Raw genomic sequence first — 57671 nt, 5'->3', positions numbered from 1 at the left:
CGCCGGGCTCCAGCCGGAGCTTTGTGATCATGTCGGCCTGCAGCCACGCCGCCGACACCGAACTGGTCGCCCGCCCGTTCTCGTCCCAGCGGGTGACGACGGCCAAGTCGTCGTCGTAGGCGGTCGCCAGGTTCTTTTCCGGCGCGAACCGGTGCCGGGGCACCGTACGCAGCGCGTTCTGTACTGCGGCGGAGGGCGCCCAGCCGGCCGCGATGACGGCGTCGGTCATCCGCCGGCGCAGCCGGAGGGCCTGGGCGGGCTCCCCGGGCACGGGCGGCTGGTCGGCGGCGGTCGGGTAGGCGTGGACCGCCGGCAGGTCGGGGATGACGCCGGGCCAGATCGCGTTCAGGGCCTGCGCGGCCGGGGTGAAGACATCGCCGAGGCAGGCCAGGGCGTGGAGGCTGTGCCATTCCCACCGGTCGAGGAGCTGCTTCTCCGGGTTCGCCGGCATCCCGCTCCAGGCGCTGACGCGCACGACGGCGGTCAGCCGCGGAACACCGTGGGAGTCGTCGGTGAGCATGGTCACCACGGTGGCGTCGGCGGTGGTGGCGACAAGTCCGGTCTCCTCGGCGAGCTCCCGCACCGCCGCGTCCTCGAAGCTCTCCGACGTGCTCGTCTTTCCGGCGGGCAGCTCCCACATGTTCCGGCGGGAGCGGCCCAGCAGGACCCGACCGGCATCGTCGGTGACGACCACCACGGCTCCGGTGAGGGCGTGGCCGACCGTTGGGCTCTTCTCGACGGCCTTCGTGTGGGTGTGGCAGGGGCCGCGCAGGACGAGGACCGCGAGGTCGTCCGCAGCCAAGTGTCGCGTCTCCTCCCACCCGGCGGTGAGCAGGCTGATCTCGTCCTCGTCGAGGGCGATCGCCCGCTTGTCGGCCGGGGTGTGCTCGACCACGGGGGTGATCACCACGAGGGCGCCGCCGGGCCGCAGCCGCTCACCGAGGGCGCGCAGCACCCGGGTACGGTCGCCCAGGAACGGGTACATCAGGCGCAGCGTGATGAGGTCGTAGCCGTCCCCGTTCAGCTGCGCCGGGTCGTCGCGCTCGATGTCCAGTCGCAGCCACCGCACCCCCTCGACCCCGTCGTGTTCGGCCCGGGCCCGCTCCACCGCGCTGGCGGCGAAGTCCACGGCGTCCACCGTGTAGCCAAGACCCGCGAGATGGGCGGCCAACTCCCCGGTGCCGCAGCCGAGATCGAGCGCTCGCCCACCGGCCTCGGGCGCGGGGGTGTGCTCGGCCAGCAGCGCCCGCTCGCTGTCGCCCAGCGGCCGAAACCCCCGGCCGCCTGCGTAGTGCTCCTCCCACTCCTCACGGACATATGCCACGCGCTGCTCCTTCGGGTTGTTGGTGGTGCGGGTGGTCACGGGCGGTGGGTGGCGCGCAGCCGGGCCAGGGTGCGGCGGCCTCGTTCGACGAGCTCGGGGTCCGCATTGGCAGCTCCGTACTGGATCCCGGAGACGGCGTCGAGGACCTGGTGGACGGCCAGGTGTTCCTCCTCGGCCGCCGAGAGCTGCCTGCCGTTGCCGGCCATCACGGCCTCGTGGAGGTCCGGTCGGCCGGTCCAGGCGTCGGACAGGCGCACGAAGTCCCTGATGGCCGGGCCCGGTTCGGCGCGCTCGAAGTCGATCACGTACAGGCTTCCGGCGGCCCCGTCCCACCGGAGGTTGCGCAGCTGGAAGTCTCCGTGGGTCGGCACCCAGTCGAGGGCGGTGAGCTGTTCGGCCCTCTTGGCCACGGCGCGGATGTAGTCCTCGTCGCCGGGTGCGAGGTGGTCGCCGGCGCCGGCCAGGTGGCGCTCCAGCTTCTCCAGAGCCGTCGGTGGCCCGCCGCCCAGCTGTGCGGGGGCGCTGCGGTGGATCGCGGCCGCGAGCGCCCCGATCCGGTGGAAGACGTGCAGCTGCTCGTCGGGGGAGTGGACGGCGCCGTGCAGGGAGCGGCCGGGCAGCGCGGTGAGGATGGCGGTCCGCAGCGTCGGGTCGACGGCTACCAGGCGGGGCGCGGCGGGGCCCAGGGCCGGTACCCAGGTTCGGTACGCGGTCACCTCCCGGGTGTGGAAGCGGGCGCCCCGGTGGAGCTTCACGAACCACTCGCCGCCCTTGGTGCCGCGAACATGCCACACGCGGCTGCCCTCCCGGACCCAGGAGGCGTCCGTCCAGGCGCTGACGCGCCCGATCGCCTGCTCGGTGAACTCCCGCACCTCCCGGTCTGGTGCGTCCGGGTCCGCGCCGGTGGAGGGCACCGGGTGTAGGCGGTCCGCCGCGGGGTCGAAGGCGATCGGGTCGCCGGGCTGCTGGAAGTGGACGGCGAACCGCTGGCCGTCCCGGTAGGCGTCCAGTCCGGCCCGGCAGTAGGCCACCATCGGGGACGGCAGGTCGGCCAGCGGGTGCCAGTCCATCGCGTCGCACACGGCCGGTTCCATGATGCGGGGTTCGCTCTGCCATTGCCGGACTTCGAAGAAGAAGCCGATCCGGGCGGCGCCCGCCGGGTTTCGGTGGTGCACGGTGACGGCGTGGCGGACATCGGCCGGGTCGATGTCGACGTCGGTCTCCTCCTTCGCTTCGCGGATCAGCGCCTGAACGGCGTCCTCGTGCGGTCCGTCGTGGTGCCCGCTTGGGAGGTGCACAAGGCCTGACGCGTAGACCTGTCCGGTGCGGCGTGAGAGCAGCACCTCGGGTCCCGCGGCGCCGTCCCGGCGCAGGATGAGGTGGACGTCGACGGGTTCCTGGTGGCGGGGCGGGACTGACGCGGACTGCTCCGTGGGCATCGGGGCGGGCTCCTCGCCGGGGGGACCTGCGTGTTATCCCGCTCCCGACGAGAGTGCGGCCCGCAGCTGCGCGGCGATCCGGGTGCTCTCCTCGGCAGGCACCTCGAGCAGGCCGGCGCTCTCCCAGAGCAGGGCGGCCGTCTGCTGCCGGTCGTACGGCACGCCGGGCGGCAGCGCGGCCACGTGGATGTGGACGTGGCTGTTGCCGCTCTTGGAGCCGAGGCTCTGCAGGTAGATCCGCTCGGTCGGCACGACCCGCTGGAGCGCCGCCCCGGCGCGGTGGACGACCTGCCAGGGCTCGGCGGACTCCTCCGCGGTGAAGTCGCCGATGACGTCCTCCCGGTGCCGGACCGGGGCGACCAGCAGCTTGCCGAGCAGGGTCGGGTACCGGTCCAGGAACACCACGTGGCGCTCGTCCCGGTGGACGATCTCGTGCCGGAACTCCGGGTCCCCGGCCAGCATGCGGCAGATGAAGCAGGGCCCGGTCCGGGACCGCTGTGCGTATGCCTGCTCGTCGAACTCGACCCGCCTCACCGCGTCGCCTCCTGGTCCAGTTCGCCGGAGATGGACTCCTCCAGGTGCCGCATGGTCGTGGTGAAGGCGGCCTCGAGGTCGACGCCGTACAGGTCGGCGATCACGACGACGGACCACAGGCAGTCCGCCAGCTCGTGCCCGAGGTCGCGGGCGCCTGGCGGCGCCGACCGGACACCGTCGGCGGCCTGGGTGAGCTTGGCGAGGTCGCCGACGTCACCGACGAAGCCGAGCACGAAGTCCTGCCTGTCCCAAGTGCGGCCGCGCCGGGCCTCGTTGAGCTCGTCGTATAGGCCGTGAACGCGCATCGCCCGCGCGGTGATCTCGCTGAGGTCCACGCTCAGCCTCCGATCAGCTGGAGGCGGTGGCCGACGTACGGCGGGACGGGAGCGGCCGGCTTGTCGATGTCGCCGTACGGGACGAACCGGTTGGCTTTCCCCTCGCAGGTGCCGTGCAGGACCACGGCGTGCGGGGAGACCGGCTCGTGCCGGGGCCCGAGGACGACCCGCAGCAGCGTGGCCCGGCTCGTGGGTGCGGGGTCGGTGTCCGGCAACTCGACCAGTGGCGCGAGGCGGGCGCGTTCGCCGGGGTGGCGCTCAAGGCAGGCCTGAACGAGGTCGTGGATGTGGGTGGGAGCGGGGGCACCGCGAAACCTCTCTCGGAGCGGGGGCATCGGTGGGCAGTCAGCGGCTCGGGGCGGCTGCGAGTTCTCTGCGGCCCGCGCCGCCCTCCGCGGCGGTCCGCGACGACGGCCGGGCGGTGTTGCACACCCCCATCCATCACGATTCGTATCCGTGCAAGTTCATTGGGTGACAATGCCAGGGGGGACTGACAGTCGCCCCGGTGACCGCCCGGTACTGCTGCCGGACGGTCACCGGCCGCTCCGCTCAGCCGCTTCGGTGGCCGGGCGCGGGCCGGGCAGCTGGGTGGCGTACTGCCGGGCCTGGAGGAGGTAGGCGGTGCGGTAGCTGCCCGCGCCCGCCTGGTCGACGCCGGCCGCCATCAGCTCCTCGTGCGTGCCCTGTTCGACGAGACGGCCGTCCTTGAGGACGTAGATGAGGTCGGCGGAGGCACTGGCGGCCAGGCGGTGGGTGATCAGCAGCACGGTCGCCCCCTGGCCGGCCAGGCGCCGCAGGTTGTCGAAGGCCCGCACCTCCGCGGCCGGGTCCAGCGCGCTGGTCGGCTCGTCGGCGATGACCAGGAACGGACGCCGGCCGCCGGCGTCGGCCGTGGTCGCGCGCAGGTAGGTGCGGGCCGTACCGATCCGCTGCCACTGCCCGCCGGAGAAGTCGACCCCGCCCTCGAAGCCCTTCGCCGCCAGCGTGTCCCATCCTCGGTCCTGTAACTGCAGCAGGGCCTCCATCCCGGCGAACTCGGCGGCCTCCGCGAGTGCGCGGGCGTCGTCGTGATGGCCGGGCCGGCCGGTGGTGACGACCGCCCGCAGCGTGAGAGGCCAGTGGAAGAAGTCCTGAGGGAGCAGGACGGTGGAGGCGAAGAGCTGCGCGCGGTCCGCTGTCGCGGTGTCGACGGCGTCCCAGCGGATGGTGCCGCTGTCGGGCTGGTACAGCCCGCACAGGAGCCGGGCCAAGGTGGACTTGCCGGCGCCGTTCTCCCCGACCAGGGCCACGATCCGGCCCGTCGGCACCGTCAGGGTGACTCTGTCGAGCGAGGGCGTGCTGCGGCCGGCGTAGGTGAACGAGACGTTCTCCACCTTGATGGCGTCGGGGCGCTCGGGCAGGTCGGTGCCGCCGGTGGGGATGGCCCGGGCGTCGGCCTCGGTGGTGAGGGTCTGCAGGTCCCCGACGTACAGTGCTTCCTCGAAGAGCGCGTTGACGCTGCTCAGGAGACCGCCGATGTCCGCGGCGCCGGTGCGCACCGCAACGACGGCGGTGCCCGCGGCGGCGAGCGCCAGGTGCCCGGTGGAGACCAGCAGGCCCAGCAGGCCGAAGGTCGCGGCGAAGGCGAGACCGGAGGCGGCCGAGGCGGCGATCCTGGTGCGTGCGGCGGCCGCGGCCAGGCGGGCCTGCTCCGCGTCCGAAGCGAGGGCCATCTGTTCGAAGTGGTGCAGCAGGAAGCCGCCGGCGGCGTGCACCCGGATCTCGGCGGCCGTGTAGGTCTGGGTGAGCAGCTGCGCGATGAGCTGGGAGGCCCGCAGGTGCTGGAGCCAGGCCATCACCGAGGTGCGCCGGCGCCTGGCCGTGATGGCCGCGCCCCATCCGCGGGGTGCCGCGATCAGCACGAGCAGTGGCAGCAGCAGCGGGGACAGGGTGAACAGCACGCCGCCGGTGGCGGCCATGGAGAGCACAGTGCTGAGGATGGAGACCGACTCGCTGGTCAGCCGGTGGACCGAGTTGATGCCGAAGCGGGCCGACTCCAGCAGGCGGTTGAATGTCGGGTCCTCCATCGCGGCCATCTCCACCCGCTGGGCCCGGTCCAGCAGGGTGACGGTCGCCGTGTGCTGGATCCGGGGGCTGAGCCGGTCCGCCCCCCCCGGAGGACACGGCCGCGAGCACGGCGGCCGCGGCCGCGGCGGCGCCGGCCACCAGTACGGCGGGCAGCACCGCACGGAGCGCACCGCGTGCGCCGGCGGAGGCGAACAGGTGTCCGAGGGTGGCGTTGACGGCGACCAGGGAGACCGCCGCCGCCACCGCGCGGCCGACCTCGGCGAGCACCACACCCACCAGGGCCGCCCGGTCGGCCCGCCAGGCGAGCACCCACGCCAGGCGCAGCATGCCGGGGATCTGCCGGGCCACCGTCCACAGGCCTGCCTGCGCGCTGGCGTCCTCGTGGCGCACGAACCCGCCGTCGTAGCGCATCGGTCCGCCGAACAGCAGTTGCTCGCTCGGGGACGACCCGCCGGCCGCCGCCGTCCCGCGTCGGGGCCGCTTCACGCCGCCCCTCCCGCCGTCCCGGGCCGAGCGGTGCGGGCCTCCGCCAGGGGCCGGCGCAGCGTCAGGTAGTGGGCGGCGGGGTCGAAGCCGAGCCGGTCGTACAGCGGCAGGCCCTCGGGGGTGGCGATCAGCTCGACCGAGGAACAGCCGCGCTCCTGGAGCGCGGTGACCAGGGCCCGGGTGACGGCCTCCGCCAGCCCCTGGCGGCGTTGGAGCGGATCCGTCACGACGGTGTGGACGCGGCCCCACAGGCCGCCGGGGTAGGCGGGGCCGTCGTAGCCCCGGTAGAGGATGCCGATCGCGCACGCCGCCAGGCTCCCGGCTTCGCCGTCGGCCACGAAGGCGAGCAGGTGCGGGTCGGTGCCGAGCCGGGCCCGCATGTCGGCCAGGAAGGTGTCGCGCCAGGCGTCGGTGGCGGGCCGGCCGGTCAGGACGTCCACCCGCAGTCGCAGCAGTTCCTCGGCGTCGTCGGAGGTGGCCGGGCGGACGGGGGCCGGTGGTGTCGGAGGGGCCGGCGCGGGGCTGCGTTCGGTGCCCACGGTGGGCGGGGCGGTCCCGGCGGCGGCGCGCTGCGCGGCGAGCAGGACGGCTGTGAGGGTGCCGGCCTCGGTGATCCGGCCGTCGCCGCACATCGCCACCGCCTCCTCCAGGGCGACCCAGCGCAGTTCCATGTCGGCCTCGCTCGCGTCCCGGTGGTGCCTGCCGATGCTCAGGTCCCTGGCGAGGTACAGGTGCTCGCGGGTGCGCGTGCCGGCGGGCATCCGCCACATCGTCGTCAGCAGCTCGACCTCGGCCGCACGGATGCCGGCCTCCTCGGCCAGTTCCCGGCGAGCGGCCGCCATCGGGTCCTCGCCGGGGAGGCATCCGCCACCGGGACACATCAGCAGCCGCTGGCCGCACACGTAGACGTTCTCCCACACCAGGGCGATCCGGCCCCGGTCGTCGAGGGCCACCACGCGCACGCCGTCGACGGACTCGGTGTACTCGTACGTCCCCAGGCTCCGGTCGGAGCGCCGGACCTCGTCGCGGCGCACCACCAGACTGACTCCCGTGTACTCGACGGTCGACGAGAGCGTGGTCCAGCCGTCGATCATGCCGACTCCTCCTTCCGGCCTTGCTGCGCCGGCGGGCGGCCCAGGGTCGCCCGGTGCGTGAGGTGAGTGCCAAGCAGCGCAGGGTCGTCCTCGGCGCCGGCGGGGGCGCCGTCCAGCCAGGTCATCAGCTGGAGGCCGAGGAGTCGGCTGTCCTCGGAGACGGTGGGGGCGGAGGTGAGACGGCTGTGGGTGAACCAGGTGAGCTGGTGGTCGGCCTGCCGCTCGGTGTCCGCGCCCGTGGTGTCGACGACGGCCAGGTAGATGTGGTCGACGTGGGTGTGTGGGGTGCTGGTGTGGCCGTCGGGGCTCGCGCCTCCCTCGCAGATCCACCACGGGGCGGGAACAGGGCGGTGGGGGAAACCGGTGGGGGTGGGTGCGGTGGGTCCGGGGATCAGGCGGGCCCTGAGGCCGGTCTCCTCCAGGACTTCGCGGACAGCGGCGTCGTGCACTCCCTCCCCGACCTCGCCGTGGCCGCCGGCAGGCATGTGGCTCTCGAGCCGGTCGTGCCAGATCAGTCCCACGCTCCACTGGCCCGCGTCACGGCGCAGGAGGAACGTGCTCGCGGTAACCTCCCGCACCGTGCTGTTTGCCGCCGTCTGTTGGTCGGTCACTGCATCACCTCGAGTTCTTTCGGACGTTGAGGGTCGGGTCCAGCTGGGTGCTTCGCTTGCTCGTCGTACGCGACCACCGGGTTTCCAGGGCGAGGAACCGGCCATCGGCCTGTCGGCGACCTGCTGACGCGCAGCGGTACCGGACGGCGAAACCGGTGCGCGCCGCACGGTCGGCCATGCGCTCGCCCGGTCGGGGTCTCGGGTTACGAGCCGGCGGTGTGCCGACCGCGGCGCGCCGCTTTCGCGCGAGGCGCCCTCGGGCCGGCCGAGTCCTTGGTCCCTTCCCCACTACGAAAAGGGGCCGCTGGTCGTGCGCCCTGGGGGCAAAGGCGCCTGCCGGCGGGGGCGCCGGCAGGCGCCTTCCGCCCGATCCGGCTGTGTCCCGCGGCCGTCGAGGAGCGCGGGTCACCGGCCGTCCCCCCGCTCGGGGTCGTCGAGCGAGGCGGTGGCGGTGTGGTCCAGGACCTCGACGTCGCCGTGGCGCAGAGCGCGGAACGCGGCTTCGATCCGGTTGCCGAGCACCGTGGGCAGCTGCGCGATCGCGTCCTTCGGGGCCAGCCATCGTGCGGCCCGTACCTCGCCGTCGGCGAACACCAGGCTGCGGGCCTGCGCGGCGTTCAGCACAGGTGCGTCGAAGACGTGGGCGGTGAGTGCGCGGCCGTGGCGGGTGAGCCGTGCCGGGAGGCTGTCCACGACCAGCAGCCGCCCGATGGGCACGTGCAGGCCGACTTCCTCCCCGATCTCACGGGCGGCGGCCTCGCTGGGTGTCTCCGTCGCCTCGACCATGCCACCCGTCTTATGAACAGTTCGCATGTCTCAGCGACCCTCCTGTCTCAGCGAATGACCTGGTGCGCAGGGCCGCCCAGACTCTGGCGGCGAAGGCGGTGGTGTCTCAGTCGGGGCGCAAGATTTTGCCGTTCCGTGATCGGCGGGGTGGCCTCCGCCGCGCCTGACCCGCACTCGGTCAGCCAAACGAGCGACGCTCCGACTCCGATCGGTTCGGTGACCTAGCCTTGGCTCATGACGGACATCGAGACAACGTTCAAGTCCCTTGACGGCACGGCTCTTTACGGAACACTCGCCCGATCCGGCGGCCCGACGTCTGGCGTGGCAGTACTGGTCCACGGCTCGGGAGTCACCCGCGAGGAGGGCGGCTTCTTCACCAGGCTGGCGGCCGACTTGGCAGTCACCGGTGTGCCGAACCTGCGCTTCGACCTGCGCGCGCACGGTGCGAGCGAGGGCAAGGAGTCCGAGCTGACGATCGCCTCGGTGGTGAACGATGTCCGCGCGGCATCCGATCACGTCCGAAGCGAGACGGGCTGGACGGGCCCGGTGCACGTGATCTCGGCGTCCTTCTCCGGCGGCGCCTGCGCGCTGCTCGCCGGCAACCGGCCGCAGGACGTCGACCGGCTGGTGCTGCTGAACCCCCGCCTGGACTACCGCGAGCGGTACACCACCTCGCGCCCCGGCTGGAGCGGCGACTACCTTTCGCCCGATGTGGCCCGGGAGCTGGACTCGCAGGGCTTCACCGAGCGCTCCCCGTTCGAGTTGGGCCGCGCACTGCTGAACGAGGTGCTGCTGTGGGATCTGCCGGCGGTGCTGGCCGCGGTCTCCGCTCCGGTGCTGATGGTGCACGGCACCGCGGACACCTTCGTGCCGGTGGAGCTGTCGCGCCGCTTCCGACCGCTGTTCGGCGGCGGGGCCGAACTGGTGGAGATCGAGGGTTCGCAGCACGGGTTCGCAGTCCACGAAGATCCCCAGTACCTGGATCCCCAGACGCAGGCATGGCAGCACGAGGTCATCAAACTGGTCAGCACCTTCGTGGCCGACTGACTGCCGAGGTAACGAGTCGCCCATTCAGGCCGCCAAGGTGGCGAGGCGCTGGTGGAGCTCCTGCACGGCGGGACGGTTGCGGTAGGTCTGCAACTGGGTCGCGGTGCGGTGAAGTTCCGCCAGGGCCTGGCCGAAGCGAGCGCCTGCGGCCAGGTTGAGGGCGAGAAGGGCCGCGGCTGCGGCTTCGTCTGGTTCGCCGACGGCGGCCAAGGATCCGGCGAGGTGCGCGGTGAAGAAGGCCCGGTCTCTGGGGGCGAAGGTGCCGGTGGCCAGGTGGTGCTGGAAGAGGTCGGCGGCGCGTCCGGGCTGGCCGGCTTCGCGGTAGCAGATGGCGGACTGCACCATGAGGCGCTCGGTGGTGTAGCTGTCGCCGAGCGGTCCGGTGCAGGTGGCAGGTCCGGTAACCGGGGCGGCCTGACCGAGTGCGTACTGGGCGCGCTCCAGGACGCGGTCGATCTCCCCGATGGGGGCGCCGGTCATGGCGAGCGCGCGGGCTTCCTGCTGGAGGGCTTCGGCGCGTGGGCGCGGCGGCAGGGTCCAGGGGCCGCCTGTGGCGGCGCGGGCGAGGTCGAGCATCCGGGCCGGGTCGCGGCGGTCGGTGGCTTGGGCCTGCCGCAGCAGGACGTAAGCGTGCATGGCGCCGTCGCCGGTCAACGTCGCCCCTTCCTTCGACTGCTGGTGCCAGTAGGCGGTGTCGCGGTCCGGGGCGCCGCCGTCCTTGTGGAGCCAAGCCGCGAGCTCCGCGCCGCGGGCGCCGAGGTTCAGCAGGCTGCGGCGGACCTCGGGGCGGGCCTCTCGGGCGGCGCCGTTGATCGCGGCCAGGACGCCCAAGGTGGCTGGCAGAGCCTGGTGGGGGCCTATGCGGCCGTCCGAGCGGGCGGCTTCGTCCAGGGCGCCGCTCAGGTGGGTGACCAACTCGTGGTCGCTGTAGCGGCCGGCGTCGCGCGCGGCGGCGGTGAGGTGTTCGAGGGCGTCCAGGTCGAACAGCGGGACCGAGGCGGCCAGGGCGCCGCCCAGGAACGTACGACGACGCACGTCGTCCTCCAACTCCAGTGGTTCGCCGGGTTCCGCCGTGCGCCGGCCGCTGGGGTGCGGGGGACGGATGAACCCGAGGTCTTCCAGGGGTAGGCCGAACAGGGCCGGCAGGACGCGGCGGGCATCGCGGTTGGGCCAGGTGGTGACCCCGGACTCCCACCGGCGGACCTGTCGGACCGAGATCCGGGCCTGCTCGTGCATCTGCTGGGCCTTGGCGTAGTAGGCCTCGGCGAAGTCTTGCTGGGTGTGCCATCCGCGCGCGATGCGGGCGGAGACCAACGTCTCGTTGGCTAGAGGATGTTGGGCCACGAGGTTCCCCCGACTTCCGATCTCCACGCTACCCATAAACGCGCACCGCAAGGAACAGGACACTACCCGTGACCGGATGTGTCCGGTGGTGTGTCCGCCGATCTGACCTCGACCTGATGCGTGATCAGCGGTGCACTGGTGGTAGCCGCCGCCGGGGCCGTGGCCGGACCTCCACTCTTCCGTCCCCGGCGGCGGCATCCACCCGCTTCGCCCTGGCTACCCCGCTGGGCGACGACCTTCGAGGGCGACGAACAGGGACGGCTCATGACCACCTTCACCAAGCGTTGGTTCCTGGCATCGACTCCAGCCTCTGTCGGCTATGCCCGACACCGGGCCGTCGACCAACTGCGCGCCTGGGGATACCAGTTCGACCAGGACGTGGCTGGGACGTTCGCCCTCCTGGTCAGCGAGGTGGTCACCAACGCCGTCCTCCACGGCAAGGGCGACCTGCTGACCGTCGCTCTGGTCGCCCGCGGACAGGAGGTCTTCGTCGAAGTCCTGGACGCCTCCAACGTCGCACCCAACCGCCGAGAGGCCGATCCGCAGGACGAAGGCGGCCGCGGCATGTTCCTGGTCGACGCCCTCGCCTCGACCTGGGGGATCCACCCCACCCCTCGGGGCAAGGCCGTATGGCTGACCTACGCTCTGCCCGAGCAGCCGGTCCCAGCCCGCGGACGCCGAAGAGCCGAGCTGCTCGCCTCGCTCATCCGCCGAGCCCGCCCGAGGATCTACGTCGGCACCAGCCCGGCTCCGTCCGCGCTTCCCTGAGCCGCGTACCGGATCGGACCAGATGCCGTCCGACGTTCGGCCGTGCCGATGCGGCCGTGCAGGCATCCGAGCCGCCGGCCTCTGCACACCCGTCCCACCCGTCCCGCTGCGTGCTCTGTCATCTCGCCCGCCCTCTGTTCAAGGGAGTGTCCATGCACGACTTGATCGCTTCTCCGTTCCTGGACGGCCACGTCGTCGTCCGGCCCGGCCGACGCGAGGGCCTGCGGATCGGCGCGGGCCGCTATCAGCAGCTCCTGGACGCTCCGCCGCAGGCCACGATGCCCGGTTGGCTCGCGGATGCGGCCCGCAACGCCTGGGGCGTGACCCTGGACGGGCGGCGGCTGCAGGGCGCGGTGCTGATCCGGAAGCCCGCCGAGCTCGGCTACGGCCGCGCGTCCTGGGAGATCAACAAGGGCTGCGACTACGACTGCGAGCACTGCTACCTAGGCCAGAAGAACTTCGAGGGCCTGGCCTGGGAGGACAAGATCAAGCTCCTGCACGTGGTGCGGGACTCCGGCGCCCTGTGGTTCCAGATCACCGGCGGCGAACCGCTGATCGACCGCTCCTTCCCGGCCGCCTACCAGTACGCGAGCGAGCTGGGGCTGATGCTGTCGATCGCCAGCAACGGCAGCCAGCTGTCCAAGCCGCGGATCCAGGAGGTGTTCGCCCGCAACCGCCCCTACCTGATCGCGGTCAGCGTCTACGGCGCCACCGCCGAGTCCTACGACGGCATGACCCGCAACCGGGGCGCCTTCGACCGGTTCATCAAGGGCCTGGAAGCCTCCAGGGACGCGGGCCTGCCGCTGAAGCTCAACATCGTGGTCTCCGAGCGCAACGCGGGCGAGATACCCGCGATGCAGGCACTGGCCGACCGGTACGGCTTCCCGCACCACGTGTTCACCACGATGAGCCCGACCATCGAGGGCGGCGGCGAGCGGATGGGCACCCAGGCCGCCGACTACGTCATGCCCCGCAAGCCGTTCCAGGGCTGCAACGCCGGGCACACCTTCTTCCACGCCGACCCCTGGGGGAAGGCGTCGATCTGCAAGGTCGGCCGCGATCCCCAGTTCGACCTCATCACCGACGGAGTCGATGGCCTGCGCCAGCTGGGCGACGTCGCCGACTCCCTCCAGCTTCGCACCGGCGGATGCTCCGGCTGCACGCTGTCCGGCACCTGCTTCACCTGCCGGCCGCTGGCCAAGCTCTACCAGGAGGCGAAGGCCCCGCTCAACACCTACTGCCAGCACGGAGGGAGGTAATCCCATGTCGGTAGCCCTTACGCTCACCGAGCGGCCCCTGGAGGACGAGGAGGTCGTGTACGTCGGCGACCTGGACGACGTCCTGGAGGTCGTCATGTGCTCCTGTTCGTCGAGTGATTCCCAGCCGTACTAGCACGCCCGGTGGTGCCCCGGCCCCGGCCGGGGCACCACCACACCGCCTCCCTGGAGTCCCGCTGTGTCGATGACCCGCCTCTCTTGGCACCACCTGCCGCCGGCCGCCCGCGCCGCCGTTCAGGAGCGCACCGGCCCGTTCCTGACCGCTGCCGACGTGTCCACCGGGGCGAACTCCGGCATCGCGGTGAAAGCCCTGGCTGCCTCCGGTGAGGTGTTCATCAAGGGCATCCCCGTTGACCACCGCCAGGTGAAGACGCAGCTGCGCGAGGCCGCCGTCAACCCCTACCTGCCCAAGTCCTGCCCGCAGGTGCTGTGGCACGTGCAGGCCGGAGGTTGGGACCTGCTCGGCTTCGAGGTGATCGAGGGCCCCGTCGCCGACTTCTCACCCGGCAGTCCCGACCTGCCCTTGGTCGTCGACGCACTGGCCGAGCTCGCCCGCACCCCATGCCCGGACATCCCGCTGCTGAGCTTCACACAGCGGTACGAGTCATACAGCGACACCCCGGAGCTGTTCGCCGGAGACGCGCTCCTGCACACCGACATGGCTCCGCACAACGTCCTGATCGACCACATCGCTCACCTGATCGACTGGGCCTGGCCCACCCGCGGGCCGGCCTGGGCCGACCCCGCCGTGTGGGCCGTCCGCCTGATCGACGCCGGACACACCCCCCAGCAGGCCGAGCAGTGGGCATCACTCCTGCCGGCGTTCCAGGGGGCCGACCCCGGCGTGCTGCTGGCCTTCGCGGAGGCCAACGCCCGCCACTGGCAGGAAGTCCACGCCCACGAACCCGCCTCCGCGTGGAAGCGGCAGATGGCCGCTTCAGCTATCGCCTGGCGCGACCACCGACGCCACCCTGCCGAGTGATCGGCACACCGATGGACCCGGCCCTGATCACTTGCCTCTTGGGCGAGATCACCGATTCGACCGGCTGCGCGGCGCCGACCCGCCTTCCGCTACGCGTCTGGTCGATGTCCGGGGTCGAACGACTGACCCACGCCGACGGCAGCACCGCGATTCTGAAGTACGCGCGCGGGCCGTTCACCCGTGAGGACCGGATTCTGCGATCCGCCGCACTGGCCGGTGTCCCGGTACCGCGCGTACTCGGGTCGGCTCAGGGCGGCGGACTGCTCGTCATGGTGCTCGAAGACCTGGGCGACCCGCTACGCGAGGCCGACGACGGCGAGGCTGCAACCGCCGCCGCGGTCCTGCACGCCGCCGTCCCGCCGCCCTGGCTTCCGACGCTGGACCAGAGCGCCTTGGCAGCCCTTCCCGGCAACGCCCTGGACCACCTCCAGCGGCTGCAAGCCGTCGGCCGGTGGACGGAGGGAACCGACGACCTCACCGGATACCTGCGCGCTCTCGACGGGGCTGCGGACGAGCGTGCGGCCGACGCACACGCCGCCCCCTTCGGCTGGGTCCACTCCGAGTACCACTCCTCCAGCCTGCACATCGGCCCACTCGGCCCGCGGCTGCTGGACTTCGCTCATTCCTTCGTCGGCCCCGGCCTCCTCGACCTCGCCGCCTGGCAGGGACTCGCCAAGGCCCAACCGCCTGATCCGGCCCGCCTGCGCGCACTCATCGGCGCCTACATCGCCGCGGGCGGCCACCCGGACGCGCTCGCGCGCCGCGGTGGTCTCTCCCCGGAGCGGTGGGCGCTGGGCTGGCACCGGGTCTGGGCGGTCGAGTGGTTCCTCGAACAAGCTCGCACTTGGATCAACGACCCTGCCAAGGACCCGGGCTCCGTCAAGGTCGTCCGGCGTCATCTGGCAGCGGCGGTTGACCTGCTCGCGGCATGACCGCCTCCGGCCTGTCGCCCGGGCAGGGCGAGTCCCGGCTGGGCACCATCAACCGTCGTGACTGCGATCCCTGGCCGCGTCAGCGGCCCGGGAAGAGCTGTTGCCGCAGATAGGCACCGGCCCTCTCCTCGTCCTTGCCGCAGGCCAGTGCCAGGTATGTGCCGGCCAGGGAGGCAAGGGCCGAGATGACGCCGGCCTGGTAGTCGGGTGGCAGCGCCTCGATCTCATCCAGGAGGGCATCCGCGTCCTTGCTGAGAGCGGTCAGCACGAGTTCCTGGGCAGTCCGGCCGTTCTCCCCGGCGTCGATCAGAAAGCTCGCCAGCATGGTCGGGTCAGGGTCAGTCATAGGCGGCATCCTCCCACCGGAGGCGCGAGGAGCGCAGGCCCTTGCGAAGGTCGTCCGGGTCCAGCCCGGGCGCCAGTGCGTTCTGTGGTCGGCGCTCCTCTCCCGAAGAGACAGCTCACTCCTTCCACGGGCCGCGGGCTGGCAGGACAGCCACCTGACCCTGGGCCTTCCTGTTGAGCTTCACCTTCAGCTCGCGGTTCTCGTGGTAGAGGTTCGCGGTGACCGTGGCCAGAGCGTCGAGCTTGCGCTGCAGCTCTGTGGCTTGTTCGTTGGCCGTGCGGAGCCGCCGCTTGAGGAAGGCGATCGTTTCGTCGCGCTGGACTTCTCCTGGTGTCCGCAGTACCGGTCGGGCGACGTGGGCGTCCCACTCGGCCAGGACGTTCTCGGCGCGGTGGACCGTGGCGTGACTGACCTGGGCTTCGCGGGCGAGGTTCTCCTTGGTCAGCGCCCCGTCGGTGTGCAGGGGTTCCCCGGCGAGCAACCGGGCCATGGCGTCGCGGAGCTTTGTCTCGGTCGGGGCGGAGACCGGCATCAGGTGCTTCCCTTGAGCTTGTCGAAGTGCGTGTTCGTCGAGCGGACCTCGGCGAGTCGGGCAAGGGCCTGCTCGCGCAGCGGCTTGGAGAGCTTCATCTTCAGGAACTTCACGAGGTCGATCTCCTCCATCCGCCAGATCCGTTCGTTGGACAACGTGAGTACGGAGTTGCGGCAGCGCGACGGCTGGCAAGCCCCCAGGAGCGGTGCCTGGCCGCGCTGTTCCTCCGGCAGCTGGTTCTGGCACTCGGCGGTCGGCGCGTTCCACATGCAGTGGTTGACCGTGCCCAGGTGCAGGTCGGCGAACTCGTCGCGCAGCAGGGTGATCTCCAGACGTTCGTCGGCGACCTGGGCCCGGAGCTCCGCGCTCTGCTCGATAACGGCGTTCACCCTGTCCAGCCCGGCATGGAACCGGGCCGCGCCGGGGCCGACCGCGACGATCTGACCGCCCCGGCGGGCCTTGAGGAGGTGGGTGAGCTTGTGGGCGGCTGCCGTCTGCAGCTGGGTGTCGAACTCCTTGGCCCACTTCGCGTCCACCTTGCCGTACGCGAGTGTGGTGGTGTTCGCCATGGCCCGCCGGGCCGCGTGCTTGAGCTGGATGCCGAGCCCGATCTCGCCGTCGGGCTCCTGAGCCGCGATGATCGACATGGTCTTGCGGAACATGTGCGGCCTCACCGTGGCCGCCGGGATCTCCTCGAGGCCGGTCAGGTCCCTGGTGGCGTTCACCGTTGCGATGAAGACGTCGATGTCGCTTGCCGCCTTGATGCCGACGGAATCGGCCGAACGTGCGCCCGGGTCGCCGACGCCGATGAGCGGGGCGAACAGGTACTCCTCGTGCCAGGAGAGCCGTTCTGCCACCGCGATGGCCTGGGCGACGCATTCGATGATCCACCAGTGGGCGCGGGGACGGGACGAGTCCTTCTTCACTTTCCGCGAGGCCAGGGCCGGTGCCCCGTAGTGCTGCGTGAGCGCACCGCGGCGGATTTCCTGGATCTCGGAATCTCTCATCAGGCTCAAGGCCGCGACGAATATGTAGCAGGCCGCCCTGATCATCCGCAGCTGCGAAGCGGCTTCGGCGGCTTGGACGTACCGACGTGCGGGGTCAGTCGCCGCCTGGAGGATCCAGCCCCGGCGACGCTGACCGCCGGCAGTCTGGCCGATCAGATTGCGCATCCCGCCGGCGTTCCCGTAGATGGACCGCTCCAATGCCCGCCAGACCGGTTCTCCGGGGGTGCCGCGGGAGGTCTTCGGCTTCGGGGCGTGCACGGGAATGAGGTGGGCGGGATCCTCGAGCCAGGCCAGCACCACGGCGTCCACGGATTCCGCGCTGCGGTACGGGGCAGTGGTGACGGTGTGGTCGTCCTTGACGCCGTAACGCGGATGCACGGGGTAGGTGCGGCCCGGTTCCTGGGCCGCCTGGATGACCTTCTCCCGGCGCAAGGTTCCCCGGGCCCCGGCCCTGCTGTGGCGGGTCAGGTCGAAGATGTTCTCGCTCCGCCCGCTGGTGACTGCGCGGCTGACCGCGGTCCACAGGGGCATGCCCTTCGTGTTGAGCCGAGCGTCACGGTCACTGACCGGGATGGAGTTGGCCGGGTCGGCGAGCCAGTCGTCCAAGAGGGCAGTGATCTGGCCGGGCCGCAGTATGGCCCGCACGGGTGTCGTGTCGCGGAGTTCGGCTTCACGGTCGCGCTGGTCCAAGATGGCCGGCGCGAACCGGTTGATGTAGGCCCACGCGGCGCGAAGGAGCGGCCACCAGACTTCGGGGTCGATCGACTCGGTCGCCAGATCATCGGAGCGTTCGACGTTCGCCACCTGCATGGCCGACTGCCCGGGCCACGGATCCTGTACCGCACTGGTGCCGGTCAGTACCGGGCTGAAACGGATCACGTGACGCACCGCCAGCACCGAGGTCTGCAGGTTCGACGAACCGACCGACGTTGAGCGGTGGTCGATGAAAGCCTGCCAGTCCCCGTCGGTCCAATCGCCTAGGTCCTCGGGCATGTTCTGGTCCACGGCCCACTTCGCGAGCAGACGCAGGGCCTGGGATCGGGTGACGGCGGTGGCGACAGACCACTTGCGCTGCCCGAGGAAGATCCCCGCGTCACGCAGGCGCCGATGGGTTGGGTGGAGCAGGCAGAACAGCACTTCACGGATCCGCAGATTCCACAGCACGTCAGGGGGCAGGACCAACTTCCACTCTCCGCGGGCGCGGTTCGCCGGCCGGCGGACGCAATCCGCGGGCCAGCTCTCGATCCGCCCGAAGCGCGGCCCCTCGACACCGGGGATTTGGCCCGGCACATCGGAGAAGACCAGTTCGTCGTCGGCGAAGGCCGCCGAGACCAGCCCGTTGACGGGCTCGGGGGTCGTCATCGGTCGTACTCCGTTCGCATGCCCAGAGGCAGGTTCAGGCGGATGCCCAGGTCCGTGATCTGCTGGCGCGCTGCGGGGATCAGATCGGCGCATTCCTCGAACACCTGGTTCATCGCACGCATCTGCCGTCCCCAGACGGCGTCCCAGGCCATGGGCGGCATCGCCAGCCGCATCCGCTTGGCGTGGTCGGCCAGCAGGAGCTGCTGCGGCAGCTGAGACACGAAGATCACCGCGTTGCCGCAGAGCATGCACATCGCCGGCGCGACGTGGCACAGCTTCCCCGGTGTGCTGTGCGGGGAGTCGTACGGGTTCTTGCAGTTGCTCACGCCCATGTCGAGTTCGCCGTCGCGCAGCGCGGCCCCCTGCTCAGGCGTGATTCCCAGGGCATCGGCCACTTCAGGTTCGGCCAGTCGGGGCTCCGCATCCGGCGGCACCAGGACCGGTCGGCCGGAGAGCTTGTCGAACACGCGCTGCTGGGCGCGGTTGATCGCGTTTGCTCCCAGGACATGAGCGGTCGTGCCGTGGGCGTAGTGCGTCTGGAAGACCTGGATGCTGTGGTCGTCGCCGGCCAGGTCGGTCAGCGTGCCCGCCCAGCGCCACGACGCGGGTGGTCTTTGCGGTCTTCCGCAGCCGTCGGATCTCGTGCGGCTTGGAGATCTCCAGCGGGCGTCCCTCAGAATCGCTGTGCGCGGCGATCCAGTTGGTGAACCTGCGGCCGAGCGAGGTGAAGTCGGCGAAGCCGGCCGTCATCGTGGTCTTGTTCTCCCCGGGCTCGACGGCCGTGAACAGCCACGGTTCACCCGCGAAGACCTCACGGGTCATCGCGGTCGCGCGGACCAGGCGGCGCAGCAGCCCGGGGACGTCCCACTCGCCACGGCCTTCGAACACCAAGTCCTGCGGGTCCTCAGAGGCGGGTTCAGAGACGTGGAAGTCGGCGCGAATGCGCTCGGCCCGGTTCTTGGTCTGGACGACCCGCACGCCCTCGCTGCTGAAGTCGAGATCCGGGACATGCAGGGCATGCAGTTCCTCGGAGGTGCAGTCGAGCATGGCCAGCAACAGCAGAACTCGGAAGCCCTGGAGGTCCAGCTCCCGCGGGAACAGCAGCGACGAGACCCCGCGCATGAGTCCGAACACTCCCACCGACCCGTCGGCCTCGCGCGTCTCCTGTAGTGGCGCCGGCCAGGTCCCGGCTCCGCCCCGAAGCTTCCGCGTCAGCTGTGGTGTGGTCAGGACCTGATGCCGGGCCGCCCACACCAGGTTGGGCAGCGATCTCCAGCCGTGCTCGCGCGGGTCGCGGCCCTCGGCGAGGAGATCCCGGCCCCGGGCCAGTCGTGCCTCCAGCGCGCGGATATCCCCCTGAGCAGCGGCCTTGAGGGCGATCCGCTCGGCGTTGGAGAACTCGTCCAGCGGTTGCCCGGTCGCCTTGCGGATCGTGGTCGGAGCGGCGGCGCGCTTGCGGAGCTTGTCCGGAACCCCCTGGTCGCGCTCCGCCCGGTGGTACAGAACGAGCAGCAGCGAGTTGGCCAGACCCCACGGCGTCCTGGACTGCTCCGGATACTCGGCCAGGAGGTAGTTCTCCCAGGCGTAGAAGACCTCCGTCAGGTCGATCGCCGAGCCGTCCAGACGGGCGTCGGCGGGATCCAGACCTGCTGCGAGCAGGTGTGTCCCGGTGAACTTCACGAACGAGCGGATCGCCTGGGCATGGAGGGTGCTCTTCTTCAGCGCGGCCTTGTGGTGGTAGTCCATCCACGAGTCGGCGAGCTGAGCCGCCAGGGTCGGGCAGGTGTACTTGGACGGGTCGATGCGAAGAGTGACTTGCCGGTGCCGGTCCATGTACGGCAGCTCTCGGACGCCGATCCGGGCTTCCTCCGTTGGCGCCGGCCGACGGGCCGGGATCTCGCTGACGCGCACGCGTCGTTCGCCTCGGCGGGGCATCAGGCCCCCCACCTTCCGGCCTCGCGCGCGGCGAGGTCTGCGTAGGTGCGGTCCTGCTCCGTCCAGTTTCTGACGGCCTGCGCGACCAGCAGGTTCGACTTCCTCCGATAGGTCAGGTATCGCATCGTTGATCCAGGATTTCGGTGTCCCAGCAGCCGCATGACGGTCAGGAAGGGGTTGCGGGACATGTGGTCGGCGGCATAGGCGGGCCTGCGGCCAGTGAGGCGGAACTGCTCGGCATCCCTGGCAGCGACCAGCTCGGTGAGCTGCTCCAGCATGAAAATGGCGTACGTGTGGCGGAGGTCATGGATCCGGACCTGGTTCGGCATCTCCAGCGGAACGCCGTACTCGGTGGCTATCCGCAGCGTCCGTGCATGGGCGTCGTCGAAGACCTGTTCCCATCGCTGGCTGCTGATCATCCGCCCGTGGCGTCCGACGAACAGGGCCATCGGCTCCAGGCCGTGTTCGCCTTCGACGACGGTGATTCGCCTCAGCGGGGCCTTCATCGTCTTGACGCTGTAGGTTCGCCGACGGCCCTCCAGGATGCCGCTGACTTTCATCTTCCGCAGGTCGACGTTGTCGACGACGAACAGGTCGGCGCGATGCCGGTAGAGGGTCTTGGCGGATTTGCGGATGGCGCGGGCGCGCTCGGTTCGCCGGTACCAGTCCAGGTCGCGCAGCATCGCGTCCTGGACTTCGACGATCCGGTGCAGCCCGAACTTCGCGATGGCCTCCAGCTCGACTTCCTTGGCCGAGCCGTCACGACGCGCCGGGCCGACCTCGATGTCGAACAGGGTGCTGAACTCCCGCAATCGCATGCCGGTTGTGACCGAGAGGTTGCCGCCGCAGCTGTCGCGTAGGGCGTGGTCCGAGCGGAACGAAGGGTCGGCGCTGCCATCGGGCAACAGCCCGCGTAGTCCGATGCGGTCGAGGAACCACCACTGCTCGAAGGTCAGGTGGCGCACGTCGAGAGCAGTGGTCGTGCCCCAACTGAGGATGTCACGGCCGTTCTTGCGCCTCAGGTACGGACGCTGTGCCAGCAGGCCGGTGGCCGTCGCCCAGTCGTAGAAGTTGTTGATCGTGGCCCGGCGGCGCTTCCAGGTCGCCGGGCCAACTGGCACATCACGGTGCTCGGTGCAGTCGTCGCGATACGCGACCAGGTCGTCCTCGGTAGCTGCCAGCAGATCGCTCGGCGGGTCGAGCCGCCCGAGGAAGTCGTCGAGATCCAGGAGGTCGTAGGTGTAGTCCTGCATGGACTTCGCTTGAAGGGTCTTGGCGAGTTCCCGGAAGAACGAGCAGTGGGGCTCCAAGGGCCGCATGTCCGGACGCAAGAAGAACGGAGTTCCGTCCTTCAGCGCCCCGGGCCGCGTCACGTAGCCCCAGGCGTCCAGGTCGAGTCCCGGCACCGATTCGTAGTCCCGGCGGACACCGGTGCGGGAAGTGAAGAAGTAGTCCACGGCATCCTCGAAGAGACAGTGAGATGGCCATGAACCTAACGGACCAGCAGCTCGTCATCGCATGCCCGTCAGATAGCCTGAGACACCCTTGGACACTTGCAATAACCGGGCAGCTCGAGGTGCGTCTTGTAGGAGGGCTCCAGGACCAGCACCCGGCCGTCCTCGTCGCGGACGAGTACGGTCGCCGCGGTCAGCGGGCCGGCCAGCAGCCGGTAGTGGTCTCGTGGCGCCACCCGCACCGGCTCACCGTCGCGCAGCACCGCGGTGTGAGCCCCCCGCTCGGCGCCGAGCGCCGCGCGCAACCGGGCTGCCACGTCGGGGGCCAGCAGCTCGAGGGCCTGGTCGTCGCTCACCCACCGGGCCTCGCGGATCTCCTTCTCCTGGAGCACCAGCCCCACCGGGTCGGTGTCGAGGTGCGCGGCGAACACGAAGGCCAGCACCGAGCGGCCCCACCGGCCGGCCGGGACCGAGTCGAGGACCAGCAGCCTGCCCACCTCGGCGTCGATGCCGAGTTCCTCGGCCAGCTCGCGGGACAAGGCCTGGTTCGGCAGTTCGTCCTCCAACAGTCCGCCCGGCAGATCCCACCCGTCCTTGTAGACCGGGTCGACGATCAGCACCCGACCCGCGCCGTCGCGCAGCACGGCGTCCGCGCTCGCCACCGGCGCGGCATGTGCCGCGAGGTAGCGGGCCAGTCCAGGATTGGCTGGGCCCGGGTCGTGCGGTCCGCCGGTGCTGTCCTGCTCGGTGTCGGCCATCGCAGTCTCCTTGTCACACGTATTCGGGCAACGTCGGTCGGGGTCATGGAGCGGGCGCCCCACCGGGGGCGGAGGCGCCCGGCGCCTTCGAGGGGCGGGATTCGGCGGGCGGCAGTCCGTTCAGCGGACGATGTAGGCGGGAAGGCCGGTGCGCACGGCCTCCAGGACGGTCAGGGTCAGCTGCGCCCGCTGTGGGCCGACCGCGCCGGGCAGCTGGCCGGCGGTCAGGACGACCACCTCGGTGTGCTCGGCCGTGTCGAGGCGGATCGCGGCGACCTGCTCTGCGGTCAGTCGGCCGCCGAAGAATGTGAAGCCGATCTTCAGGGGCCAGCCTCCGCGGGGCTGCTCGACCACGGTGGCGAGGAGCGGGTGGCGTGCCGGGTCCGGCGGTAGGAGGATGCCGGTCTCCTCCCAGCACTCGCGCACCGCGGTGTGCAGCGGGCTGGGGTCGGTGAACTCGACGTCGCCGCCGGGGTACTGGAGTCCCTTCGCCGGGTCGGTGGCGCGCAGCAGGACGGCGTCCCCGTCGGTGGTGGTGAAGAAGAGGGAGCCCCACATCGGGGCGGCGGGGATGGTGGGCAGGTAGCCGGGCAGCGGCAGATGGCCGGGCTGGGTCGGTGGAGGGGTGGTGTGTCGGCGGATCATGGTCTGTTCGTGGGGTGCGATCGGTGCGGGCAGGTCGGCGGGGGCGGCCCAGAGGTGACGGTCGTGCTCGGCGGACAGGAGAACGGTCCCGGGACGGTCGAGGCAGGCGGCGATCGTGTACTCGCGCGTACGCCGGCTCCGGGTGTTCGTGTAGTCGTCGTGGCCGAGGTAGGCGGTGACGCGGGCGCCGGTGAGCCCGCTCTCCTCGCCGAGCTCGCGCAGCGCTGCCCGGACGACGTCCTCGCCGTCCTCGATGCCGCCTCCGGGTAGCTCCCACAGTCCGCTCTGCAGGACGCCCGGTGCCCGCCGCACCAGCAGGATCCGGCCGGCCGGGTCGGTGAGCAGGACACTGGCAGAGGTCCGCTCGACGCCGTCCGCCCGGGCCTGGGCCAGCGGGTCGAACGGGTGAGAACCGGCGGTCATCGGGCGCTCCAGGTCAGTGGTGACGACAGGATCGGCCGTTCGGGCGAGCGCGTGGTCGAAGACCTCGCGGTGCTCGACCGTGAAGGCGAACTCGCGACGGCTCCAGGCGATTCGCTCGGTGATGACCTCGGCCGTAGCAGGTGCGGACTCCGGCCCGGCCATGATCTCGGACCAGAAGCGGACATTGCGCGCCTGCTGTTCGAGGATGGCGTCCACCAGGGCATGGCGCTCCGGTCCGTGGAGGCGGTACGAGTCGGCGAGGATCCGTAGCTGGTCCGCCTGCCTTCCGACCGGGACAGTTTGTTTGGCCGGGGCAATGCACCAGGTCCAGGCCATGTAGCCGAGGTCCTCCAGGGGCGATCCCGGGGCCGCGGTGTCCCAGTCGATGAAGGCGGTCGGCATGCCGTCCACCCACACGGCGTTGTTCGGGCCGGGGTCGTGGTGGCAGACCACCTGAAAGCGGCCCGCGAGAGAGCTTCCTCGCGTCGCGTCGTGCATGGAACGCAGCAAGGCGCCAGCCGCGGCGATCTGCTCGTCCTCCCACACCCGGAAGCGCTCCGGAACCTGGCCGGGGAGATAGCTGAGCACGTCGTTCCCGGCCGTCCGGCCGAGGTACCGCGGGGCGCCGGTGAATCCCTGCTTCTCGAACAGCCCGAGGAGGGCGGCGACGAACTCCGAGGAGTCCGATACCGGCCTGTGGACGGAATTGCCGACACGGACGACGCTCTGAGTCATCCGCCCGCCGGTCAGCGGGACGCCGTTGGGCCCATCGGTCACTCCAGCCACCCCTGTCTAGACGATGTGGAATGTGGTGGCCGGAGATCGTCGGCCGTTGACCTGCAGGGCGAGTCGGTACTGCCCTGGCGTGATCACGAAGTTCGTGGTCGAGCGGAGCTTGTGCTCCTTCGAAAGGCTCAGCGGGCCGGCGCACCTCGCGGTGCGCTTGGCGAGCTGGTGGAACTTCTCCTGCTCCCCGCCGCCGGGAGTGGTTCGGGTGACGACGTACATGACGTGGACCGGGGTGTCGGCGGGGACGGTGAGTTCGGCGGTGAAGGCGAGGACGTCGTCGACACGGAACTCACGGTGCTCGAGGCGCAGCGGGCCCACGGTGACGGGGGCGTCGATGTCGTAGCCGAGGAAGGCGTAGGCCGGTGGCCATCCGTCCTTGAGCTGGGTCTTCAGGGCGTTGCGCGCGATGAAGTCGAGGTTCTTCGTGGCCGCCCGGCCTTCGGCTCGCCAGCGGGCCAGGGTGGTCAGGACGAGGTCGCGGTCGGTGCGGGCGATGTCGCGCAGGTGGTTGGCGACCGACGTCGTCACGAAGCGGTGCTCGTCGGGGTGAAGGGCGTCGAGGAGGGGGACGGTGGCGCCGGTGGGCAGGCCGACGGCGATCGACCAGGGCAGATTGGGCCGGGTCGACTCGCTGGCGAGCCGCCTGACGCGGTAGTCCGGATCGGCGGCCCACTCGGTGGCCTTGGCCATCGTCTCGTCGGGGAAGTCCCGCAGGAAGTACCGGACGGCGTCCTCGGCGGAGAAGTACCGGGTGAAGGTTCGAAGGGCGGCCAGGGCCTGATCCAGGTGCGCCGGGTCGCGGTGGTAGGCGGCGACGTAGGCGGAGTGCGGTGAGTAGACGTGCAGGCCGAAGTCGTTGGTCAGCCCGGCCGCCTCGGGGCTGGCCGGCAGGGAGCGCACCAGACACGCTAGGGCGTCCGGGCCGGTGATCGGGAGGTGATCGTGGAGGCCGCGGGCGGTGCGGGCGATCCGCGCCTTGAGTTCCAGGTGCGGCAGGTCCTGGATCACGCCGGCGGCGAAGGCCTGGGCGTCGAAGCGGGGGGCGACGGCCTGGACCTCCCTGCCGATCCGGGCGACCCGTTCGGGATTCAACGCCAGGTCTTTCAGGGGAACTTGGGAACTCACCTGGCCACCCTAGTGTCGGAGGAGCGCCGTCCGGGCCGGCTTGGCGGGGATTCCCCCGTCGGGAGGACTCGGCGGCGTGGCGGCTGGCGGAACGGCGGCGGTTGCCAGCAGCAGCTGGCGACGGGGCGGATGGGGGACAGAGGCGACGTCCCGGTACTCGTATCGACACCCTGCCCTGCCGCCGTCGGCCGGGCCAGAGGCCCAGGGGCTCATGTCGGGGGTCGTTCAGTTCGGCCTACCACTACACGGCGGCCGATCTCAAATCCGTTCATATACGGGCTAGTTGCCCTGATGCGCGCCGCTTCCTCTCGGAGATGACCCCCGATATGAGCCGGTGCGCACCTGGACTGCCCAGTGGGAGAGATGTGACGGTGAGAGCGGGGCTGACGAGCGCCGCGCTCCACCCCGCCTCCCTCCTCATTTCCCCGGGCCCTTTGCTTCGTCCGCTGTGCACCGCGGTGATCCGAGCCTGCGCCCCCGTCCTTCGCGTTGAGAGCGAGCCCTGTCGTGACCGCTTCACACTTGCCCCGGCGGCGCCTGATCGGCGGGTGGGACGAGCACCCCCTCGGTGTGGGTTGCCGGCCCATCGGTGGGCCGGCAACCAACGTGGGCCGCGCCGCAGGATGGGCTGCCGTGGACGACGATTGCGCGGTCGACGGTCTCCTGCGCGCTCCTGAAGGAGCGACCGTCTTCGACTCCTCGGACGTCTACGGTCTGGGGCACTCCCAGCGGCTGCTGGGTCGCATGCTCGCCCAGGTGCCCCGTGCAAGCGTCCGCATCACCAGCACGGTCGGGGCCTTCAGGGGCACTAGCGTCAACGCCTACCGCTCCCTGGTCCTGCACGGGCAGGTGGAGCAGAGCCTTGAGAACCTCGGTGCGGAATCGCTGGATGTTCTGACACTGCACTACACCGACTTCGGCCCTCGCGATCAGTACCTCGAGGAAGCGCGGGAGACGCTGGGGGCCTTGCGTGACCTCGGCAGGGTCAAGGCGCTCGGGATGAGGGCGCCGAAACGGCTGGCGGCAGGGGCCGGGACTGCGGGCACTCGCTACCAGGTGGCCACGGCCCGGTTCGCTTTCCTCGTCAAGCAGTTGCGCCCCCAGGTCGTCACCGTCCCGTTCAGTCCCCTGAGCCAGCCACCGCCTGAACACGGGGCCGGCGGCCGCGAAGAAGACGAGGACATCTTCAGCTTCGCCCGTCGCCACGGCGTCGCCACCACGATCACCCGGCCTCTGGGGCTGGGCCTGCTCACCGGCAAGCACCGTCCGGGCGCGGCTTTCGGCCCCGGGGACGTCCGCTCCAGCCTTGCCGCGCCGGTCCTGGAGGCCGTCCAGCGAGGCCTGCAGCCGCTGCGGGACCGGTTCGGATCCACGCCGAACGACCTCGCCCGACTCGCCCTCCTGTACTGCCTCCGACGCTGCCCGGACTCGATCGTCCTGACGGGCTTCACCAGTGCGCAGCAGGTGGCTCTGAACTACCAGGGCCTCAAGACCGAGCTGAGCGATCCGGACTACGAGTTCGTCGACGCCGCGTACGCGGCGATGCGGGCCGACCTGGAGGAGATCGGCCAGACACCCGCTTCCGCGAGACGGCGTCCGTGCCGTGCCTCCCCGGAGCAGGTCAGCCTACCCACGTCCCCGAGGAGCGATGACGCGCCGTGCTCGCCGCAGACCCCATGAACCCAGACAGCACCGACTGGATGACCTACGCCATCGGCCTTGCACAAGAGGCTCCGCCATCGGGCCGGCGGGTCGGCGCCGCGCTCGTCTCCGAGAACGGCCGGTTGGTCTGCTCCGTCTTCGAGGGCGAAGTGCCCGGCGCGTCCTGGTCCCGCATTCTGCGGCGCAAGGTTCAAGAACTCGGAGTGTCCAGCGCGCACAGCGTCTATCTGACGATCAACACCCTGTCGCAGGCCGGATCGTTCGACCTGGCCGAGCTCCTGGCGGACGTGCGGATCGACAGGGTGTACATCGGTCTGCCGGACCCCTCGCTGACGAGTTACCTCAGCGGCGATCCCGTCACCGAGCGAGGCCACGTGCTGCGCTTCCCCGACGAACTCCAGCGCCAGATCCTGGAGCAGAACCGAGCCCTCTACGCAGCGAGCGGGCAGAGTATCGAGTGCAACCCCCACTACTCCACCCACCGCATCAGTGAAACCGTCGTCGCCACGCTGTTGTCCATGGGGTTCGCCCTAACAAAGGACGACGTCAACGCGCACCGGGGGAGGACGGCTCTCGCCTCTCTCATCTCCCAAAGGTACGGAACGGGGGACAAGGAGGCGGATCGCGCAGTGGGCGACGCGCTGGCCGCCGCGTTCGACGCGAAGTACGGCGCCTACGATTACGCGTTCGACGCCCGCACCGCCAACGCGGGGTGGGCCGAGGACTTCATGGTGGTGTACAGGAGGACGTCCACACAGCCCCTGTCCGCTCTCGGCATCCTCAACGTCGGCGTCGGAGCCGGCCAGGAGGCCACGGCCCTGTTCTCCGACTGCCCGCGAATCACCTTCGCCGACATCGCGGAAAGGGGCCTCGCAAACATAAGCGGACGCATTCCCCATTCGAGAACCGTCGTCACCGGCGCCGAGGACCTTTCCGCCCTGTCGGATGGAATTTTCGATCTCTATGTGTCCTTGAGGACGTACAACTCGTCATTCTTCGACACGTCCGCAGCGGCCCGTGAAGCGCGCAGAGTAATGAAGCCCGGTGCCGTGATTATCGTCTCCGTGGCCAACGGGTTTCTGTATACTCAACGGGGCTGCGTCGTGCCGGGGCTGATCATTCCCGGAACTGAATTCGTCGATCTCTACCGTGGAATGGAAACGGCGAACCTGATCGGCGCGGACCTCGAGTGCGCTGGATTCAAAGACGTTCGAATGCTCCCCACGAGTACCGAGATCTACCTGTCGGCGGTCGCCGTCTGACGCCTTCACCCGCCCCGTCGGCCGCGGTCGCGACGTCCCGTCGGATCCGCGGGAAGGACGGCGGAGGGCAGGGGTGGCCGGACGGCCTGGACGGGCAGCGTGAAGGAAGGGCTTCTGCAATGAACGAGCGAACGACGGTTGCCGATCGCATCCTGCAGTTCAACGAGGGACTCGCGGGCACGACGCTCGAACTGCCCCCCGGGTTCAAGGTCGTCAACCCTTTCAGCGGCCCCCAGAAGGAGCGCGTCCGCGAGGTGACGACTGCGTTCTACCGCAGGTACTACTACGACGACAGGCCCCGCCGGCTGGTCCTGGGCAGCTCGCCCGCCCGGCGGGGCACGGCCGTGACCGGGGTCCCGTTCGAGGACGCGAGCTTCCTGGAACGGGACACGGGAGTCGACATCGCCGACGGCTATGCGGTGAGCCGACCCTCCGCCGGGTTCCTGCACGATGTCATCGCGCGCTACGGGGGCCGGACACAGTTCTACGCCGACTTCGTCATGAGCTTCGTGTGCCCGCTCGGCTTGGTGAGAACGAATCCCCAGGGAAGGGAGGTCAACTGCAACTACTACGAGAACAAGAAGCTGGTGGAGTGCCTGCGAGCCTTCCTCGTGGACGCCCTGGAGCGTCAGCTGGCATTCGGGACCGACACCTCGGTGTGCTACTGCATCGGCAGCAGCGGGAACTTCAAATTCCTCTCGGCGCTGAACGACGACCAGGGGTACTTCAAGAAGATCGTGCCCTTGGAGCACCCGCGCTTCATCACGCAATACAACGGCGACAGGAAAGAAGAATTCGCCGAGAAGTACCTCAGCGCTCTGTGCGGAGAAGACGACTAGCAGCGCCGCTCTCCGCCTTCCCCGGCCGGCTCCCCGGCCAAGGGCGCCCAGCGCGACGGATCGAGAAGAAGAAGGAGAACAGCACAGTGGTGTCAGACGGCAGGATCCTGGTCCACTTCGGTCGGCAACACGTCAGCGTCCACCGCCCCCGGGGTGGCGGGCTGCAGCTGCTCACGAGGGAGCGGCTTCCGTTCGGAGCCGGCCCCGCCGGCGAGGCCCTGGCGGAGCACGTCGGCGAGTTCTGCGCCGGGCTCAAGGAGTACGCCGAGGCCATCGACAACACGACCACGCGTGTGCACGCCACCGGGGTCTTCCAGCAGCTCCCGCAGGCGGAAGCCGCCGCTCTGGTCAACTGCGTCTACGTCGACACGGGCCTGTACTTCAACATCGTGGGGCCCGGACTGGAGCGGTTCTACCTGGACACGGCCCTGGCCGCCTGCGGGTCGACCGACATGCTGGACGGCCTGGTCCGGCGCGAGCTTAGGACAGCCGTCGTCTGCGGCAGCTTCCAGCAGTCGCTGGGGGACATCGAGGACACCATCGCCCGGCTGCGCGAAACCGGCACCGAGGTGCTCAGCCCCCGCAGCACCCGGATCAAGCCGGAGACCGCGGGCACCGACTTCATCCTCTTCGACTACCAGGACCTGCTGAAGAACCCGCGCGACACCTGGCGGCACAAGTACGTGCACATGGACGCGTTTCGGCAGGCCGACGCCGTCGTCGTGTGCAACCCGGGCGGTCGCGTCGGAAGCGGGACGGTCTTCGAGCTCGGCTTCATGTCCGCGCTCGGCAAGAGGGTCATCTTCACGGAGGAGCCGCAAGGCGTGTCGGTGTCCTTCCCCTGCGAGGTGGGCCTGGGCGCCTGAGCCCGACCCGCCGAGGACCGCCGCACCCACCCCGTTCCCGATTGCACGCCCGGATCGTGTCGCAGTGAACGGTGTAGTCCCCGGAAGCAGGTCGCCTGCTCGTCCCCTCTGCCCAGCCCGACCCCGCTTCTCGGCTACGAAGATAAGGAAAGGACTTCCGCCGGTGGAACACATCGACATAGCGCGCGACAGGCTGCGAGAGATCGTGGCGTCTGTCCTTGAGGTGGATAAGGAAGCCATCGAGCCTGGTGCCCAGTTCTACGAGGAACTCGGCATGAGCTCCTTGGAGAAGACCGAGGTCGTGGTTGCGGTCGGGCGCGAGGTCGGAGCCCTGTCCGCGCAGGAAGCGGCAGCCTTCACCAGCCTGGACGCCGCGGTGGCCGTGCTCGGTGAGCGGGCGAGGAACCTCCGGGGGATCGACCTGATCGACCGCCTGGTGGCGCGCCATGTCTCCGCCGGCCGGGGTAATCGGGCCAGCTACCTCGACCCCCAGGCCGGGGAGATCACCTACGCCAGCCTTCTGGAGGCAGCCCGGGGGTACGCGGGCGCCCTCAGGGCAGCCGACGTGCCGGAGGGTGCCCGCGGCCTCCTGGTCGCCGACGACTCCGTGGCGACCGTGGTCGCTGTCCTCGGCCTGTGGTGGCACGGCTGCGTCCCGGTGCTGATCAGCCCGGTGCTCACGGACGACGAAGTCCGCTACATCGCCGCGGACTGCGCCGCCGCGATGGTGCACCTGGACGCAGCCCCCACACGGCAACGCGCCCTGGAGGAGCTGTTCGCCACGACAACCCGGTTCACCGGCGCCGACGTGCGCGCCGCTCTGGCGACGGCCGAGCCGGGCCCCGCACGGCGCCCGTATGACGCCGGGCCCCCGGCCGCAGGGAGTGCGGGGAGTGAGGCACTGGTGCAGTACACCTCCGGAAGCACCGGCATGCCCAAGGGGGTGCGGCACTCGGCGGGTGCGATCGCCGCCATGGCCGACGGCATCGGCACGGTGCTCGCGCTGACTGCCGAGGACACCGTGCTGTCCAGCGCCCGGATGTCCTTCGGCTACGGCTTCGGCGCTTCCGTCCTGTGCCCGCTGGCGGCCGGCGCCCGCGTCGCGCTCATCCGCGGCCCGGTCGACGTCCACTCCCTCGCCGCCGCGATGCAGCACCACCGGCCCACCGTGCTGTTCGCCGTCCCCCGGCTGTACGCCGCGCTGCTGAACACCCCCGGGGCGGAGCCCGTCTCCGGCACCGTGCGGCTGTGCGTGACGGCGGGTGAGAACCTGCCCGCCCTGCTCGGCGAGCGGATCCGCACCGCGTTCCAGGCCGGGCTGCTCAACGGTCTCGGCGCCACCGAGGTGCTCCACATCGTCGTCGGCACGCCCCCGGAGACCGGGCATCCGGGTACCTTCGGCATCCCGGTGCCCGGAATCACCGCGACCGTCCGGGACGCGGACGGCACGCCCGTCGCCGACGGCCAGGAGGGCCGGCTGCACATCGCCGGCCCGACCGTCGCCCTCGGCTACATCGGCCGCCCGGAGGCCGCCGCGCTCACCTTCGCCGACGGCGGCGCCTACACCGGCGACGTGGTGCGCCGCGCGCCGGACGGCACGTTCACCCACCTGTGCCGCGCCGACGACCTGCTCAACCTGGGCGGCCACAAGGTCGCGCCGAGCGAGATCGAGAACGTCATCCGCGGCGCGCACGAGGTTCAGGACTGCGTGGTCGTCGGCGCCCGCGACGCCGACGGCCTGGAACAGGCCGTGGCGTACCTGGTGGCCCGGCCGGGCTCCGGCGAGGCCGCGGTGCGGCGCGCGGTGAGCGCCGCGATCCGGGGCCACCTCGCCGCCCACAAGCGGCCCGCCCGCCTGGAGTTCCTCGCCGAGCTCCCGACCACGTCCACCGGCAAGCTGGCCGCCTTCGAGCTGAGGAAGGCGGCAGCCCGACCGTGACCTGGGACATCACGGGCATGGCGGCCGTTGCCAACGTCGGCGCCACCCCTGGGGAGATCTTCGCCGCGCTGTGCGCGGGCCGGGAGAGCCGCAGACCCCTGATGGCGTTCGACGCGGACAAGTACCGGGCGGCGTACGCCTACGAGATCGACGACCGGCCCGAGGACGGCGGCGACCTGCCGCGGCGCGCCACCCGCTGGCTGACCACCGTCGTGCGCCAGGCAGCCGCTGACGCCGGCCTGGGCAAGGACCTGGCCCAGGTGCCAGTACTGGTCGGCACGACCATGCGTGAGCAGCGCAGCCTCGAACTGTGGTGGCGCGACGGCGCGGACGTCGCCCTCGCCGACCTGCACTTCGGCACCGCGCTGAAGGCGGCCTTCGGGGCGTGCACCACGTACACCTTCGCCAACGCCTGCTCCGCGTCCCTGTACGCGCTCGGCATGGCCACCGACATGATCGAGTCCGGCCTCGCCGACACAGTCGTCGTCGCGGGCACCGATGCCACCACCGAGAGCGGCTTCGGCACGCTCGACCGGGTCCAGAACGACCTCCCCGACGCGCTGCGCCCCTTCGACGCCACGCACAAGGGCATGCTGATGGGGGAAGGCGCGGCGGCCGTCGTCGTCCAGCGCGCCGGCCCCGGGAGCGGGCCCGTGCACGCCCGGGTTCGCGGTGTGTCCATGAACTGCGACGCCCACCACGCCACCGCGCCCGACCCCGACGGCATCACCCGCGCGGTGCTCGACGCCCACAGCAGAGCAGGGGTGCGGGCCAGCGACATCGACCTGGTGATGCTGCACGGCAGCGGCACCCCCCGCAACGACACCACGGAGGCGAGCGTTCTCCGCCAGGTCTTCCAGGGCCCCGGGGCCGGGCCGCGGATGACCGCCATCAAGGCGACGACCGGACACACCCTGGGCGGCTCGGGACTGCTCAGCCTCGTCATGGCGGTGCTCGCCATGAAGAACGGCACGGTACCCCCCGTCCTGGGCCTGGCCGATCCGATCCCGGAGACCGCAGGGCTGCGCCTGGTGCAGGGCAGCCCGGCCGCCGGCGACCTGGCCATCGCTCAGATCGACGCGTTCGGCTTCGGAGGGATCAACGCCGTCGCGATCGTGGAGGCAGCCCGATGAACGCGACGAGCACCACGCACACCAGGAGGGGGCCGACCGCCCGGGAGGTCGTCGTCACGGGCATCGGCCTGGCACTGCCCGGAGCCGCGACGTACGGCGACCTGCTGGGACCGCTGCCGGGCGAGGGCGGCTTCGACCCGGCCACCGGACTGATCGGACGCGAGCTGCGCCACAAGGACCGCGCGTCCAGGCTCGCCCTGCGCGCGGCCGAGTCCGCCCTCCGTGACGCCGGTCTGACCGACGCCGACAACACGTTCACGGGCACGGCCGACGCGACCGCCGTCGTGGTCAGCACCAACCTCGGCAACGCGGACAGCGTCTGCGAGGCCACCGACACCATCGCCACGGCAGGCGTCATGGATCTCAGCCCCCTGGGCCTGCCCCAGACCTCGAGCAACGTCATCGCCGGCTGGGTGGCCATCCGCTACCGGCTGCGCGGCCCCAACCTCACCGTCTGCAATGGCGCAACGAGCGGTCTGGACGCCGTGACCTGGGCCCGGAACCTCATCATGGCCGGGCGCGCCGAAGCAGCCGTCGTCGTCGGCGTCGAACCCGCAACCGACGTGGCGACGAAGGTCCTCGGCCAGCAGTCCACCGACGCGGCGGTCGCGGTCGTCCTGGAACCGGCGGACACCGCAGCTTCCCGTGGCGCACGGCCCCGCGCTGCGGTCACCGGCTACGCACGGGCCCGGAACCTCGCCGCGGCACTGGCGTGGGCCGAGGTGACCCAGGAGGAACCCGTCGGGCTGTGGCTCGCGGACGGGGCGGAAGCCGCCGAGGCGGGCCGTCTGCTCGCTGCCCCGCGCCGGATCGACCTGGAATCCCAGCTGGGCCCGCTGTCCGGGGCGCTCGGTGTCCTGCAGTGCGCTGCCGCGGCCGCCTTCTTGGAGGGCGGCGCCACCGGCAACGTTCTGGCCACGGCCGGAGGCCCGCGCCACGACGCGACGGCTGCCCTGCTGTTGACCCCGCCGCCGGCCTCTCGCCCATCCACGCAGGAACGAGGACAACACCCGTGACCACGACGAGCGTGCCCATCGAGGATCTCCGCGCCCTGATAGCCGTCGTACTGGAGACCGAGCCCGAGGAGGTCACCGACGACGTGCACTTCGCCCACGAGCTCGACATCGACTCGCTGCTGATGCTGGAGATCTCCACCCGCTTGGAGAGCGCGTTCGGTGTCCCGGAGAACGCGGTGGCCGCCAGCGGCGCCACCACCCTCGCCGAGTTGCACGCCTTCCTCACCTCGCAGCTCACCCGCGAGACGCATGCCTCCCCGCTCATCCGCCCCAGGCCGGTGAACGACCCGGCGGTGCGCCTGTTCCTGCTCCACCACGCCGGCGGCTCACACCTGCTCTACCGGGGATGGTCCGAGCACTTCCCCGACGACTGGGAACTGTGCCTCCTGGAGGCCCCCGGCCGAGGCAACCTCCAAGGCCTGCCGCTGGTCGACGACTGCGACCAGTTGGTCGGCTACTTCCGCACCGCCATCGCCCCTGTGCTCGACCGGCCCTTCGGGTTTTTCGGCCACAGCATGGGCGCCCTAATCGCCTACCAGCTCACCCGCCGGCTCCTCCACGAGGAGGAACCGCTCCCCACCTGGCTGGGGGTGTCCGCCTTCGGCGCCCCACTCGGCGACGCCGGCACCAACGGCAGCCCTCACCTGATGGCCGACGTTGACCTGCGGGCCTGGCTCCGGAGCGGCGGCGGCAGTCCACCGCAGCTCCTCGACAACGACGACGTCTGGCGCAAGTTCGCGCCGGTGTTCCGCAGCGACTTCAAACTCGTGGACACCTGGACTCCGCCCCGCACCCCCGTGCCGCTGCCCGTCCCGCTCAGCGCCTTCACGGGGACACAGGACAGCTTGATCGGCGAGGACCGGCTCGTCGCCTGGCGCGAACTCACGACGGACTTCCGCGGACTCGAGAGGTACAACGGCGACCACTTCTACCTGATGGACCACCAGCATCAGCTCGCCGCCGCCATCACGGCCGCGATGCGTCCTACCGCTCCGTGAACCCGCCCGCGCCAGACGATCACGCCCAACGGGGCGCCGCTGAAGGGTGCGGGATCCAGCCCTCAGGCGCCGGGGTCGACTTCGGGGTGCGTGAACCGCACGGGCCGACCCAGCGCCCGGGCGTAGGCGATTTCGGACCTGGTGCTGTCACCGATGTAGTCACCGACCACGAGCACCTCGTCAGCAAGCAGGATCTTCGACCGGTGCAGCTCGTCGAGCCGAACCTTCAGCGCCTCGGCCTCGACAGGATCGGACCAGAGCACGTGCGGCGACTTCAGGTCGCAGCCCGGCTTGACGACAATCCTCCCCGCCTCGGTCTCCCGCACATCGGCCTCGACCATCTCGGCCATGAAACGGGTGGAGCCGCAAATCGCGACGATGCGAGGGAAGTTCAGCTGCGACTTCGCCTCGGCGAGCCTCTCCTCGGGGGTGATCACTTCCGGGGACGACACTGTTCCTCCTGGTGGTACTGCCCGAGGGATGCCTGCGGAGACGAGTACGAAGGCGCCCAAGAACACCTTACGGCGAACCACATGCGCACCAACCCGCACTCTACGCGACCAGCGCCACTGCCTGGTGCCGCTTCGCCCGCCAACGCGGGGCCGCCCCGGTCACCCTCGCCACGGCTTCGGCCTCGTCGGCCGACCCCCTGCCAGCAGCCGGTGGCAGGGGGCCAGACCAGGCTCGGGCACTGCCGCCACTCGAACGAGGGGTGAGCAACCGGACGACCGTATTGACGGGGGTTGCCCACCGGAGAGCACCTCGACGGCATGCCGGCAGCCCCACCGGCACTCCGTGCCCGCGCCCTGACCGCCCCGAACACCTACCGACCGCTCACTGACCACGACCGCTGTGCACTCCGACGAGGAAACCATGCCCACCGCATCCCATCAGCCCCAGCCCGGCGCCGGCAGCCCGAACGGCACCGTCGCCGCGCCCTCCACTCCCGGGGCGCCCGAGCAGATCGCCGCGCTCACCGACACGCTGGTGCTCGAGTACGGACTGCACCCGGCAGAAATCACGCGAATCCCGGAAGGCACCGCGACGGACAACTACGCCATCGTCGACCAGGCGGGCCATCAGCACTTCGGCAAGGTCTACCGCACGCGCAGCAACTTGGACCTGGAGCTGGCGTCGGTCGAGCTGTCCGAGTACGCCGCCGACGGGGGCGTCGCCACCGCGCGGGCGGCCCGCACGCGCGAACACGACCTCATCGCGACCCACGGCTGCCTGCCGATGTCCCTATGGTCGTACGTGCCGCACACCGAGACTGCCGAGGGCACCCTGACCGGGACACGGTGGGCGGCCGTCGGCGCAGCAATGGGCCGTCTCCACCGCCGACTCGCCACCCACCCCGCCGCCGCACCCACCCTGGAACCCGGTGCGGCAATCTGCGACGTCGCCACCGCCCGTGACCGCTTCACCAGGCTGATCCTCGCCTACCAGCACAGGCCCAAGCTGAGCGAGTTCGAGGAATGGGCACTGCTGGCGGCGCACGAGCGACACGCCGCCCTGGGAGAGATCGAGCGCATCCTCGCCTCACTTCCGCCGCTGACGGTCCAGGTCATGCACGGCGACCTGGCCGGCCCCAACGTCCTGCTGAGCAACAACGGCGTCGCCGCGATCGTGGACTTCGGACCGCCCGCACCCGGCTACCTCGCATGGGAACTCATGCGCCTTGGCTGCGACCCGAAGAGCTTCCAGGCCAACGGCGTCGAGCGGTGGCTCAAGGGCTACACCGACCTCGCCCTCGCCTATCGAGACACCAACCCCACGGCACCCGTCGACGACCTCCTGTCCTCACTCCGTGTCGGCTGCGCAGCCATGCTCTGCTCGGCTTTTCCGCTGTCGGCACCCGTCGAACGGCCCCACCTCGTCGACGCCGCACTCGAGTCCTACGCACGGGCACGGCACGCGGCAGCGCTGACGATTCTGAAGCAGCTGCCCGCCCTGGAGGCGGCCCTACGCGATGCTCTTCGCTGAGTCCATACCCCTCACTGAGGCGAGGTCCACCGACCAGACCTGCGGAAGCAGCAGAGCCCAGGGCCGACTGCGGACGCGGCCGCCGTACTCGGATGGTGGCGGCGGTGGTTCAGGAGGGCGGGGCGGCGATCATCTGGTGAGCTGCTCCACCTGACGCAGCTCGCCGGGGCCGACGTGGACCGCGGCGACGTCGGCGAGCCACTGCACCCATACCGGTTCGATCCCGGGCTCGGCCTCGAACTCGGCGTCGGTCACCCGTCCGTGCGCGTAGGCGACGGTGCGGTCTACCAGCTCCTGCAGGGCGACGGGAGGGATCCAGCGGACGTTCTTCGTCTCGCGGGCGCTCGGGACGAGGTCGCCGACGACGGTGGCCCGGTAGACGGTCCAGTCGTGGCCGGTGCCGCGTGCACCGGGACGGCGGCGGCATGGGTTGTCCCGCCAACAGCCGGTGACGGTAAGGCCGAGTTCTTCCTCGACCTCGGCGCGGGCTGCGTCCCGGGCACTGCCGTGGTCGTCGATGTGGCCGGCGGCCGGTGCAGCGCCGACCGGGAAGGTGGCGCGATCGAACATCAGGTAGCGGCCCCGGTGGTCGGTGATGAAGACGCCGACCGAGGTGTTGTCGCAGGTCTTCATGGCCTCGCTTCTGGTGGGTGCTGAACTTCGTCGGCGCACGGTGGCATGCCCGGCTTCACGTAGATCCGGGTCGGGCAGCGTTACAGGGGCCCGGCCTCAGGGCTCGGGGCGACGGACAGGGTGGGGACGGCGTGCGGTCCGCACAAGGGACCGCCCAACCTGCCGATGAAGCGCAGGGTCTGGTCCAGCGCCTGGAGCGTGAGGAGGCGGCTGCGAGGACGCAGCATGCTGGTGATCCCCTCCTCAGCGAGGCCCCGGCACCGGCCGGTCAGCCAGGACCAGTCCAGGCCGAGGTAGTCGGCCAGCGCCGCCAGCCGTGCCGCCGGCGTCGGCCCGTCGACCGCGCTGTGGGCCCGTACGTGGCCGATCACCTCCTGGTAGGGAGCCACCTCCCGCCGCACACTAGTAGTCGCGACCCGCCAGACGGATTCCCCGCGAACCCAGTTCGCCAGGATGGCCTGGTTGCGTGCGAGGACGAACCCCTCGACTTCCTGGTACCTCTGTTCCGCGGTCAGCCACACCTTGACCCCGTACATCTCCATCATGGCGATCGTGAGGAACAGGAGAATTCGCTCATACGTCGCGCTTGATCGAACGACGGGCTCCGGGACGCAGAACGCACGACCGAGCGCGCTCCCTGGTCCCGCGAAGCGGGCGGCGATGCTCCGCAGGTAGTCGTGCTGATGCCTGAAGAGCAGCCACGGTGCGCATTCCTCCCCGGTGGCTTCGCGGGACCAGAACGCCGGCGCCTCGGGAAGGTCACCGAGATGGCGGACGATGTACTGGGCGCAGAGGCTGGAGCCCAGCCAAGCGGTACCGACCGGGGACAGGTCGGGCATCTCGGATCGCGGCGGCGCCGAGTTGCTGATCCTCACGTAGTGCCGAAGCTGCTCGGCGCGAGCGGAGAGCGGGTTGTCGTCCGCCAGCAGGCCGTCGTCCATGACGTGCAGCGCCCAGATGATGGCGTAGACCAGATCGTCGAGCCGGTAGGCGATCGGTACCTGTGGATCCTGACCCACCGCGAGGTTCTGGCGGGCGAGCGCGGCATCCACAACGTACAGACCGGACCCGCCGGCGGCACCGGGGGAGGCCAGGATCACGCCCCTGCGCGACGAGCGGACGAAGGTCTCCAGGTGGGGGAGGTCTGCGGAGCTGATCTCCATGACGTCGCCGCGGGGCTGCGCTTCGTACATCTGCACACCGATCGAGGTGCCGTCGAAGTGCCGTCCGCCGGCGAGCTCCCAGCTGCCGAAGATGCCGGCGTCCGGGTCGCCGGGTACGTGCCGGGACGTGGGCCAGGTGTAGTCCAGGGTCCGTGCCGCGGTGCGCGTCCTGCGGTCCAGGGGGCGAGGGTGAACGAAGTCTCGTACGGGGACGAGCTGGAAGAGCAGCTCGACCTTCTTGCCGAAGTAGGCCTCGAGGATCGTGCGTAGGTCTCCGCGGGGGATGTGGGTGCCGGCCAGCCACCGCTTGTAGGTAGCCGGGGAAGGCCGGACCCGAGCGAGGCGCGGCTCTTGCAGCGCCTTCGCTGCGTCTTCGGCCATGATCGGCCAGAGGACGCGGAACTTTGTCGGTGAAGCGCAGTTGAGCTCGGGAGCGTCCAGCAGGTGGTACAGGAGCGGCACGACAGTCCGGGCCCGTGACCCTTCCGGCTGAGTCATGTCGCCCATACCTTTCTTCGTGGGTTGGCCGCGGTCATTCGTAGGCTCGGCACCACGCCCGACGCTGTCTGTGCCCGGCGATGCGGATGCCGCCGGGATCTGGGTGACCGCCAGCTCAGGCATGCTGGCCTCGGTCCTGGGAGCGGGCCTTCGTGCGGGTTCGGCGGGACGCGAGAGCGTCGCGGTACGCGCCCGCGGCATCCCGGGCCGCCGGCCCGGCGAGCCTCCAGTCGCCATCGGCCGCCGTGAACGGGTACCAGCTCCCGTCGGCGTCGACGCGGATCTGGACGCCGACGGGCGTGTCGGTGATCCGGTTGCCTTCAACCGTGAGGGGTGTCCGGCTGGAGGGCCGGAGCGGGCCGATGGCCTGCTCCGCCCGCTCCCGCAGGGCCGGGTCGGCGGGGAAGCGCGCCCGGGCGGCCCGCACTCCGGCCGCTCCGGCCACCTCGTGGGCGGCCAGCAGCAGGCGCAGCTCCTCGGGTTCCAGGCCGAGGCGGTGGGCGAGGTCGGGCACTTTCGGGGCGCCGGGCAGGTCGGCGGCGGTGCGGACGGCGTCGCAGACCGGGTCGTTGTCCAGGGTGGTGCGGCCCTCCAGGAGATGCCGGGCTTGGACGGCCGCGAGGGCGGTGAGGTGGCGCAGCTGGGCGAGTGGGGGCGCGGGGTGGGGCGGTTCGGTCAGCGGCGCGTCGGCGAACACGGCGGCCGCCTCCGGGACGGGGGCGGCCGCGGCCCGGCCGCTGGGCGGAGCGGCCGGGCGGGCCTGGAACGCCTGGTGGGCGGGGACGAAGGCGGTGAACTGGCGCAGGCGCTTGGGGCGGACGCCCGGGGCGTGGTCGTGGAGGAGCTGGGCGAGGCGCTGTTGGGGCAGACCTCGCAGGACCAGCAGGAGCATGGGGTCGGTGTTGAGGCGGTCGGTGACGGCGTGTGCCAGCGCGGCGGTGTGCCGGCAGGGTGCCTGGCCGCAGGAGCAGGCGAACGCGAAGTGCCCGGGGTGCGGGGTGATGGCGACGCCGCCGGTGTGGTCGGAGTCGGTGAGCGCGGCGGGGAGGTGCCCGGCGAGCAGCGGCTCCCGGTGCGGGCCGGCCGCGAGTGCTGCGCCGAGCACGGCCTGTTCGTCGGTTGTGAACGGCGCCAGGTCCAGCCGCGCGCGGGCCGGCTCGTCCTGGTGGGCGGTGACGAGAGCGGTGGCCGTCCCGAGGGCCAGGTCCAGGCCGCTGACTTCGTCGGCGAGGTGGACGACGCTCCCCTGGAGGAACGCGTTGCGGTGGGCGGCGGTCGGCTGGACGGCTTGCTGCCAGGTCTGGGCCCACGGGCCGTGCTGGGTCATGGACGTGCTCCGAGGGTGATGAAGTCGGCGAGCTCGGAGTCCGAGAGCTCGCCGAGAGTGGTCTCCGCGTCGTGGGGTACGGCGGCGTCGGCCAGGTCCCGCTTGTGGTGGAGCAGGGCGTCGACGCGGTCCTCCACCGTGAGCTCGGCGGCCAGCCGCAGGACGTTGACGGTTTGGTTCTGGCCGAAACGGTGGGCACGGTCGGTGGCCTGGTCCTCGACGGCCGGGTTCCAGGGGCGGTCGAAGTGGACGACGTCACCGGCGCGGGTGAGCGTCAGCCCGCTGCCGCCGGCCTTCATCGTGCTGATCATGACCGGGTTGTGTCCGCCCTGGAACGCGTCGATGAGTTCCTCCCGCCGGTGCCCCGGCGGGATGCCACCGTGCAGGAACAGCGGTGCGATGCCCTGCGCCCGGAGGTGGGCGACCAGCAGGCGCCCCATCTCGGCGTAGTTGGTGAACACCAGCGCGCTCGCGCCGGCGTCGGTGATCTGCTCGACGAGCTCGTCGAGCGCGGCGAGCTTGCCCGAACGGCGGCGCTGCGTCGGCACGTCGTAGGTGGCCGGGTCCTGGGGTTTCTCGCCCAGGAAGTGGGCGGGGGAGTTGCAGATCTTCCGCAGCTCCTGGAGGAGCGTCAGGATCAGGGCCCGGCGGTGCAGTGACTCGGTGCCGCGGATCCGCTCCATCGCCTCCCGGGCCGCCCGTTCGTACAGGGAGACCTGTTCGGGCGTCAGCGAGACGTACCGGTGGGAGATGATCTTCGGAGGAAGCTCCTCGAGGATGTGGGCGTCGCTCTTGCGTCGCCGCAGCAGGAAGGGGCTCATGAGCCGGGCCAGTCTGCGGGTCGCCTCGCCGCCGGGGTCCGCCTCGATCGGGCGCGCGAAGCGCTCGCCGAAGGCACTCACCGTCCCGAACAGACCGGGGTTGGCGAGGTCGGCGACGGCCCACAGGTCCTGCAGGCGGTTCTCCATCGGGGTACCGGTCATGACGATCCTGCGGGCACTGGGGATGCGGCGCAGGGCCCGGGCGGTGCGGCTCAGGTGGTTCTTGGCGTACTGGCCCTCGTCGGCGATGAGGAGGTCGACCGGGAAGTCGGCCAGGGCCTCGATGTCGCGCAGCAGGGTGCCGTAGGTGGTGATGACGACCGTGTCCGTGGTGACGCCGTCGAGGGTCCGCTCGCGGCCGTGGTAGGCGTGGGTGGGGGTGTGGGGGGCGAAGCGGGCGATCTCGCGCTGCCAGACGGTGAGCATGCTCGCCGGGCAGACGATCAGGTCCGGGTGGGACCGGGGTGCTTGCTCCCGGCGGTGAAGGCGAAGAGCGATCGCCTGGACGGTCTTGCCCAGGCCCATGTCGTCGGCCAGGACGGCGCCGAAGCCGAGGTGGAGCGTGTGGGCCAGCCAGCTCATGCCGCGTTCCTGGTAGTCGCGCAGGGTGGTGGTCAGCGCGGCGGGCACGGGCACGGGCTCGCGGCTGCCGGGCCGCAGAGCCTCGACCAGGTCGGCGAGCGGTCCGGCCGCCTCGCAGGGGTGGCCCGCTCCGTCGACGACGGCGGTGCCGGTCAGCGCGGCGTCCAGGGCCTGCGGGGCGCTGAGGGTGCCGATGCCGCGGTGGCCGGCGCGGTGGGCCGTGGGCTCGTCGACCAGGACCCAGCGCCGCCGCACGCGCTGAAGCGGCCTCGCCGACGCTGCGAGGTCGTCCATCTCCGCCTCGGTGAGGTTGGTGCCGTCGAGGGCGAGCTGCCAGCGGAAGTCGAGGACGTTGGCGAGCCCGAAGCGGTGCGGGGCGTCGGTCGCCTCGGGCACGGGGCGCGCCCCGACGACGGTGCGCAGCTGCAGCCCCTGGGCCCAGAGTTGGGGCCAGGCGACCTCGACGCCGGCCCGGGTGAGGCGCTTGCCCATCTCGCCCAGGAGCAGGGCCGCCTCGGCGGGGCGGACGGTGAACCGGCCGGGCCTCTCCTGCTCCAGCAGCCGGCCCAGCGGCGGCCACGCGGGCTCGGCCGCGCGCAACGCGCTTCGGACCCGCTCCAGCCGGGCCGGGGCGCAGCCTGTGGCGGGCAGGTACTCGGCGGCGGGGACGAGGTGGGTGCGTCCGCCGGGCGTCGCGGTGGTGCGCACGCCCAGATGGGCCCACAGCAGGTCGGTGTCCGAGGGGCTGCCCTCGGACGGCTGCTTGATGGTCACGACCAGTGCCGGCAGCCGGTGGCCGGTGTGCCGCTCCACCTGGTCGCTCCAGACGCGAAGGCGGGGCTGGGGCGGGCACGGCGCCGGTCCGGCCCAGGGGCGGTCCCCCAGGACGGCGGCGGTGCCGGGCCCGCGGACCACGGCCGCGGCCACGGCGTCCAGGTACTGGCGCAGCACGGTGCGCGGCGCCCACAGCCGGTACGGCGCGCGGGCCGCCGCAACGCAGTGGGCGTGGGGCGGCATGGCATCGGCCAGCCCGGCTGCTTCGCCGGCCAGCGCCGCAGGGAGCGGGCCCAGGCGCCACACGTCGCGCTCGGCGGCGTCCAGGGCCGGGTGGAGCAGTCCGGCCGCCGTCGCGGACAGCGCCAGCCGGGTCGCCTTCGCCCACAGCCGGGCCGATGGATGCAGGCCCTGGTCCGGCAACTGGGCCAGGACACCGGTCAGCAGCCGCACCGGCACCCGCCAGATGGGGACGGCCACCGCCCGCACGCCGATGCCCATGTGCGGCAGGACCAGTTCGAGGTCGGCCTCCAGCAGCGGCGCCGGGCAGCCGTCCGGGAGCGGCCCCCCGTCCACCCGGTACACGGCCATCGCCACCGCGCCGTCCACGGGCTCGGCCACCAGCGCCGCACCGTCCAGCAGGGCGCCGCGCACCGCCCGCTCGGCCGCCGCCGCCTCGGCGGGGCTCGCCGCGGGAGCACGGCGCGGGACAGGCAGGAGGGCGGCGGCGGGGGTCGGTGGCGTGGGAGGAGCGTCGGCGGCGGGCGCGGGGACGGTGCTGAGCCGCCTCAGCAGGGCCCGTGCGGCCTCGCGCCGGGCAGCCGTCTTGCCGACGGCGCGGGCGGTGGCCGTGTAGGAGGAGCCCTGGACGCGGCAGGAGAGGGTGCAGGCGAACCGCGGGCTGTGGGCCGGTCCGGTCGGGACGCCGAGGTCCTCCTTCATGTCGGTGATCGTCCGACGGTCGGACAGCACTTTCACCACCTTCAGCGGGTCCTGGCCCTCGGTGCGCTCCGGCGGGGCCACCATCCTCCGCGTTCGCCGGGGTTGCTGGGGCTGGAGGGTGGGGAGGTCCAGGACGCGCCGCAGCATCGCGTCCGCCGCGGTGCCGCGAGCGCGGCCCGCGCTGGTGCCGCTGCCGCTGGCCTCGAGGTCCTCGCCTCCGGCGTTGCACGAGATGCGGCAGGTGAACAACGGGGAGGTGCCGGTCAGCGTGTCGGACCCCTCGATCCGTAAGCGGGTCAGGAGCATCGCCTGCTCCATGTCGCGCAGGGTGGCGACGCTGTCCTTGCCCTCGACCGGAGTTCCGGACTGCGGGCCTGCGGCGGCCCACCCGTCGAATTCGGGCGCGGGCAGGCCCGCCAGGTCCGCCAGCAGGCTCAGCGCCGCCACCGAGCGGGCCACCGTCGTCGAGCGGTAGGCCCCGCCGGTCACCTCGTGCACGTGCTCGCCGACGTCGTAGGAGACGCAGACGGCGAAGCACTTCGTGCGCCCGGTAGGGTCGCTGGCCGGCCGCTCCTGGTAGCGCGGCCCGCCCACTCCGGCCGCCTTGGCGTGAAGCTTCAGCACCGCCTGGGCCCGGCCGGGTGCCGCCGCGGCCTCCAGCGCGTGCCGACGTACCGGCTCCCACTGCGGCCCGGTGGCCCGGAACAGGACCTGGTGGAGGTCGCGTGCCGTCAGGGCGCCCGCGCGGGCCCGGGCGGAGATCTCGGACAGGACCGCCGGCGCCACCGCCTCCAACGTGCACAGCCGCAGCAGCTCGGTGTGGAACGCGCCCGCACCCGCGGCCGTACCCGCAGCCCGCGGCCGCGGCGTCTCGGGGCCGAGCAGTGACCACCCTGTCCCGTCCGGCACGTCCTGGGGCACCGGGTGGGCCCCGCTGATGTGCCCGAGCAGGCTCAGGAAGGCCAGATCCTGCGCTGCCCCCAGGTCGTGGGCGAAGGTGGCGGCGCCGTGCGCGAACCCGCCCTCGAAGCGCCGGCCCGCTTGTACGGCCACGCCGGCCCCGGACGTCGCGACCTGGCGGACCAGCAGCTGGGCGGATTCCTTCGCGGCCTGGCCGTGGGCGGTCAGCACCGTGACCGCCTTGTGCGGAGTCGCCGCCATCGCCGCCCACGCCGCGGCACCCAGCGACGCCGCGTCGGGCACGATGTCACCCAGCAGCAGGCCCCGCAGGCGCGCCGTGCCGACCCGGCCGGCGCTCACCCGCAGCGCCAGCGCGTCCCCGAACCGCTCCGGTGCCCCTCCGTCCGCGCAAGCCCTCCGCAGCAGCCGGTCGAACATGCGGTCCCCGACCGCGGCGAAGTCCGTGGCGGGGTCGGCGAGGAGCGCCAGCTCCTCCTCCCGCGCCCGGAGCCGAAAGTGCTCCGCTGACGAGGCCGGGCGGCCCGTTCCTCCGGTCATGCTGCGCGCTCTCCTTGCAGGGGCCGCCGGTCTGTGGCGGAATCGGGTGGCGGGGAGGCTGCCGCGGAGCCGGCGGCGGTCACCAGGACGGTCCAGGCACGGCGCCGGGTGCGGCGTCCCCCCGGTGGTGCACGGCGGGAGACCGCGCCGGGGGCGGAACGGGCTGGGGATGCGACATGAAAGCTCCGGCTCGATCAGGGTGGACAGGTGGGTGGTGCGAGGTGTCCGCCGTCAGTGGCGGGTCGGGACGATGCGCCGGCTCATCACCTCCCAGAGCCCCGGGAGTCGCCAGCGGGTCACCTGTGGCAGGTGGTCGGAGATCCGCTCCACCGCCTGGCCGGTGAGGACCGTGGCGCCGTGCAGAGCGGGAAGGAGGTCGTTCGCCGCGTAGGTGCGGTCGATCGGGCCCTGCCCGCCGGGCGGGAGGTGATGGGCGGGGACCCGCTGGCGGGCCTTGTCGGCGCCGTGGCCGGTGGTGGCGCGGTCTGCGCCCTCCTGTCCGAGGGCGGCCGCCGCGTGGCGGCCGACGTCCGTCATCCCGCCGTAGGTGAGCAGGCGGTCCGCCCGGTCGTCGGGGCGCATGGTGCCGTCGGGCTGCAGGACGGACCTGTTCTGCGCGTAGGCCCGGTCGGCCACCGCGTCGAGGGTGGTAGGGCAGCCCCAGACCGGCCAGGAGTTCCAGTCCCCCTGGACCAGGGCCAGCCACTGGTCCTTGGCGGCCTCGCTGAAGAAGCGGGCCTGGTGTTCGCGGTGCACGGGGTCGCTGTAGCTCGCGTGGCAGCTGGCGACGACCAGGGGCCGGAAGCTCGTTTCACCACTGTCGGGGTGGACCATCCGCAGCAGTGCGACGGCGGGGTTGTGCCGGATGCCGCTCGGGTACTGCGTCCAGGCCGGATCGGCCTGGAAGAGGGTTGGGTTGTAGAACAGGGCGGTCTCGGATCCGGGGCGTTCGTTCGGGGGCGAGGCGACGTACGTCAGGGCGAGGCGCTCGGCGACCTGTTCGCCCTGACCGGGCCGCAGTTCCTGGAGGGTCAGCAGGTCCGGGCGGCGGCCGGCTTGCCCGGCACGGTGTTCCAGCAGGTCGAGCGCGGCCGTGAGGTGCCGGCCGTGCTGGATGTTCCAGCCGATGTGCTCGACGACGGCTTCGGGATCGGTGGCGCGGCCCTCGGCGGACGGTGGGCGGGTGCTCATGCGATGCGGTCTCCTTGCTGGGAAGGGAGTGGGGTCGGCGGGCTGTACCGGTCCGCGGGCGGGGGCCGGTGGTGCGGTTGGTGGCAGCCGGTCGAGGCGGGCGGGTCGAACGGGGATTGCAGCCCCACGGTGGTGGGGATCGGAGCACCTGCCGACGGCCGTGACCGGACCAGGCGGATGCAGCCCCACGAGGGTGGGGATCGGAGCACCTGTCAGGGACCGTGAGCGGCCGCGACGGATGCAGCCCCACGGGAGGGTGGGGAGGGTGGGGTGGCTGTGGCGCCGGCAGAGCGGGGCGGGCCGGGCGGGGAGCGGGTGAGGAGGAGTCCGCAGCCGAAGGCCTTCCCGGGGCCGATGCCGGCCAGGAGCGCCTCTCGGGCGGCCTTCGGGTCGCGGACGGTTGCTCGGGCGGTCAACTCGCGGCAGACGAGCGTCAGATCCTCTCCCCGGCTGGTGGACCCGGTCAGGTACTCGGCCGGCCCGACGATCACCGGACGGGCCGTGAGCTGCAGGCCGCCGTGGGCGAGCCGGCGGGCCAGCCAGTCCCCGCAGTCGCCCGGATCGCGCAGAGCGCGCCGCCGGCCGTCCTTCCGGGTCCGCACCACGGGGTTCGCCAGGACACCGACGTCGATCTGCGCGCCGGCTTCGAGCCGCTGCTCGGCGCGGAAGCTCCTGGCACTGTGCAGGGCGCCGGTGTCGAGCAGCGGCTGCCAGTCGGGTTCGACCGGCGCCTGGACGAGGACGCGCACCGGTGCTCCGGCGGTGGGGAGCCCGGCGGCGGTCCGGGAGGCGGGTTCACGGCCCGCGGCGAAGAGCACATGCTCGGGCGCCGGGGCCTCGACGTGGACCCCAGGGGGCCGGAAGCCGTTCAGGACGAGTTGGTGGAGGCGGTGCACGTCCCGGCACCGCGTGCGTGTCCGCGGGGAGAGCGTGAGGACCGAGCGCCAGGTGCTGAACACCTCGGGCTGCGCGGTCGGTGGCGGGAGTGGGGTCACCGGGGCTGCTCCGGGGCGGTGGGTGCGGGCGGGCGGACGACGGTGGTGCGCAGGTGCACGGTGCGGTGGTCGCGTTGGGCGAAGGTGGTGGGTGGCTGCTCGGGGTAGCCGACGCTGCCGGGCACGGGCGGTGTCTGGCTCCACACCGTCGGGGTCGCGGTGGTTGCCTCGGGCAGCAGCGGAAGGCGTCCGGGCCATGTGTCGGGGCCGTCGTCGGTGAGGCCGTGGCCGATGGGCCGGGCGGGCGGGCAGCAGCGCCGGCCGAGGTAGAGCAGCCGGTGCGGTCGGCGCACGGCGGCGACGATCCGTTCGGCGAGCCCGGGGTCGGGGGTGGTGAGGCCGACGACGAACGCGGCGTCGGCCAGGTACTCCTTGGTGATCAGGACGCTTCCTCGCAGCGAAGGGGCGTAGTACGTGGTCGGGGTGGCGGTGTTGTCCAGGTGCGGTGCGCGGGGTGCGCCGTAGGTGTCGGGGTGGGTGGCGGCGTTGGGGCGGGAGGCGGCGAGGGCGGTGCGGGGGAAGCGGCCGCCGCCGGCGATCTGGTGGTCGGTGGTGATCCGTCCGGGCCGGTCGGCGCGCACGGCGAACACCAGGTCGGCGAGGTCCCCCAGATCGGCGTCGCGTTCCCAGCCGAGCGCGTTGGCGATCAGCCCGATCACGGCGCTCTTGGTGGGACGCCGCGCGGTGCCATGGTGGTCCCAGCGAGAGTGGAGCCCGTAGGACTGCAGGGGCGCTGACAGGCGCAGCAGGGCGGTCGGCACGCCCGGTCACCTCCATTCCAGGACGGGGGGAAGGGCGGGTGGGGTCTGGCCGTTCGGGGGGATCCAGCGGGCGAGGCCGGCGCGGAGGTCGGTGTGGTGGAGGTAGGCGGCCAGTGCGGTGGCGGCGTTCGGGCCGGCGGGCGCGCTGATCGGCGTTTCGAAGGCGGCGGCGGCGCTGAGTGGTTCGTCGCAGGTCGCGGCGACGGCGAGGGTGGGCAGGACGGCGGAGCCGGTGCGGCTGCGGCGCGCGGCGGGCAGCGTGTAGGTGATGGCGGTCCCGAAGGCCCGCTCGGCGGCCTGGGCCGCGCTCTCGACGGTGTCCTGGGCGGCGCCGGAGCGGGCGAGGTTGGCGCGCAGGGCGCGGCGGTCCAGTGCGGCGTAGCGGTAGAGGGTGCCGGAGGCGAGGTAGTGCTCGCCGATGACGGCCGCGCCGCGGCGCGGGCCCAGGACGCCGCCGTCCTGCCAGTCGTCGTGGACGGTGAACTCGTCGAGGAGCAGGTCGAGGGCGTCCACGCCGAAGGCGTGGGCGATCTGGACGGAGGAGGGGACGGTGGCGTCGTCGAGTTCGGTCAGCATGCGGCCGAACAGGGCGATGGACTGGGTGGTACCGGGGTCGAAGGCGTTCCAGGCGGCCTTGGTGACGTGGTCGGGGACCTGGTCCGTGGGGATCTGGAGGACCTCGTCCTTGGGGACTTTGACGTTGCGTTTGCGGGGGGCGCGGCTGAGGGCTTCGGTGATCGCCTCCTCGGCGGCGGTGCGCGCGTCCTTGAGTTCGTTCCAGTGCTCCTGGAGGAGGTCGGCCAGGCGGTCGGGGGCGTCGGCGGGCACGAACGCGACGGCGCGGGTGCGGGCCGGGTCGTCGGGGGCGACGCGCATTCCGGCGGCGGCCACGATCAGGGCGGCGGCCGCGACGGCGTCGGCCGTGTCGGCGAGGCGGTCCTTGAGGCGCTCGGCGGTCATCGCGGGCAGAAGCCGGCTGCGGGCGGCGCCGCGGATCTGCGGATCGTCGCCGATCATCCGCATCCGGGCGGCGCGGGCCAGGGCCTGCGAGGACACCCGCATCCGTTCGACGTCGCCGACGACGACGGTCTTCGGCAGTCCCTGCCGGTCGGCGTTCAGGTTCACCGCGGTGACGGTCACCAGCGCGTGGTAGACCGCGAAGGGCCCGGACCGGCCGGTGAGGTCGATCGTGCGGGAGGAACGGGCGGGTGCCAGGTCGGTGGCGGTCACTGGGGCAGCGTTTCCTTCGTACGGGGCCGGTCGGCGCGAGCGCCGGGCCGGGGCGGCAGCGGGGCGGCGGTGTGGAAGAGCAGCGACCACCGGGTGCGGACCTGGTCACCGTCGGGCCAGGCGGCGAGGTCCTCGAAGAGCGAGGACCAGTGCGGCGTCAGGCCCTGGCCGGCGGCTCGGCGCATCAGTGCGAGCAGGGGCAGGCGCAGCGCGTCCGGGGTGCGGGTGCGCAGGATCAGCCGCATCGTGGTGGCGGTGGCCGGGTGGGCGGGTCCGTAGGTTCGGCCGGAGCCGATCGCGCGGGCCAGGCGGGGCAGCGGGGTGTGGCCGTAGCGGGGTGCGGAGCCGCTGGTGCGCTGGTGGGTGGCGAACAGGGCGGCGGTGAGCATGGCCGGCTCGTGCAGGCGGGCGGGAAGGCCTGCGGTGATGCGGGGCCGGGCCGGGTTGTCGAGCTGCGGGCGGGCGGCCCAGGCGATCAGACTGGCCATGGCCGGGCGTTCGTAGGGGCTGTTCGCCAGTACCCCGAGCCGCTGGGACAGCAGCGCGGCCGGGTCCGTCTCCTCGTCGGCGTCCTCACCGTCCGCCCCGGGGCCGCGGTCGCCGGGTCCTGGGTAGGGGCTGGGGGTGGCGGTGTCTGCGGTGGTGAAGAGGCTGTCGTCGTCGAGGGGGTCCCAGACGTCCGCAGGAGGTTCCGGCGCAAGGACCCAGCCCCGGCCGTCGACGGCGAACAGGGCCGGCTGGGGTGCGTCGCTCCTCGCGCCTTGCGTGGTGGCGGGCGTGGGTTCGCGCTGGGGCTGCGCCGCCGACCGCGGCGCCACCGCGGTGCTCAGCGCCGCCAAGCGGCGGCCGTCACGGCCGGGGTCCGCGCCGGCCGCCGGACGCAGCCGGGCCAGGAGGAGTTCGGCCTGCTCGTCCGCGCCGGCGGCCAGGAAGGCGGGGTCGAGGAGGTGGTCCGAGCCGAAGCCGGGCGGGACCTCGATGCCGAGGTCCCGCCGGCGGTCCGGGACGAGCGCCGCGCTGCGGCGGCAGTCCAGGACGCGGGCGGCCGCCGTGTGGGTGCGCGCGTCGCTCAGCAGGGCGAAAGGCAGGGTGACGTCGCACTGATTGACGATCTTGCTGTGGCTTTCCACGGTCAGGCCCGCCACCGTCACGTCCGGCGCCCGGCCGACGGCGGCGGCCGCGGCGGCGGCGGCGTGGGCCCAGCTTCCCTCGCGGGCCCGCCACCAGCGCTCCACCAGCGGCGCGTAGTCCTCGCCGCTCTGTACCGCCTCGGGTGACAGCGGCTTACCCGAGACCGTGTCGACCCGGTCGCGGGTCCCGGGCCGGCACGCGATCGGCACCGCGTCGCGTGCCGCCCGGCCCTCCCCCTGGTCCGTGAGGTCCTTGGGGCGCCGCCACCCTTGCGCGAACATCACCTGCGTCACCGTGCCGTCGGTGTCGGGCAGCAGGAGGACCCGGCGGTCGTGCCAGGTCAGCCCGTCGAGCTCGCCCAGCGGCGCGACGCCCTTGCCCGTGTCCGGGCGCGCGACGAACGTCCAGTAACCGGTGCCGGGGCCGCCGGCCACCGGTATGAGGCGCCAGGCGAGCAGTTCGGCGACCGTGCCGGCCGGGTACCAGACCAGGCCGTTCGTCGCGGCGGCCGGCCGGCCGTAGTTGGCGCCGGGCCCGTAGTGGGCGGCGCTGACCGAGATCCGGCCGCCGACTGCCCACATCTGCTGCACGAGGAGCCACTGGAACGCCCGTACCAGCGGCACCGGCGTGCGCACGTGCGGGTGGCGCAGGTCCGACAGCAGCGGGCGGCCCATCGCCGCCGCCGGGTCCAGGTACGCCACCGGCAGCCGGGCCTGCTCGTGGCGGGCGACCTCGCGCAGCGCGCCGTCCTGGAGGAAGGGCCGTTCGGGGTGCAGCACGTCCAGGTCGTCGGCGTGCTCGCGGGTCCACGCCAGTGCCGGTCGCACGTCGAGGCCCGCCCCGACGTTGGCCAGGTACTCCTCGTCGGTGGCCGGTGCGCAGCCGGCCGAGTAGCCGATCGCGGTCAGCAGGCGGGCGGTCGCCGCGCGCAGCAGCGGGTCCGCCGCCGCGAGCCGCACCTCGTCGGCACGCTCCAGCACTTCCGACACGGGCAGCACGTCGTGCCGTCCCCGGTTGTTGAGGACGTCGATCCACGGCCGGTGCGCGGCGCTCCACGATGCCGGGGCGCTCACCGCCGCCCTCCCGCGCCGGCGGCCGTCCGGTACCGGGCGGGGCCGGGTTCGGGTTCGCCGGCCTCGAGTTCGACGGCCAGGCGCAGCAGCGCCTCGGCGTCCTCGGGTGCGTGTGCCAGATACTGGGTCCGGGACGCGGCGCGCAGGGTGCGGGCCATCCACTCCTCCTCTTTCGTGCCCTCGGCTACCAGGTAGTCCACCGGGGCCTGCTGGCCGTCGCGCTGCGCGCGGCCCTCGACCTGGACGAACCGCTTGCCGCCGGTGAACACGTCGCCGATGACGGTGCGGCGGGGGGCCAGGGTCGCCCGCGTGCCGCGCCCGTCGGCGTTGCGCTCCCCGGCGTGCAGGCTGATGCCGTCGGTGATGTTGGTGACGACCACCAGGGCCCGGCCGGTCTGGAACGCGGCCCGCTTCAGCTCGCGCACACCCGACTGATCGCCGGTGATCTCCACGACGCGGTCCGGCAGGGAACGGGCGGCCAGTTCCCGGGCGATGTGTGCGGCCAGGGCCCTGACGGTGCGCAAGTACCAGGCCGGGACGACGACCTGGTGTCCCGCGGCCACCAGGTCGGCGACGTGCCGGGCCACGTAGGGGGCCTTGATCAGGCTCGCCCGCATGATCTGGCGCAGCACGCCCTCGTCGACCGCATCCTCCGGGTCCGGGCCGGGCCCGTCGTGCGGGTCCACGACCCGCAGGAACTCCGCCCAGGCCAGTTCGTAGCGGGCCCGCTCGGCGTCGGTGAGGTGCACCGGCCGGAGGGTGCGCTGCTGGGCGGGAAGGCCCAGTTCACCGGTGGTTGCCGAGGAACCGACGCCCCGCCGGTACAGCAGTTCCTTGACGGTGTCGATGTCGCTGACCGGCCGGCCGGGCCCGTCGGTGCCGGGCACCTGGAGCGAGGTCACCCAGTCTAGGTAGACCGGCCCGGTCCGCTCGGCCGGCCCCTGCACGTCTGCGGCGTGGGCGAGGAGGTCGGCGGCGTACGCCGTCTCCGACAGGTCGCTGAACGGCGTGGCGCTCGCCGGTAGGAAGAAGGGACGCCGACCCCTGTCGGGCCGTACCAGCCGGTCCACCAGCCGCGACCGCATCGACTCCGGGTTGGCGAGGATCTGCGACTCGTCGACGACGACCACGTCGAAGGGCACGTGCGGTGTGCCGTCGTCGGCGGCGAGCTCCGCGGCCCGGTCGGGTGCAAGGTCCGCGAGGACGGCGCGGGGGTGGGTGAACAGGCGCCAGAGCCGCTCGGCGTTGACCACCACCCACCGGCGCTCCCCGCCGTAGTCGTCGATCGTGCGCAGCCACGCGGGCACGATGCCGAGCTTGGTGACCACGAGGACGGACTTCGCCGGCAGGGAGGCGAGCGCGCTGACGGTGATGACCGTCTTGCCGGACCCCGTCGGGGCGACGAGCAGATACCCGGGAGCGCCGTCGCGGTGTGCGGCGGCAATGCCGTCCACGCGTGGGACCTGGTAGTGGTGCAGACGCGCCCGGGAGGCCGGCCGCCGTGCCTCGGGTACGAGCGGCGCACCGTTGAGGCGGTCCTGCGCGAACCGCTCCCAAGTGTGGGGCAGCGCTTCGTAGGCGGCGAGCGCGCCGGGCAGGCGCTGCCCGACGAACACGCGGACACCCCAGGTGCGGTCCGCCCGAACCCCCGGGTAGGCCGGCGCGTCCGGCATCAGCGCCCACGTCCGGGAGACCATGGCGCTCACCGCCCGATCCCCTCGGCGCGCAGCGTCCCGCCCGCCGCCCGCCGCAGAAGGTCGAGGCTCGCGTCCTCGTCAAGGGAGTGCTCCTCCAGGCCGGCCAGCCACGGGTCCGGACCGGCCCGGTAGGAGGCGCCCCAGTCCGAGAGGCCGACCGTGAGGACGTCCCCATCGACGACGAGCCCCACGTGCTCGATCGGGACCCGCATGCCGGTGGCCATCGGCACGACACGGATGCGCAGCGACGTGGTCGCAGCGAGAGCGGCCAGGTACGCCATCTGCTCGGCGTGCAGTTCCTGCCCGCCGGTGCGGCGGTGGAGCACCGCCTCGTCCAGCAGCACGGTGGTGGCCAGCGCATTCGGGGTTCGGATCCGGGCCGCGAACGCCCGGACACGGGCCCGGTGGGCGTCACGCTGCCACCAGGCGAGCGCCGCATGGTCCGTCAGCAGATCACCTCGGTACACCTGGCACAACGCACACCCGGTCCCCGACAACGCCCCCAACGGCACGCCCTCACGTCCACGGCGCGAGGGTGCCCGGGGCCGCCGGCTCCACAGCACCTCCTCGAGACGATCGGTGAGCAGCGGGACCGGCAGGAACCAGCCGCCGACCGTGAAAAGCAGGCCCGAGGCGTGCTCCTCGAGGATCTGGTAGCGGTGCGCCCAGCCCGGGCCCGGATCGTCGAAGCCGTCCGGAAAGCCGGCCGCGGCCCGCCGCTCACACTCCTGGGCGCACGCGCGCCAGTCGTCGGCCGCGACCTGCCCAGCTCCGTACGCGCGCGCCAGCGCCGGGCCTACGCCCGTCACCGAAGCCGGGCGCAGCACGGTGCCGTGTCCGGCCTCGGTCGCCGCCAGGTCGCCGAGGGTCGCGCGCAGCCGGGCGGGAAGCCGGCCGGACACGGTGGTGAGAGGCTCTCCCTGGCATTCCCGCAGGTGGCGCAGGTGCGCGCCGAGGACCCGGTCGGCGAGGGCGGCCGGCGGGGACGGAAGGCGGATGATCAATGTGAGGCTCCGGGGGTACGGGACGTTCTGCGGTCGGTGGTGCGGCGGGCGGCGGTTGCCGCGCCTACCAGGTCATTCCGGTGGCGGGGACGAGGGTGACGGGCTGGCGCACGAGGCCCGTGGCGATCGCGGCGCTCTCCAGGGCATCGCGCACCTCGGCCGCGGTGATGCTGTTCTCGCACAGGTCGACGGCCTGTTCGGGCGTGGCGAGAAGACGGACGACGGCGGGCTCGCACGGGCCCGCGATCAACGGCCCCAGCCGGGACACGGTGGCGACCAGGCGCGCCTCGGTTCCGCTGTGGCCGATCAGGACACCGTCGCGGGGGCGGACGCCGACGGCGGTGGCACAGGTGCGGGCGAGCGCGTGGTCGAGGGCGTCGGCGTCGCCCGGCGCGAGAGGGCCGCCGGGCAGCCGGGAGCGGCCGGTCACCGGGTCGTGGTGGAGCACGACGAGTCCGGAGGGGAGGAACAGCCAGCCCGCCACGCTGGTGGCGGGCCCGTCGTACCGGTAGTCGGCGGGCGTCCACGGCGCAGGGGTGGTGACGGTTCGGGGCAGGATGCGGTGGGTGTCGAGCACGCCCGGGGTGCGGGGGCGGCCGTGTTCCAGTTCGGCGGTGCGTCCCTCGACGCGGGCGCGCAGGGTGGTGAGGACGCGCTGCGCGTCGGCGGGGGCCCGGGTGAGGAGCTCGGCGGGGGCGAGCAGGCGCGGTGCGCCGCGCCGGCCGTCGTCGGCGGTCAGTGCCGCGGCCTGGACGCCGGTCAGCGGCGGGTGGTCGTAGGTGTAGGTCGCTCCGGTGCCGGGTCGCCAGTCGATGGCCAGCAGCCGTCCCGGGGTCAGGTGCGCGAGCGCGGTCGCGGCCTTGGCGTGGCGTTCGGCGGCGGCGGGCGGCGTCTCGTGGGGAAGGAGAGGGCCGCCCGGCAGCTCGGCGTCACCCGGCCTGGGGCCTGCGGTGATCAGGACGCGGCCGCGGTCGTCGGTCAGCAGGACCTCCGCCCTGGCGGTCCCGACGGTGGCGGCCGCCTCGGGGGGCCGGGTGGCCGGGACGGACAGGGCGAGGGGGCTGGTGGACACGACGGGGCTCCGGGGGTCGGTGTGGGTCAGGACGGTGGGCAGGGGCAGCGCGGGAAGGTGCGGGCGGATCGCGCTGAGCGGGACCGCGCCGGTGGTGACGGCGGCGTAGCCGGCGTGGGCCGCGGTGTTCACGCCCAGGGCGCGGGCCACCTCGCGGCACAGGCCGATCGCGGACGCCTCGTGGATGCCGAGCCGGCCGGCGATCCGGTTCGTGGACAGGCCGCCGACCATGAGCGTGAGGGCTTGGCGGCGGCGGGTGGTCAGGTTCGCCGGGACCGGGGCGGCCAGGCCGATCTGCTCGGCGGTCAGGAGTCGGTGCAGGGCGGTGAGCGCGCCGGCCTGGGCGAGCGTGGACGCGCCGACGAGGCAGCACGCCCGGTCCGCGGCACCGGCCGCGTCCTCCAGCGTCATGCCGGTGCGACGCAGGCGGTCCGCGATCGTGCCGGGCAGGAGCGCGAAGCGCAGCACGGCGAGGTCCGGACCGCCGAGCAGGGGCGCCGGCGGGAGCAGGACGGCGGGCGGGGCGCAGGCTGCGGTGACAGGGGCGGTCGAGGTCACGGTCGCCTCCGTTCCGCCGGACCGGGAGATCCGCCGGCACCGGCCGGGGTGGTGCGGGTCCCGGCCGCACGGTTCGCGCCGTGCGGGCGGATACGGGCGATCGCGCCGAGCACCGCGGCGCGGGGCGGACCGGCGGGCCGGTAGGAGGACCGGAGGTATCGGGGCGCTCTGACCACATCCAGTCCCCCGACGAGGTCGGCCTCGCGCAGCAGGGACGCGAACTGGTCCGGGGTGCGGAGGCGTCCCCACCGGCCCTCCAGGGCCTCGCCCATCTCCTCGTCGATGTGTCGGGCCAGGTAGGTTTCCTGGACCGTCGGCTGGCAGAGCGCCAGGTAGCCGCCGGCCAGCAGTCGCCGAAGGAGTGCGGCCCCGGGGTCCGGGACGGCCTCCAGGGAACTGCACAACACGGCCACCGGCCGGGCCCGGTCGAAATGTGCCGTGACGGCCGGGTGGTCCAGGACATCGTCCACTCCTGTGTCGAGGAGCGTGGTGACGGAGGCGACTCGGTCGCTGTCCGCCAGGAGGCATCGCGCGTCGGCAGCCGCGAGGGGATCGGCGGCCGTGTACACGACCCGGCAGCGCGCCGCGCTCGCGCGGGCGATCTCGTGGGTGTTGCGGCCGGGGACGTTCGCGTAGCCGCAGTCCAGGTGCACGATCTGCCGCACCCCGTGGTCGCGCACCAGCACGGTGGTGGCGTGCTCGGCGAACCAGGCGGCGTCCTGGACCAGGAACGGCGCGTGCGGCAGAACGCCCAACAGTCGCCAGGCGGCCTCGCGGCTGGCCGCGTAGGCGGAGTGCCCGCCGCGCAGGTAGTCGCGCATTCCGGCGCAGGACGCTTCCTCCATCAGCGCCGTCATCCGCTCGGGTCCGGCATCCCACCGGTCCCGGTCAGCGCGGGCGGGCAGGGCGGCGGTCACGGCCGGGCCGCCGGCGCGGTGGCGTCGGCATCGCGGCGCTGGCCGGGCAGCCGGACCGGGCCCCGCTCCGGGTCGGCGGCGGGGCCGTCCGGCTGGGCCGACAGGTAGGCGCCGCCGCAGGCGGTGAGGCGCAGCGCGGTGTCGATCAGCGGGACGTGGCTGAAGGCCTGCGGGAAGTTGCCGACCTGGCGCTTGAGCCGCGGGTCCCACTCCTCGGCGAGCAGTCCGAGGTCGTTGCGCAGCGAGAGCAGCTTGTCGAACAGCTCGCGGGCCTCCTGCACCCGGCCGATCATCGCCAGGTCGTCGGCCAGCCAGAACGAGCAGGCGAGGAAGGCGCCCTCGTGGCCGGAGAGGCCGTCGACGTTGTTGCCGCTCTCGTCGTGGGTCGGGTAGCGCAGGACGAAGCCGTCCTCGGTGGACAGTTCGCGCTGGATCGCCTCGATGGTGCCGATCACCCGCTTGTCGTCCGGCGGCAGGAAGCCGACCTGCGGGATGAGCAGCAGTGAGGCGTCCAGCTCCTTGCCGCCGTAGTACTGGGTGAAGGTGTTGCGGCCGGGGTCGTAGCCCTTGTCGCAGACGTCCCGGTGGATGGTGTCGCGCAGTTCCCGCCAGCGCTCCAGGTGGCCGTCGGCGGGCGCGTCCTCGGGGTTCTGCTCCAGCAGCTTGATGGTGCGGTCCACCGCCACCCAGGCCATCACCTTGGAGTGGACGAAGTGCCGGCGCGGGCCGCGGACCTCCCAGATG

50 protein-coding genes (1 of these 50 running past the window's edge) are annotated in these 57671 nt (G+C 72.2%); 16 read left to right on the top strand and 34 right to left on the bottom strand.

Annotated elements, in window-relative coordinates; genetic code table 11:
- From fxlM to PUR61_RS16465, 6 genes are all read right to left on the bottom strand, one after another.
- Positions 1-1324, bottom strand: partial view of a methyltransferase, FxLD system gene (gene fxlM / locus PUR61_RS16490; RefSeq protein WP_329879607.1) — the 5' portion only. 1019 nt of this gene lie to the left of the window's left edge; the window shows 1324 of its 2343 coding nt (coding positions 1-1324); its start codon is at positions 1322-1324; its stop codon lies beyond the left edge, outside the window.
- Positions 1325-1359: 35 nt separating this feature from the next.
- On the bottom strand, positions 1360-2763 hold the full coding sequence (locus PUR61_RS16485; RefSeq protein ID WP_329879603.1) for a phosphotransferase: 1404 nt from the start codon (positions 2761-2763) through the stop codon (positions 1360-1362).
- Positions 2764-2796: 33 nt separating this feature from the next.
- A complete protein-coding gene (locus PUR61_RS16480; RefSeq protein WP_329879602.1) occupies positions 2797-3297 on the bottom strand; it encodes an HIT family protein in 501 nt (166 codons plus the stop codon).
- On the bottom strand, positions 3294-3632 hold the full coding sequence (locus PUR61_RS16475; protein ID WP_329879601.1) for a MazG nucleotide pyrophosphohydrolase domain-containing protein: 339 nt from the start codon (positions 3630-3632) through the stop codon (positions 3294-3296). Before PUR61_RS16475 ends, PUR61_RS16480 begins: the two co-directional genes overlap by 4 nt.
- A 2-nt stretch (positions 3633-3634) precedes the next feature.
- Complete coding sequence (locus PUR61_RS16470; RefSeq protein ID WP_329879600.1) at positions 3635-3967, bottom strand: hypothetical protein; 333 nt, start codon at positions 3965-3967, stop codon at positions 3635-3637.
- A gap of 198 nt (positions 3968-4165) precedes the next feature.
- A complete protein-coding gene (locus PUR61_RS16465) occupies positions 4166-5698 on the bottom strand; it encodes an ABC transporter ATP-binding protein (RefSeq protein ID WP_329879599.1) in 1533 nt (510 codons plus the stop codon).
- Positions 5699-5904: 206 nt separating this feature from the next.
- Here PUR61_RS16465 and PUR61_RS16460 point away from each other — a divergent pair, with 206 nt between their 5' ends.
- The gene (locus PUR61_RS16460) at positions 5905-6105 is read left to right on the top strand and encodes a hypothetical protein (protein WP_329879598.1); all 201 of its coding nucleotides are present in this window, start codon (positions 5905-5907) and stop codon (positions 6103-6105) included.
- Positions 6106-6181: 76 nt separating this feature from the next.
- Here PUR61_RS16460 and PUR61_RS16455 read toward each other — a convergent pair whose 3' ends face one another.
- The 3 genes from PUR61_RS16455 to PUR61_RS16445 all read right to left on the bottom strand — a co-directional run bounded on the left by PUR61_RS16455 (position 6182) and on the right by PUR61_RS16445 (position 8703).
- Complete coding sequence (locus PUR61_RS16455; RefSeq protein ID WP_329879597.1) at positions 6182-7279, bottom strand: GNAT family N-acetyltransferase; 1098 nt, start codon at positions 7277-7279, stop codon at positions 6182-6184.
- Positions 7276-7890, bottom strand: a complete 615-nt coding sequence (locus PUR61_RS16450) for an NUDIX domain-containing protein (RefSeq protein WP_329879596.1) — start codon at positions 7888-7890, stop codon at positions 7276-7278. The genes PUR61_RS16455 and PUR61_RS16450 overlap by 4 nt, the downstream gene beginning before the upstream one ends.
- A 405-nt stretch (positions 7891-8295) precedes the next feature.
- Positions 8296-8703 (bottom strand): NUDIX hydrolase, encoded by a 408-nt coding sequence (locus PUR61_RS16445; RefSeq protein ID WP_329879595.1) that lies wholly within the window; start codon positions 8701-8703, stop codon positions 8296-8298.
- 207 nt (positions 8704-8910) lie between these two features.
- Here PUR61_RS16445 and PUR61_RS16440 point away from each other — a divergent pair, with 207 nt between their 5' ends.
- The gene (locus tag PUR61_RS16440) at positions 8911-9723 is read left to right on the top strand and encodes an alpha/beta hydrolase (protein WP_329879594.1); all 813 of its coding nucleotides are present in this window, start codon (positions 8911-8913) and stop codon (positions 9721-9723) included.
- Between the two features lie 24 nt (positions 9724-9747).
- Here the strand turns inward: PUR61_RS16440 and PUR61_RS16435 are convergent, their stop codons facing one another.
- Positions 9748-11094, bottom strand: coding sequence for a helix-turn-helix domain-containing protein (locus PUR61_RS16435; RefSeq protein WP_329879593.1), 1347 nt, complete (start codon positions 11092-11094; stop codon positions 9748-9750).
- 237 nt (positions 11095-11331) lie between these two features.
- On the opposite strand from PUR61_RS16435, the gene PUR61_RS16430 reads away from it, so the two are divergent.
- From PUR61_RS16430 to PUR61_RS16410, 5 genes are all read left to right on the top strand, one after another.
- A complete protein-coding gene (locus PUR61_RS16430; RefSeq protein WP_329879592.1) occupies positions 11332-11835 on the top strand; it encodes an ATP-binding protein in 504 nt (167 codons plus the stop codon).
- Positions 11836-11987: 152 nt separating this feature from the next.
- Positions 11988-13094 (top strand): radical SAM protein, encoded by a 1107-nt coding sequence (locus PUR61_RS16425; protein WP_329879591.1) that lies wholly within the window; start codon positions 11988-11990, stop codon positions 13092-13094.
- Positions 13095-13098: 4 nt separating this feature from the next.
- Complete coding sequence (locus PUR61_RS16420; protein WP_329879590.1) at positions 13099-13227, top strand: hypothetical protein; 129 nt, start codon at positions 13099-13101, stop codon at positions 13225-13227.
- A 69-nt stretch (positions 13228-13296) separates the two neighbouring features.
- Positions 13297-14094: an aminoglycoside phosphotransferase gene (locus tag PUR61_RS16415; protein WP_329879589.1), complete on the top strand. Its 798-nt coding sequence runs from the start codon at positions 13297-13299 to the stop codon at positions 14092-14094.
- Between the two features lie 11 nt (positions 14095-14105).
- Positions 14106-15026, top strand: coding sequence for a phosphotransferase family protein (locus PUR61_RS16410; protein WP_443035181.1), 921 nt, complete (start codon positions 14106-14108; stop codon positions 15024-15026).
- A 79-nt stretch (positions 15027-15105) separates the two neighbouring features.
- Here PUR61_RS16410 and PUR61_RS16405 read toward each other — a convergent pair whose 3' ends face one another.
- The 9 genes from PUR61_RS16405 to PUR61_RS16365 all read right to left on the bottom strand — a co-directional run bounded on the left by PUR61_RS16405 (position 15106) and on the right by PUR61_RS16365 (position 25402).
- Positions 15106-15372 carry a hypothetical protein gene (locus PUR61_RS16405; protein WP_329879587.1) on the bottom strand — a complete coding sequence of 89 codons (267 nt, stop codon included), beginning with the start codon at positions 15370-15372 and terminating at the stop codon, positions 15106-15108.
- Positions 15373-15487: 115 nt separating this feature from the next.
- Positions 15488-15904 carry a hypothetical protein gene (locus PUR61_RS16400; protein WP_329879586.1) on the bottom strand — a complete coding sequence of 139 codons (417 nt, stop codon included), beginning with the start codon at positions 15902-15904 and terminating at the stop codon, positions 15488-15490.
- Positions 15904-18273: a hypothetical protein gene (locus PUR61_RS16395; protein WP_329879585.1), complete on the bottom strand. Its 2370-nt coding sequence runs from the start codon at positions 18271-18273 to the stop codon at positions 15904-15906. The genes PUR61_RS16400 and PUR61_RS16395 overlap by 1 nt, the downstream gene beginning before the upstream one ends.
- Positions 18270-18740 (bottom strand): hypothetical protein, encoded by a 471-nt coding sequence (locus tag PUR61_RS16390; protein ID WP_329879584.1) that lies wholly within the window; start codon positions 18738-18740, stop codon positions 18270-18272. Before PUR61_RS16390 ends, PUR61_RS16395 begins: the two co-directional genes overlap by 4 nt.
- Positions 18670-20208 (bottom strand): hypothetical protein, encoded by a 1539-nt coding sequence (locus tag PUR61_RS16385; RefSeq protein WP_329879583.1) that lies wholly within the window; start codon positions 20206-20208, stop codon positions 18670-18672. The genes PUR61_RS16390 and PUR61_RS16385 overlap by 71 nt, the downstream gene beginning before the upstream one ends.
- Positions 20208-21665, bottom strand: coding sequence for a site-specific integrase (locus PUR61_RS16380; protein WP_329879582.1), 1458 nt, complete (start codon positions 21663-21665; stop codon positions 20208-20210). Before PUR61_RS16380 ends, PUR61_RS16385 begins: the two co-directional genes overlap by 1 nt.
- 68 nt (positions 21666-21733) lie before the next feature.
- On the bottom strand, positions 21734-22420 hold the full coding sequence (locus PUR61_RS16375) for an NUDIX hydrolase (RefSeq protein WP_329879581.1): 687 nt from the start codon (positions 22418-22420) through the stop codon (positions 21734-21736).
- Between the two features lie 120 nt (positions 22421-22540).
- Positions 22541-24265, bottom strand: a complete 1725-nt coding sequence (locus PUR61_RS16370; RefSeq protein ID WP_329879580.1) for an NUDIX domain-containing protein — start codon at positions 24263-24265, stop codon at positions 22541-22543.
- 15 nt (positions 24266-24280) lie between these two features.
- Positions 24281-25402: a DNA alkylation repair protein gene (locus PUR61_RS16365; protein WP_329879579.1), complete on the bottom strand. Its 1122-nt coding sequence runs from the start codon at positions 25400-25402 to the stop codon at positions 24281-24283.
- Positions 25403-26035: 633 nt separating this feature from the next.
- On the opposite strand from PUR61_RS16365, the gene PUR61_RS16360 reads away from it, so the two are divergent.
- From PUR61_RS16360 to PUR61_RS16325, 8 genes are all read left to right on the top strand, one after another.
- The gene (locus tag PUR61_RS16360) at positions 26036-27082 is read left to right on the top strand and encodes an aldo/keto reductase (protein ID WP_329879578.1); all 1047 of its coding nucleotides are present in this window, start codon (positions 26036-26038) and stop codon (positions 27080-27082) included.
- Complete coding sequence (locus tag PUR61_RS16355) at positions 27061-28326, top strand: methyltransferase domain-containing protein (RefSeq protein ID WP_329879577.1); 1266 nt, start codon at positions 27061-27063, stop codon at positions 28324-28326. The genes PUR61_RS16360 and PUR61_RS16355 overlap by 22 nt, the downstream gene beginning before the upstream one ends.
- 119 nt (positions 28327-28445) lie before the next feature.
- On the top strand, positions 28446-29165 hold the full coding sequence (locus tag PUR61_RS16350; RefSeq protein ID WP_329879576.1) for a uracil-DNA glycosylase family protein: 720 nt from the start codon (positions 28446-28448) through the stop codon (positions 29163-29165).
- Between the two features lie 89 nt (positions 29166-29254).
- The gene (locus tag PUR61_RS16345) at positions 29255-30031 is read left to right on the top strand and encodes a nucleoside 2-deoxyribosyltransferase (protein ID WP_329879575.1); all 777 of its coding nucleotides are present in this window, start codon (positions 29255-29257) and stop codon (positions 30029-30031) included.
- Between the two features lie 64 nt (positions 30032-30095).
- A complete protein-coding gene (locus PUR61_RS16340) occupies positions 30096-31970 on the top strand; it encodes an AMP-binding protein (protein WP_443035180.1) in 1875 nt (624 codons plus the stop codon).
- Positions 31967-33103 carry a beta-ketoacyl synthase N-terminal-like domain-containing protein gene (locus tag PUR61_RS16335; RefSeq protein WP_329879573.1) on the top strand — a complete coding sequence of 379 codons (1137 nt, stop codon included), beginning with the start codon at positions 31967-31969 and terminating at the stop codon, positions 33101-33103. Before PUR61_RS16340 ends, PUR61_RS16335 begins: the two co-directional genes overlap by 4 nt.
- Positions 33100-34119: a beta-ketoacyl synthase N-terminal-like domain-containing protein gene (locus PUR61_RS16330; RefSeq protein WP_329879572.1), complete on the top strand. Its 1020-nt coding sequence runs from the start codon at positions 33100-33102 to the stop codon at positions 34117-34119. Before PUR61_RS16335 ends, PUR61_RS16330 begins: the two co-directional genes overlap by 4 nt.
- Positions 34116-35117 (top strand): alpha/beta fold hydrolase, encoded by a 1002-nt coding sequence (locus PUR61_RS16325; RefSeq protein ID WP_329879571.1) that lies wholly within the window; start codon positions 34116-34118, stop codon positions 35115-35117. Before PUR61_RS16330 ends, PUR61_RS16325 begins: the two co-directional genes overlap by 4 nt.
- A 62-nt stretch (positions 35118-35179) precedes the next feature.
- On the opposite strand, the gene PUR61_RS16320 is transcribed toward PUR61_RS16325, so the two are convergent.
- A complete protein-coding gene (locus PUR61_RS16320; RefSeq protein WP_329879570.1) occupies positions 35180-35569 on the bottom strand; it encodes a hypothetical protein in 390 nt (129 codons plus the stop codon).
- Positions 35570-35990: 421 nt separating this feature from the next.
- Between PUR61_RS16320 and PUR61_RS16315 the strand changes: the two genes are divergently transcribed.
- The gene (locus PUR61_RS16315) at positions 35991-37100 is read left to right on the top strand and encodes a phosphotransferase enzyme family protein (protein WP_329879569.1); all 1110 of its coding nucleotides are present in this window, start codon (positions 35991-35993) and stop codon (positions 37098-37100) included.
- A 129-nt stretch (positions 37101-37229) separates the two neighbouring features.
- On the opposite strand, the gene PUR61_RS16310 is transcribed toward PUR61_RS16315, so the two are convergent.
- The 14 genes from PUR61_RS16310 to PUR61_RS16245 all read right to left on the bottom strand — a co-directional run.
- Positions 37230-37733 (bottom strand): NUDIX hydrolase, encoded by a 504-nt coding sequence (locus tag PUR61_RS16310; RefSeq protein WP_329879568.1) that lies wholly within the window; start codon positions 37731-37733, stop codon positions 37230-37232.
- A gap of 80 nt (positions 37734-37813) precedes the next feature.
- Entirely contained in the window at positions 37814-39277 is a 1464-nt protein-coding gene (locus PUR61_RS16305; RefSeq protein ID WP_329879567.1) for a transcriptional regulator, XRE family protein, read from the bottom strand.
- Between the two features lie 232 nt (positions 39278-39509).
- Positions 39510-40721 carry a hypothetical protein gene (locus tag PUR61_RS16300; protein WP_329879566.1) on the bottom strand — a complete coding sequence of 404 codons (1212 nt, stop codon included), beginning with the start codon at positions 40719-40721 and terminating at the stop codon, positions 39510-39512.
- Positions 40718-45298 (bottom strand): DEAD/DEAH box helicase, encoded by a 4581-nt coding sequence (locus PUR61_RS16295; protein WP_329879565.1) that lies wholly within the window; start codon positions 45296-45298, stop codon positions 40718-40720. Before PUR61_RS16295 ends, PUR61_RS16300 begins: the two co-directional genes overlap by 4 nt.
- 231 nt (positions 45299-45529) lie before the next feature.
- Positions 45530-46489: an endonuclease/exonuclease/phosphatase family protein gene (locus PUR61_RS16290; protein WP_329879564.1), complete on the bottom strand. Its 960-nt coding sequence runs from the start codon at positions 46487-46489 to the stop codon at positions 45530-45532.
- A 212-nt stretch (positions 46490-46701) separates the two neighbouring features.
- The gene (locus tag PUR61_RS16285; RefSeq protein WP_329879563.1) at positions 46702-47484 is read right to left on the bottom strand and encodes a type I-E CRISPR-associated protein Cas6/Cse3/CasE; all 783 of its coding nucleotides are present in this window, start codon (positions 47482-47484) and stop codon (positions 46702-46704) included.
- A complete protein-coding gene (gene cas5e / locus PUR61_RS16280) occupies positions 47481-48245 on the bottom strand; it encodes a type I-E CRISPR-associated protein Cas5/CasD (RefSeq protein ID WP_329879562.1) in 765 nt (254 codons plus the stop codon). Before cas5e ends, PUR61_RS16285 begins: the two co-directional genes overlap by 4 nt.
- Before the next feature lie 6 nt (positions 48246-48251).
- Positions 48252-49475 carry a type I-E CRISPR-associated protein Cas7/Cse4/CasC gene (locus PUR61_RS16275; RefSeq protein WP_329879561.1) on the bottom strand — a complete coding sequence of 408 codons (1224 nt, stop codon included), beginning with the start codon at positions 49473-49475 and terminating at the stop codon, positions 48252-48254.
- Positions 49472-51679: a type I-E CRISPR-associated protein Cse1/CasA gene (locus tag PUR61_RS16270; protein WP_329879560.1), complete on the bottom strand. Its 2208-nt coding sequence runs from the start codon at positions 51677-51679 to the stop codon at positions 49472-49474. Before PUR61_RS16270 ends, PUR61_RS16275 begins: the two co-directional genes overlap by 4 nt.
- A complete protein-coding gene (locus PUR61_RS16265) occupies positions 51676-53376 on the bottom strand; it encodes a DEAD/DEAH box helicase family protein (protein WP_329879606.1) in 1701 nt (566 codons plus the stop codon). Before PUR61_RS16265 ends, PUR61_RS16270 begins: the two co-directional genes overlap by 4 nt.
- A gap of 5 nt (positions 53377-53381) precedes the next feature.
- Positions 53382-54380 carry a Scr1 family TA system antitoxin-like transcriptional regulator gene (locus PUR61_RS16260; RefSeq protein ID WP_329879559.1) on the bottom strand — a complete coding sequence of 333 codons (999 nt, stop codon included), beginning with the start codon at positions 54378-54380 and terminating at the stop codon, positions 53382-53384.
- Positions 54381-54444: 64 nt separating this feature from the next.
- Positions 54445-56010 carry a hypothetical protein gene (locus tag PUR61_RS16255; protein ID WP_329879558.1) on the bottom strand — a complete coding sequence of 522 codons (1566 nt, stop codon included), beginning with the start codon at positions 56008-56010 and terminating at the stop codon, positions 54445-54447.
- Positions 56007-56867: an SAM-dependent methyltransferase gene (locus PUR61_RS16250; protein ID WP_329879557.1), complete on the bottom strand. Its 861-nt coding sequence runs from the start codon at positions 56865-56867 to the stop codon at positions 56007-56009. Before PUR61_RS16250 ends, PUR61_RS16255 begins: the two co-directional genes overlap by 4 nt.
- A gap of 56 nt (positions 56868-56923) precedes the next feature.
- Positions 56924-57671, bottom strand: a 748-nt coding sequence (locus PUR61_RS16245; protein ID WP_329879556.1) for a glycoside hydrolase family 15 protein, incomplete at its 5' end; no start/stop codon positions are given.

Origin of the sequence: Streptomyces sp. BE20 (assembly GCF_036322525.1) — a bacterium.
In the GTDB taxonomy this organism is placed as follows: Bacteria; Actinomycetota; Actinomycetes; order Streptomycetales; family Streptomycetaceae; genus Kitasatospora.
Note: the sequence above shows the minus strand (reverse complement) of the source record. Positions and strands in the feature narration are given on the sequence as shown.

Bases quoted from the DNA above. Each gene is read 5' to 3' on its own strand.
- PUR61_RS16310 (WP_329879568.1), bottom strand. From the start codon at position 37,733: ATGAAGACCTGCGACAACACCTCGGTCGGCGTCTTCATCACCGACCAC.
- PUR61_RS16415 (WP_329879589.1), top strand. From the start codon at position 13,297: ATGACCCGCCTCTCTTGGCACCACCTGCCGCCGGCCGCCCGCGCCGCC.
- PUR61_RS16445 (WP_329879595.1), bottom strand. From the start codon at position 8,703: ATGCGAACTGTTCATAAGACGGGTGGCATGGTCGAGGCGACGGAGACA.
- PUR61_RS16300 (WP_329879566.1), bottom strand. From the start codon at position 40,721: ATGACCCAGCACGGCCCGTGGGCCCAGACCTGGCAGCAAGCCGTCCAG.
- PUR61_RS16295 (WP_329879565.1), bottom strand. From the start codon at position 45,298: ATGACCGGAGGAACGGGCCGCCCGGCCTCGTCAGCGGAGCACTTTCGG.
- PUR61_RS16330 (WP_329879572.1), top strand. From the start codon at position 33,100: ATGAACGCGACGAGCACCACGCACACCAGGAGGGGGCCGACCGCCCGG.
- PUR61_RS16470 (WP_329879600.1), bottom strand. From the start codon at position 3,967: ATGCCCCCGCTCCGAGAGAGGTTTCGCGGTGCCCCCGCTCCCACCCAC.
- PUR61_RS16425 (WP_329879591.1), top strand. From the start codon at position 11,988: ATGCACGACTTGATCGCTTCTCCGTTCCTGGACGGCCACGTCGTCGTC.
- PUR61_RS16420 (WP_329879590.1), top strand. From the start codon at position 13,099: ATGTCGGTAGCCCTTACGCTCACCGAGCGGCCCCTGGAGGACGAGGAG.
- PUR61_RS16400 (WP_329879586.1), bottom strand. From the start codon at position 15,904: ATGCCGGTCTCCGCCCCGACCGAGACAAAGCTCCGCGACGCCATGGCC.
- PUR61_RS16485 (WP_329879603.1), bottom strand. From the start codon at position 2,763: ATGCCCACGGAGCAGTCCGCGTCAGTCCCGCCCCGCCACCAGGAACCC.
- PUR61_RS16395 (WP_329879585.1), bottom strand. From the start codon at position 18,273: ATGACGACCCCCGAGCCCGTCAACGGGCTGGTCTCGGCGGCCTTCGCC.
- PUR61_RS16440 (WP_329879594.1), top strand. From the start codon at position 8,911: ATGACGGACATCGAGACAACGTTCAAGTCCCTTGACGGCACGGCTCTT.
- PUR61_RS16455 (WP_329879597.1), bottom strand. From the start codon at position 7,279: ATGATCGACGGCTGGACCACGCTCTCGTCGACCGTCGAGTACACGGGA.
- PUR61_RS16250 (WP_329879557.1), bottom strand. From the start codon at position 56,867: ATGACGGCGCTGATGGAGGAAGCGTCCTGCGCCGGAATGCGCGACTAC.
- PUR61_RS16405 (WP_329879587.1), bottom strand. From the start codon at position 15,372: ATGACTGACCCTGACCCGACCATGCTGGCGAGCTTTCTGATCGACGCC.
- PUR61_RS16430 (WP_329879592.1), top strand. From the start codon at position 11,332: ATGACCACCTTCACCAAGCGTTGGTTCCTGGCATCGACTCCAGCCTCT.
- PUR61_RS16465 (WP_329879599.1), bottom strand. From the start codon at position 5,698: ATGGAGGACCCGACATTCAACCGCCTGCTGGAGTCGGCCCGCTTCGGC.
- PUR61_RS16265 (WP_329879606.1), bottom strand. From the start codon at position 53,376: ATGGTCTCCCGGACGTGGGCGCTGATGCCGGACGCGCCGGCCTACCCG.
- PUR61_RS16385 (WP_329879583.1), bottom strand. From the start codon at position 20,208: ATGCCCCGCCGAGGCGAACGACGCGTGCGCGTCAGCGAGATCCCGGCC.
- PUR61_RS16305 (WP_329879567.1), bottom strand. From the start codon at position 39,277: ATGGCCGAAGACGCAGCGAAGGCGCTGCAAGAGCCGCGCCTCGCTCGG.
- PUR61_RS16410 (WP_443035181.1), top strand. From the start codon at position 14,106: ATGGACCCGGCCCTGATCACTTGCCTCTTGGGCGAGATCACCGATTCG.
- PUR61_RS16290 (WP_329879564.1), bottom strand. From the start codon at position 46,489: ATGAGCACCCGCCCACCGTCCGCCGAGGGCCGCGCCACCGATCCCGAA.
- PUR61_RS16375 (WP_329879581.1), bottom strand. From the start codon at position 22,420: ATGGCCGACACCGAGCAGGACAGCACCGGCGGACCGCACGACCCGGGC.
- PUR61_RS16315 (WP_329879569.1), top strand. From the start codon at position 35,991: ATGCCCACCGCATCCCATCAGCCCCAGCCCGGCGCCGGCAGCCCGAAC.
- PUR61_RS16350 (WP_329879576.1), top strand. From the start codon at position 28,446: ATGAACGAGCGAACGACGGTTGCCGATCGCATCCTGCAGTTCAACGAG.